Raw genomic sequence first — 56,071 nt, 5'->3', positions numbered from 1 at the left:
GCTCACCCTCGTCGCCACGGGCACCGGCCACGCCGGCCCCCTGCTCGGCACCGGCCTCGTCAGCGCCAGCATCCTCCTCGCCTGGCTCGTGACCATCGCCCTGGACCGCCCCATCCGCACCAGCCGCCGGCTCCGCGAACGCTGGTGGCGCGGCGCCCTCGTCGCGGTGCTGGCCCTCGCGCTGATCCTCGCCACCGCCCTGACCTGGCGGGCGAACCTGGACCAGCAGGGGCAGCAGCTCGAGCAGGCCGCCGCCGCGGCGGAATGGATCGACAACCCCGGCGCCCGGGTGCTGGAGGACGGCTACACGCCCAGCCCCGAGATCGATCCCGCCGCCCCCGCGCTCCCGCTGCCGCAGGACCTCCCCGGGGACATGTTCCGGCCCGACGTCCCCTGCCGCGAGGACATCATCGTCCCCGGCGGAGGCGACATCGCCGCCTTCTGCTCCGAGATCCACGACCCGGGCACCGCGGACGCCCCGCTCGTGATCGTCTCCGGGAACTCCCACGCCATGCAGGCCCTGCCCATGATCCAGGCCGCGGCGCAGGACCTGGGATGGCGGGTCATCACCGTCGCCCGGCCCCAGTGCGCCTTCGGGGAGACCACCGGCATCTCCTGGTGCGCCCAGTACAACGAGCAGGTCGTGGACTTCGTGCGGGACAACCACGCCGATGCCTTCATCACCGTCGGCACCCGATCGGCGGTCCCCGGGCGCGGCAGCGAGCAGGTCGTGGACGGCTTCGCCGCGCTGGCCCCGCAGCTGCTGGACGCCGGCGTGCCGATCCTCTCCCTGCGCGACAACCCCCGCTTCGCCGTGGACATGGCCGAATGCGTCGCCGAGGGCACCGACTGCGACACGCCCGTGCATCCGTCCCTGGCCCCGTTCGACCCGATGATCCCGCTCGCCCTGCGGCTGAACCAGGAATCCTCCGGGGCGCGGATCACGACCATCGACCTCACCTCCCGCATCTGCCCCGGCGGGACCTGCACGCCCGAGGTCGGCAACGTCCACGTGTTCGTGGACTCCAACCATCTCTCCACGACGTACTCGGCCTCCCTCGGCGGTGCGTTCCACGATGCGGTCGACGCGTCGGGCTTCGCGCCCGCCTCCGCGTAGAGGGCCCCTCCGCTCTGTACCCTGGGCCAGGTGTTCGACCAGCCCGCGCCCGGTCCCCGTCGATGACCGGATACCCCAAGCACCTCCGCGACCCCGCGGCCTCCCCCGCCCCTGGGGCGCCCGCCGCTGCTGAGGGCGCAGGGGTCGCCTCGACCTTCCGTCCGGAGCTGCAGGGCCTGCGGGCCGTGGCGATCCTCATGGTCGTCTGCTACCACATCTGGTTCGGCCGCGTCTCCGGCGGCGTGGACATCTTCCTGCTGATCAGCGCGTTCCTGCTGACCGGGTCCTTCGCCCGCAAGCTGGAGACCGGCTCGGCGCTGCAGATCCCCTCCTACTGGATCCACGCGTTCAAGCGCCTGCTGCCGCCCTCGGCGATCGTGATCCTCGGCAGCCTCGCCGGGGTGTTCCTGCTGCTGCCGGAGGAACGGTGGCGGGAGCTGATCGCCGAGGCGGTCGCCTCCGGCACGTACTGGGAGAACTGGCTGCTGGCCTTCCGCTCGGTGGACTACTACGCGGCCGATCACTCCACCGCCTCCCCGTTCCAGCACTTCTGGTCCCTGTCGATCCAGGGACAGGTCTTCCTGCTGTGGCCGCTGCTGTTCGCCCTGGCAGCCCTCGCCGCGAAGATCCTGCGCGCCCGCCCCCGCACCGTCATGCTCGTCCTGTTCGCCGCGATCACCGCCGCGTCCTTCGCCTGGTCGGTGCACCTGACCGCCACGGACCAGACCTTCGCCTACTTCGACACCCGCACCCGCCTGTGGGAGTTCAGCCTCGGCTCCGTCATCGCCCTCGTCCTGCCCTCCATCGAACGGCGCCTCCGCTACCGGCAGGCCGACGGAGCCCAGGGCGTCGCCGCCCTCCGCGCCGGCGCCGGATGGATCGGACTGGCCCTGATCCTCTCGGCCGGATGGGTGATCGACGTCGAAGGAGCCTTCCCCGGATACGTCGCCCTCTGGCCGCTGCTGGCCGCCGCGCTCGTCATCATCGCCGGACCCACCGGCACCCGCTGGGGAGCCGACCGCCTCCTGTCCTCCCGGCCCCTGCAATGGCTCGGCGACATCTCCTACGCCCTCTACCTCGTCCACTGGCCCCTGCTGGTGTTCGGCCTGGTCCTGCGGGACTCCACGCATGCGAGCCCGAAGCTCGGCACCGCTCTGGTGGCGGCCAGCATCGTCCTGGCCTGGCTGCTGACCGTGCTGGTGGACGCCCCCATCCGCACCAGCCGCAGCCTGCGCGCCTCGTGGTGGCGCGGCGGGCTGGTCATCGTCACCAGCCTCGCCCTGATCCTCGGGACCACCACCGCCTGGACCCGCGCCCTGGACCGCCAGGAGCAGGAGCTCCTCGCCGAGGCGGCCACCAACAACCCCGGCGCCGGGGCCCTGGCCCCGCAGTACGAGTACCAGGGCGATGCCTCCCCCGAGCTGCTGCCCCCGCCGGACAAGCGCACCTCCGACTGGTTCGCCCTGAGCGGGACCTGCGCCGACCACGGCGTCCCGGACGACCTCGCCCAGTACTGCGGCTTCGAGGGCGACGGCTCCGGCCCGCTGCTGGTGGTCGCCGGGAACTCCCGCGACGAGCAGTTCGCCCCGGCCCTGTTCGAGACCGCGAAGGCCCGGGGCTGGGACGTGATGCTGGTGGTCAGCGGCGGCTGCGCCTTCTCCACCGGCGAGCCCGTCCCACCGGACTGCAACGCCCACAACCAGGCGCTGATGTCCTGGATGCTCGAGCTGAAGCCCGACGCCTTCGCCTCCGCCTCCACCTTCCTGCCCGCGGCCGGGCCCGATGCGGAGCAGCCGATGACCGGGATCGCCGACCTCCAGCAGCCGATGCTGGACGTCGGCATCGACGTGATCGGCTACCGCGACATGCCGCGCCTGCCCCGGGACCCCTTCGAGTGCCACGAGACCGACGGCGAGGACTGCCGCATCGACGTGGCCGAGCAGTACCTCCCCGAGAACCCGCAGCCGCAGGTGACCGTCGGCGAGGGGACGGGCCGCTACTACAGCGTCGACGCCGTCGAGGAGATGTGCCCGGGCCGCGTCTGCGTGCCCATCATCGGCAACGTGTTCGTGTGGATGGACGGCAGCCACATCTCCGCCGCCTACGCCCGCACCCTCGCCCCCGCCGTGGACGGGCAGCTCTCCGCGCAGGGCTGGAGCTGGGGCTGAGCCCGGCGCGGACGGCCCACAGCCCCGCCTCCGTACACTGGTCCCACCGCACCGTCGATTCGCCAGGGAGCGCCGCCGCCGTGATCCTCGACCTGTTCATCCCCTATTGGGGAGAGCCCGAGTACCTCCGAGCGACCGTCCTCAGCGTCCTCGCCCAGGACGACCCGAACTGGCGCCTGACCGTGGTGGACGACGCCTACCCCGATCTCTCGGCCGGGCAGTGGGTGCAGTCGCTGGACGACGAGCGGATCACCTACCTGCGCAAGGACTCCAACGAGGGCATCACCGCCAACTACCGCACCTGCGTGTCCCTGGCGACCGAGCCGGTGATGGTGATGATCGGCAGCGACGACGAGCTGCTGCCGAACTATGTGCGCACCATCCGCGAGGTCCACGAGCGCTTCCCCGGCGCCGCCATCATCCAGCCCGGGGTGGAGGTCATCGACGAGCACGGCCGGATCGTCGACCCCCTGGTCGACAAGGTCAAGCAGCGCATCGTGCGACCCCACGGCGGCGGCTGCCAGCTGCTGTCCGGGGAGTCCCTCGCCGCGAACCTGCTCACCGGGGACTGGCTGTACTGGCCGGCGCTCGCCTTCCGCACCGACCGGATCCGCTCGGTCGACTTCCGTGACGGCTTCCCGATCATCCAGGACCTCGCCCTGATCCTGGACATGGTCTACCGCGGCGACCAGATGCTCGTGGCCCCGCAGGTCTGCTTCCGCTACCGCCGCCATTCGGGCTCCGCCTCGAGCGTGAAACTTCTGGACGGCACCCGCTTCGCCGGCGAGCGCGACTACTTCGCCCTGGCCGCCGCCCAGGCCCGCGAGCTCGGCTGGAGCCGCGCCGAGCGCGCCGCGAAGGCCCGTCTGACCTCCCGCGCCCATGCCGCGACCCTGATGCCGGGCGCCGCGATGCGCCGCGAATGGGGCTCGGTGCGCGCCCTCGCCCGCCACGCCCTGGGCCGATGAGCCCGCACCCGTCCTCGACCTCCCGGAGGCATTCCTCATGAGCACCCGCACCGTCGTCGTCACCGGAGGGGCCGGGTTCATCGGCTGCGCGATCGCGCCCGGGCTGCTGGAGTCCTTCGACCGCGTCATCGCGGTGGACAGCCTCCACCCGCAGATCCATCCCGCCCAGCAGCGCCCGGCGGACCTCCCCGAGCAGGTCGAGCTGGTGCACGGCGACATCTGCGAGCCGGCGACCTGGGACAAGGTCCTGGTCCGGGTCGGGCAGGACGGGCCCGAGGTCGTCGTCCACCTCGCCGCGGAGACCGGCACCGGCCAGTCCCTCACCGAGTCCAGCCGGCACGCCCAGGCGAACGTGCTGGGCACCACCCGGATGCTCGACGCCCTCGCCGCCCATCCGACGCGGCCTGGGCGGATCGTCCTGACCTCCTCCCGCGCCGTCTACGGCGAGGGCGCCTGGCGGCGCACCGACGAGGAGGGCGAGGCCGCGATCTTCTACCCCGCCCAGCGCACCGCCGCCACGCTGGCCGATGCCCAGTGGGACGTCCCCGGCGCGCAGCCCGTGGCGATGGATGCCCGCCGCGTGCAGCCGAACCCGGTCAGCGTGTACGCGGCCACGAAGCTCGCCCAGGAGCATCTGCTGCGGGTGTGGGCGGCGAGCTTCGGCGTCGAGGCGGCGATCCTGCGCCTGCAGAACGTGTACGGCCCCGGCCAGGCGATGGCCAACCCCTACACCGGCATCATGACGCTGTTCTGCCGCTACGCCCGCGAGGGCCGCTCGATCCCGCTGTACGAGGACGGCGAGGTGCGGCGCGACTTCGTGCTCATCGACGACGTGGCCTCCGCCGTGGTCGCCGCGGCCACGGCCGAGCACGTCAGCACCGACCCCCTGGACATCGGCTCCGGCCAGGTGCAGACCATCGGCACCGCCGCCCGCACCATCGCCGCGGCCTACGGGGCGCCCGCCCCGCACGTCACCGGGAAGTTCCGCGAGGGCGATGTCCGCCACGCCTGGGCCGACATCGAGGCCGCGCGCGCGACGCTCGGCTGGGAGCCGCACTACGACCTCGAGGCCGGGGTCGCCCGTCTCGTCGCCTGGATCGAGGCCCAGCCCTCCGTCCCGCCGCTGCCGGCCTGAGCCGCGCTCGGCGTCCCGCCCCTGCGCTCAGGAGCCGCCCGGCGACGTTATGCTCTCGTCGGTGCGATCCGGCCCTGAGGTCGTCGGCGCACCGGCCGTCGCCGTTCCGGCCGCCGCAGCGGCCGGCGGGGCGATGCTGCGCCGGGCGGCCCGCAGCACCGGCCGCTCGAGCAGGAACCAGGAGGCCAGGGCGAAGGGCACCGTCGCCGCCAGCGCCAGCAGGGAGTAGCGCCAGTAGCCGAGGCTCGCGAAGCCCAGCACGGCCAGCAGCTGCTGGACCTGGAAGGCGTAGATGTACATGCCGTAGCTGATGTCGTGGCGGCGCACCCAGCCCGGGGACCAAAGCACGTGGCTGATCCACAGCAGCACGTAGGTCCCGCACAGCGAGGCGATCTGCCCGCCGATCACCGGGTCCCACTGCACCGCCGCGATGAACCCGGCCGCCGCCGCGAGCGCCAGCAGGGGGTGCATGCCGATCCTGCCGCGCAGCATCTGCAGGACGCTGCCGGCCAGGAAGTACGGCAGGAGCTTGCCGAGCATCTGCAGGTCGAAGCCGATCATGTCGAAGCGCCCGGTGCGGTGGACGAGCACCCAGAACGCCACCGAGGCCGCCCACAGCAGCAGGACGGGCCAGGCCCGGCGGCGGGCGACGGCGAGGATGCCCAGCACGGCGATGACGAGGTAGCACCAGAACTCGTAGTACAGGCTCCACAGGGAGCCGTTCCACGCCCCGGGGTAGGGCACGTCCAGCGGGGTTCCGGCCACGTTCCACGTGGTCATCTTCAGGGTGATGTTGTTCCAGAGGTACTGCCAGGGCATGGCCGGAGCCGTCCAGAAGCCCTCGAGCGAGCCGTGGGCCCGGCGCCAGGAGATCGGGGCGAACACCAGCGCGGTCACGGCCAGGCACACCAGGAACGCCGGGTAGATCCGGGCGATGCGCAGGGTGAGGTACTCCCCGAAGGTCTTGGTGCGCCGCGAGGCCATGATCAGGTAGCCGGAGAGGCTGAAGAAGCCGATCACGGCCCAGCCGCCGATCGCCTCGACGCCCCAGACCGGCCCCTCGCCCAGGCCCAGCAGGGGGAAGCTGTGGTGGAACAGCACGGAGGTCGCCAGCACCAGGCGCACCAGGTTCATCCCGTTGCGCTGCAGCGAGAAGGGGCGGCCGATGAGCATCCCCGCCGGTCGGGCACCGTCGCGCGGCGCCGCGTCCTGCGCGCCGGCCGCCGTGGATGCGCTCACGCGGGGTCCTCGGGATCCGCGGCCCGGCGGGCCTGCGCCGCCTCGTCCTCATCGGCCGGCCGGGGCGGCAGCACCGCCTGCTCGAGCCGCTCGACCTGCAGGCGCAGGATCGCGGACTCCTCGGAGAGCACGCGGGTCTCCTCGTCCAGCCGGGACACCTCGAGGGACAGGTGCAGGGCGACGCCCAGCAGCAGCAGGATCGCGAGGACGAACAGGAGGTTGGAGGGGATCGCGACGCCCACCGCCCGGGAGAGGACCTCCAGGACGCGCGGGAACACGGCCAGGACGACCACGAGGAGGCCCACCAGCATCCACAGCGCGGCGTACTTCTCGCGCAGCAGACGGGAGCGGATCAGCACGATCACCGTCACCAGGACGGCGACCGCGATCACTCCGAAAAACAGCGAGCTGGGCATGGCGTCTCCTCGTCCTCAGTCCTCGGCCCGGGCGATGCGCTCGCGGATGTCCCCGCGGTCCTCCGGACGCACGGGGGCGCGCGTCATGGCCACGATCACCGCGAACACGCTGCGGCCGAGGTACAGCGCGGCCTTGACCGGGTTGGCCGAGGGGGTGCCGCCCTGGCGCGGGCGCATGTGCACGCCGACCTGCGTGACCCGCAGCCCGGAGCGCACGGCGACCACCAGCGAGTCGACGGTGTCCCCCAGGTACTCGGCCGGGTAGTGGTGGCAGTACTGCTCGATGGCCCGCTGGTTCGCGGCGCGGAAGCCGCTGGTGACGTCGCTGAGGCGGGTGCGGGCCAGCCGCGAGACGACGGCCGCGAGGAAGACCATCGCCCAGCGGCGAGGGCCGCGGACCGTGTACTCGCCGCTGCCGGCGAACCGGGCGCCGATGGAGATGTCCGCCCGCTCCAGGCCCTCGAGCACGTGGGGGATGTCGCGGGGATCGTGCTGGCCGTCGGCGTCGACCTGGATCACCTGGGGGTAGCCGAAGCGGCGCGCGTAGCGGAAACCGGCCCGCATCGCCCCGCCGACGCCGAGGTTGTAGGGGAGGCTGAGCACGCTCGCCCCGGCCTCGGCCGCGATCCGCGGGGTCCCGTCGACCGAGCCGTCGTCCACGACGAGGACGTCGGCCGAGGGCACCGCCTGGAGCACCTCGCGGACCGTCGCGCCGACGGTCTCCTCCTCGTTCCATGCCGGCACGATCACGAGAAGCCGGGCCGCGCCCTCGTCCATCCGCTCGCTCCCCCGTATGCCGGTGCCGTCCCAGGAATCCCCGGCGGTCGCACGGCCAGCCGGTCCGGGCCAGCGTACCGTCCCGGTTTCCGGCGGCGACGCGCCGCCCGATACAGTGGGGCCTCGCGGACGGACGGGGAGACGGAGGGTTCAGTGGCGACGTGGGCTCCGATGCTGATCCCGTTCGCGGTCACCACCGCCTGGCTGTTCGTCCCCGGGCTCGTCTGCACCACCGCCCTGCGCCTGCGCCCCGCCCATGCCTGGGGCCTGGCGCCGCTGTTCTCCCTCGCGCTGATCTCCGTCGCCGCGATCCTCGCGCCGATGGCCGGGATCGGTTGGGGCCCCCTGCCGGCAGGGGGACTCGCGGTGCTGGTCGGCGCCCTGTTCTGGGCCGTGAGGGTGATCTCCTCGCGCCTGCGCCGCCGTCGCGGCCCCGCCGCCGCCGACGAAGCGGCCGAGGCCGATGATCCCCTCGCGGCCGATGCCCCGGAGGATGCCGGCACCTCCGACGACGCCGAGGCGTCCGAGAGGACCGAGGCGTCCGTCGAGGCCTCCGGCGCCGCCCCTGCGGCGCGGATCGAACGTGCCCCGGAGGCCGAGGGCCCGCCCCGCACCGGGACCGCCGTCCCCCGCCGGCGCACGCCCGGGGCCCGGGCGGTGTCGATCCTCACCTCGGTGGAGCTGCTGACGATCCTCGCGATGGTCATCGGGGGCGTGCTCCTGGCCCGCACGGTCACGGGCGTGATCGGCGTGCCCGATGCGCTCTCGCAGACCTTCGACAACATCTTCCACCAGAACGCGGTGCGCTACATCCTCGACGGGGCGAGCGCCTCGAGCCTGGACCTGCTGTCCATGACCGCCTCCCCCGGCGACTCCACCTTCTACCCCGCCGCCTGGCACGACACCGTCTCCCTCGTGCTGCTGACCACGGGCGGCGGCAGCATCGTCGTGGCCACGAACGCCATGGCCCTGGCGGTGTGCGCCCTGGTGTGGCCGGCCGGCATCGTGCTGCTGTGCCGGGCCGTGCTGCCCTCCTCGCTGCTGCGGCTGGGGCTGCTGCCCGCCGGGGTGCTGGCCGCGTCCTTCCCGCTGTTCCCGCTGCTGTTCATCGTCTTCGGCGTGCTCTACCCGAACCTGCTGGGCCTGTCGCTGCTGCCGGGGATGCTGGTGCTGGTGCTGCGCTTCCTGCGCATCGGCCGCCGCGACGGGATCACCTGGACCGCCGTGGTCGTGGGCGGGCTGATGGGGTCGATCGGCATGTCCCTCGCCCACCCCAACGCCTCCATGTCGCTGGTCGCCATGGTGATCCCCATCGCCGCCGTCGGCGCGGTGGGGGCGCTGCTGCGCGCCGCGCACCCCCGCGTGCGCGGCACCGTGCTGCCGGTGCTGCTGCTGGCCGCCGGCGCGTACGGCCTCTTCGCCGGGGCCCGGGCCATCTGGCCCATCATCCGCCCGCCCGAGGAGGCCCTGACCTGGCCCCCGAGCTCCAGCATCCCGGAGGCCATCGGCCGCGCCCTCACCTTCGACGCCGCCGCCGGCATGCCCGCCTGGTCGCTGATGGTGCTGCTGCTGATGGGCGCCTACGCCGCCGTGCGCGTGCGGCGCGCCGAGCTGCTGGGCGCCTGGGTCGTGGTCGTCTACCTGTGGGTCGCGATCTCCGGCTGGGAGGACGGCGAGGCCCGCACCGCCCTGGTGGGGGTCTGGTACAACGACCCGTACCGCCTGGCGGCCGTCCTCGCGATCCCCGCCGTGCCAATCGCCGCCCTGGGCGTGGCGCTGCTGACCCGGCGCACCGCCGACGTCCTGGGGCCCCTTCTCCCGCGCGCCCCGCGGCGCGCCCTGTGGCCGCTGCTCGCGATCGTGGCGAGCGTGCTGACGCTGCAGGTAACCCACGACACCGACTGGATGCGCTTCGCCGAGCGCAGCGCCGGCTGGAGCTACCGGCTGGACGAGAAGTCCAACGTCCTCACCGCGGACGAGCTCGCGCTCATCGAGCGCCTGCCCGCGTCGGTGCCGCAGGACGCCGTGATCATCACCAACGCCTGGAACGGCAGCTCCATGGCCTACCCGTACACCGGCATCGCGACCACCTCGCACCACACCCTGGAGTACGCCTCGCCGCAGGACCAGATGTTCGAGCAGCACCTGCGGGAGGCCTCCACGAACCCGGAGGTCTGCGCCGCGGTGCAGGACACGGGCGCGGACTACGTCCTGGACTTCGGCTCGGAGAACGTCAACAGCTCCCCCTGGGACTTCCCGGGCTTCCACGACCTGGGCGACGCGCCCGGCTTCACCCTGGTCGACTCCGAGGGCGAGGCCGCCCTGTACCGGATCGACGCCTGCGCGCCATGACCGCTCCCGCCGTGCAGCGCAGCGACACCCGCCGGATCCTGCTGGCCTCCCTGCTCGCCGCGGTCTCCAGCTTCGCGATCATGGCGCTCGCGGCACGGGCGCTGCCCCCGGAGGCCAATCGCCAGTTCCTCGTGTTCTGGGCGGTGCTGTTCGGGGTCTTCGGCGTCCTCTCCGGCATCCAGCACGAGACCACCCGCGCGGTCTCGGCGGCCCCGGCGCCGCTGGGCGGCCGGGCCGGGACCGGGGTGCTGGGCTCCGCCGCCGGCATCGGCGCCGCCGCCGCCGTGCTGCTCGCGGCGACCGCCCCGCTGTGGGCGCCGGGGCGCCTGCCGTCGGGGACCGTGGGCGCGGTGGCGGTGGTCGTCGTGGCCGCCGGCCTGTACGCCTGCCACACCGCGGTCGCCGGGACCCTCGCCGGCCGGGGCCGCTGGCGCCCCTACGCCGATCTGATGGGCAGCGAGGCGATCCTCCGCCTGCTGGCCTGCGCGCTGGTCGTCCTCGCGATCGTGCTCGGCGCGGTGGGCGCCGGGACCGGCCTGGCGCTGCTGCAGCTCGCCGCGGCCTGCGCCGTCCTCGTATGGGTGGTGATGGTGCTGGCCACGCGGGCCGGGCGCGCTGCGGCCCGCGCCCGCGTCGCCCTGACCGGCCGGGAGCTGCTGGGGCGCCGCCTGGGGGCGATGCTCACCGCCGCCTGCTCCGCCGTGCTGGTGACCGCGTACCCGACGTTCATCGACGCCTCCGCCCGCGGCGAGGACGCCGCCGCCGTCGCCGCGCTGCTGTTCATGCTGTCGCTGACCCGCGCCCCGATCATGATCCCGCTGCAGGCGCTGCAGGGGATGGCGATCACCGCCTTCGTCGCCCACCGCGACCGTCCGCTGCAGGCCCTGGCCCCGGTGATGGCGCGGATCGCGCTGCTGGCCGCGGGGGCCGCCGTGCTCGCGGCGCTGCTGGGCCCTCCCGCCCTGCGGCTGGTCAACCCGCTGTACGACTCGCACCCGCTGACCTGGGCGGGTCTCACCCTCGCCGGCGGCACCGTGGCCCTGCTGACCCTCAGCGGCACCGCGGCCCTCGCCGTGGACCGCCACCGCGACTACGCCGCCGGCTGGCTGCTGGCGAGCGCCGTCGGGGTCGCCGTGCTGTGGGTCCCGCTGGGCCTCGAGCTGCGGGTCGTGCTCGCGCTGCTGCTCGGGCCGATGCTCGGCATCGCCGCCCACCTGCTCCTGCTGCGGCGGGCCACCGGGGCGGAGGGGGCCCGATGACCGCGGTGCGCATCAGCGTCATCATCCCGGCCCACCGCGCCGAGGGCAGCATCGGCCCTGCGATCGCGTCGGTGCTCGAGCAGGGCCGGCCGGACGTCGAGGTGATCGTGGTGGACGACGCCTCCCCCGATGCCACGGCCGAGGCCGCCCGGGCCGCCGCCGCGGCCGCCCCGGACCGCGTGCACGTGCTGTCCCTGGACGCCAACGCCGGGGTCTCCGCGGCACGCACCGCCGGACTCGCGAGGGCGCGCGGGGAGATCATCGCCTTCCTCGACGCGGACGACGTGCAGCTGCCCGGATTCCTCGACACCGTGGATCGGGCCCTCACCGCAGACGTCGACGCCGTCGTCGTCGGCCGCCGCGTGCGGACGGGGAGCCAGGTGCGCGAGGAGGCCAGCCGCCGCCAGGGCCTGCTCACCGGACCGGAGGCGGCGCGTGCCGCCATGCGCGATGCGATCACCCCGTTCCCCTGGGACAAGGCGTTCCGCCGCGAGCTGCTGGGGACGGAGCCCTTCCCCCGGGGCGTGCACCGCTTCGAGGACCTCGCGGGGGTGATCGTGGCGCTCTCGCGGGCCCGGACGGTCCGTTCGCTGCCCGCGCCGCTGGTCGAGTACCGCATCAGCCCCGGCTCCCTCACCTGGGGTCGCGTGCCCGAGCGCGCCGAGCGCGACGCCGCCCTCGGCTTCGTGCGCACGCACCTGCCCCCGGCCGTGCGCGAGGGCGCCGCGCAGGACATGGCGGTGCTGCACCTGCTGCTGACCGTCCTCATCGCACAGTCCGCGGCCCTGTCCGGGACCGGAGCGGACGGCTCCCGCGCCGTCCTGTCCGCCTGCCGGCGCGACCTGTCCGCCCGCGTCCTGCCGGCCGCCCTGCGCACGAGCCCCGCGGCCGGGATCGCCGCCGCGCTCCTGCTCGCCCGGCCCCGCCTGTTCGCCGCCGCGGTGCGCGGGCGCACGCGCCGCCGCTACGGCGGCGCCGCCCGCGGCTGACCCCGGCGCGGCACGGCCCTCGCCTGGATCCCGGAGACAGCCCGGGGCCGTACGATGACCTGGCGCCACGCGGACGGAAGAAACGGAGTGCACGTGATCCTGGTCCTGGCCACGGCGGCCGCCGCCCTCGCCTCCCTCGCCGTGCTGGCGCTGCCGGGCCTGCCCCTCGCGCTCGGCCTGCGCATGCACCCGCTGGCGCGCGCCGCCGTGCTGACCCCGCTGTCGATCGCGGTGGTGACCGTCGCCGCGGAGGGCTGCGCCCTGATCGGCCTCCCCTGGAACCCCCTGGCCCCGCTGCTGCTGGGCCTCCTCGTGGGCGTCCCGCTGCTGTGGCGGCGCCGCACGGAGCTGCGGGGGCTGCTCCCCGCTGCCCGGGACCGGCTGCGGGCCTCGGCCACGGCGGGCGTGATCGCGGCCGGCGTGCTGCTGGGCGGGACGGTGACCCTCGTCCGCGCCCTGGTGATGATGGGATCGATCGACGCGGTCAGCCAGACCTACGACGCCGTCTTCCATCTCAACGCCGTGCGCTGGGTGCTGGACACCGGCTCCGCCTCCGCCTGGAACGTCAGCACGATGACCGCCATGCCGGGCGCCGACGGCACCTTCTACCCCTCGGCCTGGCACCAGCTGGCCAGCCTCGTGGTGATGCTCAGCGGAGGGGACATCGTGCTGGGCTCCAACGTGCTGATGCTGGTGCTGGCGGTGCTCGTGTGGCCGCTGGGCCTGGTCGCCCTGGTGCGGCTGTGCACGAGCTCCGGCCGGCTCGGGCTGTTCCTGGCCGGGGCGCTGTCGGGGATCTCCTCCGCCTTCCCGCTGATGCTCATGTCCTGGGGCATCGTGTGGCCGAACTTCCTGTCCACCGTCCTGCTGCCTCCGCTGATCCTGCTGGGCGCGCACCTGGTGGGTCTCGTGCCCGAGGCCCGCGAGCGCATCGCCCTGGGCCCGCTGCTGGGGCTGCTCGCCCTGTCGGGCCTGGCCCTGGCGCTCTCCCACCCCCAGGGCGTGTTCGCCGCGCTGCTGCTGGCGGTGCCGGCCGCCGCCTGGGCCGCCGGGGCGCACCTGGTGGCGCTGCGCCGCTCCGCCGCGCCCGAGCCCGCGCGGCGCGGCCTGCTCGTCCGGGCGCTCGCGGTCCTGGTCCTGCTCACCGCGATCGCCGTGGTCATCTGGCCGCGCCTGCGCCCCTCGCAGTCCTCGGCCGTCTGGGGGCCGTACACCGATCACGCCTGGTCGTTCCTGGAGGCGATCTCCCTGGCCGGGACCGGCGGGCTGCCGGTGGTGGTCGTGGGCCTGGCGATGGCCGCGGCCATCGTCGGCGTGCTGCTGCGGGGCCAGGGCCGCTGGCTGCTGCCCGCCTTCGCCGTGTCCTCCGCGGTGTTCATGGTCTCCGCCTCGGTGTGGGACCTGGACCTGCGCTATGCGATCACCGGCAACTGGTACTCCGACACCTACCGCATCGCGGCGATCCCCGTGGCGGCGGGCGTGCCGATCCTCGCCCTCGGCCTCGACTCCCTGGCGGGGCTGCTGACCGGCCGCCTGCGTCCCGGAGCCGCGTCCGCCGCGGCGGCGGGGGCCGGTGCCGCTGCCGCGCCGCGGGAGCAGGTCGTGCGCATCGGCCCGCGGGTGCTGACCCGCGGCCGCCACGAGCGCGCCGCCGCGGAGACGCCCGTCCCCCCGTCCCCGCGGCGGCCCGCCCCGGTGCGCCCGGCCCTCGCCCTGGCCGCCGTGCTGGCCGTGCTCGCGGGGACGGCCCTCGCCTCCCTGGGCCCCGCCGGCCGGTTCGCGCACGACCAGGCGGCCTTGAACTGGACCCGCTACGACCTGCTCACCCCCGACGAGAAGGCCCTGCTCGAGCTGGTCCCCGACTACGTGCCCGAGGACGCCGTGATCGCCGTGAACCCGTGGAACGGCGGAGCCCTCGCCTACGCGATCTCGGACCGGCAGGTGCTCAGCCGCTTCATGGGCTTCGAGGCCCCCGAGGAGGTCCATCTGCTGAACCGGGCCCTGGACGAGGCCGACGAGGACCCGGAGGTGTGCGAGGCCGCGCACGAGCTGAACGTCGAGTACGCCCTGGACTTCGGTCCCCGGGAGCTGTTCGGGCGGCGCGCCACCTATGTGGGGCTGAACGAGATCTCCACCGGCGGCGCGGCGGAGGTGGTCGCGCAGGTCGGCGAGGCGAAGCTGCTGCGGATCAAGCCCTGCACCGGCACAGATGGTTCAATGCTGGGATGACCGACGCCTTCTCCGCGCAGGACCCGCTGACCGACGCCCCCTCGACCCCGGCGCGCCCGTCCCCCGCCGCGCGCGCCGCCGCCGAGGACCTCGGCGCCTTCGTCGCCGCGTCCCCGTCCTCCTTCCACGCCTGCGCCGAGGCGGCCCGCCGCCTCGAGGACGCCGGCTTCACGCGCCTGGAGGAGGACGCCGACTGGCCCGAGGTGCACGGGAACCGCTACGTCATCCGCGACGGCGCGATCATCGCCTGGTCCGCCCCGCCGCAGGCCGACGCCGCCACCCCCTGGCGGATCGTCGGCTCCCACACCGACTCCCCCGCCCTCAAGCTCAAGCCGAACCCGCAGCTGGGCGCCGAGGGCTTCGCCCAGGTCGGCGTCGAGGTGTACGGCGGGCCGCTGCTGAACTCCTGGCTGGACCGCGAGCTGCGCCTGGCCGGCCGTCTCGCCCTGCGCGGCGGCGAGGAGGTGCTCGTCGCGACGGGCCCCGTGCTGCGCCTGCCGCAGTTGGCCGTGCACCTGGACCGCGGAGTGACCAAGGACGGCCTCACGCTGGACCCGCAGCGGCACATGCAGCCGGTGATCGGCCTGGGCCCCGTCGACGTCCTCGGACTACTCGCGCAGGCCGCGGGCGTGGCCAAGGACGACGTGCTGGGGTACGACGTCGTCACCGTCGACGCGCAGGCCCCTGCCGTGTTCGGGGCGCACGAGGAGTTCCTCGCCTCGGCGCGGCTGGACAACCTCTCCTCGATGCATGCGGAGGTCGAGGCCCTGATCGCGGTCGCCGGCTCCTCGTCCCGCTCCGCCGGGGCGCCCATCGCGCTGATGGTCGCCAACGACCACGAGGAGGTCGGCTCGGCGAGCCGCTCGGGCGCCGCCGGCCCGTTCCTCGAGGACGTGCTAGTGCGCATGCACACCGCCCTCGGCGGGGACGACGCGAGCCGTCGGCGTGCGCTGGCCTCCTCGATCGTCGTCTCGGCCGATGCCGGCCACGCCGCCCACCCCAACTATCCCGAGCGCCACGACCCCGTCACCCGGCCCCGCCTGGGCGCCGGGCCGGTGCTCAAGATCAACGCCAACCAGCGCTACGCGACCGATGCGGTGGGCATCGCCGTGTTCACCGAGGCCTGCGAGCGGGCCGCCGTGCCGCTGCAGAGCTTCGTGGCCAACAACGCCATGCCCTCGGGCTCGACCATCGGTCCGATCACCGCGACCCGCCTGGGCATGGTGACGATCGACCTGGGGATCGCCCTGCTGTCCATGCACTCGGCGCGGGAGATGTGCGCCGTGGCCGATCCGCTGTACCTGCGCCGGGGGCTCGCGCAGTTCCTGCACGGGTGAGCGGCGCCGCTGCGGGCACCGGCCCGCCTCCCGGCACCGGGCCCTCCGCCGCCGCGGCGGGCGCCGGGGTCGCGTCGGGGCCCGCCCCGCGGCGGTTCCGGCCCGAGCTGCACGGCCTGCGGGGCGCGGCGATCGGTCTCGTGGTCGTGTACCACGTGTTCATCGGCCGGGTCTCCGGCGGGGTGGACGTGTTCCTGTTCATCTCCGCCTTCCTGCTCACCGGCACCATCGCGGCCCGGCTCGAGCGCGGGGACCGGGTGCACGTCGCGACCCTGCTGGCACGCACCTTCAAGCGCCTGCTCGCCCCGGCCGCCGTGGTCGTGCTGGCGACGCTCGCCGGCGCGCTGCTGTGGATGCCGCCGTCGACCTGGACGAACCTGCTCGACGACGCGGTGGGCTCCCTCCTGCACGTGCAGAACTGGGTGCTCATCGACCGCTCCGTGGACTATGCGGCCCACGACTCCGGCACCTCTCCGCTCCAGCACTTCTGGTCCCTGTCGGTGCAGGGGCAGATCTTCGTGCTGTGGCCGCTGCTGATGGCGGGCACCGGCCTTGTCGCGCGGGCCCTGGGCCGGCGGCCCCATCGGGCGCTGGTGCTGATGTTCGCCGTCGTCGGGGCGGCGTCCTTCGCCTGGTCGGTCTGGTCGACCGCCGTCGACCAGCCCGTCGCCTACTTCGACACCGCCGCGCGGGCCTGGGAGTTCGCCGCCGGCTCCCTGCTGGCGCTGCTGATGCCGCGGCTGGAGCGGGCCATGGCCGCCCGCGGCATCGTGCTGCGGGTGCTCGCCGGGTGGCTGGGCCTGGCCGGGCTGATCTCCTGCGGCATCATCCTGGACGTCGACGGGGTGTTCCCCGGCTGGATCGCCGCCTGGCCGCTGGCCTGCGCCGCGCTGATCCTCGTGGCCGGATGCACCGGCGTCCGGGGATCGGCCGACGCCCTGCTCAGCACCCGACCGGCCGCCTTCCTGGGCGATGTCGCCTACGCCCTGTACCTCGTGCACTGGCCGCTGCTGGTGCTGTGGCTCTCCGGGAGCGGCCGCGAGAGCGCCGGCCTGCTGGACGGCGCCGTGCTCATCGTGCTCAGCCTGGTCCTCGCCCACCTCCTCACAAAGCTCGTCGACACCCCGGTGCGCCGCTGGCCCTGGGCCGATGCGCATCCCGCGCGGGCCGGCGCCGTGGCCGCCCTGGCGCTGGTGACCGGCCTCGCCCCCGCCGTCGGCGCCCAGCAGGTCCTCGAGCATCGCCGGGCGGAGGCCGAGGCCCGGGCCTCCCGCGACAACCCCGGGGCGCGGGTCCTCGCCGAGGACTACACGCCGCATCCCGAGGCGGACCCCGACGCCCCCGTGCTCCCGGCCCCGGAGAACGCCGCCCGGGACTGGGTCTTCGCGCCGGAGCCGTGCGAGGGCGACCGCGCCCCGCGCGACCCGGGGCTGCGGGAGAGCTGCACCATCACGCCCGGGGACGAGGACGACCCGGTGATCGTGGTGGTCGGCAGCTCGCGGATGGAGCAGCATGCCGGCGCGATCATCCCCCTGGCCGAGCAGAACGGGTGGCGGGTCATGATGCTGTGGCAGAAGTCCTGCCCCTACTCCCCCGGGACGGAGAACCGCGGGCCGGAGTGCGCCGCCCACAACGACGCCGTGGCCGCATACCTGGAGCAGACCCCTCCCGATGCCGTCGCGACCTCCACGACCCTGGTCACATACGACCCCGAGGAGAGGGTCTCCCCGGGGATCGAGGACGGCCTGTCGCGGCTGACCGAGCGGGGCATCCCGGTGCTCGCCTTCCGCGACCAGCCGCGCCTGGTGGACGTCCAGCCCACCGAGTGCCTCGAGGAGCACGGCGCGGACTCCCCGCTGTGCACCGTCCCCGCCGCCGACATCTTCGCCCCGGAGCGCCCCGATGCCGAGCTGCTGGCGCGGGCCGATGCCGAGGGCCCCGCCCCCGTGGTCCCCGTGGACATGACGCCGCTGTACTGCCCGGAGGGCACCTGCCGGCCGGTGATCGGGAACGTCGCCGTCTACCTCGACGAGGACCACATCTCGGGGACCTACGCGCGCAGCACCTCCGGCGCCCTGCAGGACCAGCTGGACGCCGCCGGCTGGCGGTGGTGACCCGCGGCCGCAGCGTCCTCACCAGCCACCGAGCAATCACCCGTATCGGTGATTGGGGCCGTCGGACCACACACAAGTTGCATGTCCGAGCGAGAAGTGGAGCGCGAATCGGCGAGCAGGGAGGACCTATGAGCTCCGGGAAGCAGGAGCAATGCAGAACTCGTTTCCGTCCGGGTCGGCGACCGTGACGCCTTCACCGGTGAAGTGCGTCGGAAGCTCTTTCCCTCCAAGGCTGATGATCAGCTGCAGCGCATCTTCGACGTCAGCCACTTGGAAGTCGAGATGGACTGGGTTCTTCTGGAGGTGCGCCTCCTCCACACGTTGCAGGACCAACGATGCCCCGACGGCGATGGGGCCGACGGTCAGGTAGTCGCCGTTGCTGCGAGGTGATCCGGGCGTGACTCCAAGCAAACGCCCCCAGAACTCACCTGATCTGACCAGGTCTGTGACGTCGATGATCACTACGGGATTGTGCAGAACGGGTGCATCTTCCATCGTCCAACCCTACCCAGGTTCCACTCGTCCCCGGCCCCACCTAGACACCCTCCGACGTGCCCCAGGCTTGCCGTCGAACTGCAGCGATTCCCCTACAGAAGTTCTCCCTGCAGGACCATTTGATCCCCTCACCTGGTTCTGGCGACCAGCGCCTGCCCCGACGTCTCAGGTCACCTCGAGGGCTGGGACCATGTCGGCTCCCAGCGCACAAAGACGCTGCTCAGGCGCGCTCGAGACCGGCGAGGCCGGCGAGCTCGAGGATCAGGTCGACGGCGGCGCCGGAGCGGACGGCCGTGGGATGCTCGGGGCCGTGCTCGCGCTGGGCGTCCTTGAGCAGCTCGTCGGCCTGCTTGATGGCGTCCTCGTACTCCCCGGTGCGGGCAGTGGCCTCGGCGAGCTCGGCGCGGGCCTCCATGACGCGCGGGTCCAGGGCGTCCTCGGTCTCGAGCAGGGCGAGCAGGCGCGTGATGGCGCGGCCCTGCTCCTCGCGGGCGGCCGCCGGGTCGGAGGCGGCCGGGGTGTCGGGGCGGGTCATCGGGCGGCTCCCAGGATCTCGGGCCGGGCGGCGGGATCGGCGGCAAGGGAGGCCTCCGGCACGGCCGGGGCCTCGACGGAGGCGTGGCGCCCCATGCCGTGGTCGACGGGGCAGGCCGTCATCGCGATGCGCGCGTAGCGGGCGGAGGCCAGGGCGGTGGCCGGCGCGCCGCGGGAGTCGAGGGCGGTCAGCGAGGCGGCGTCCTCGCTGATGCGCGGCGGGATCGTCCGGTCCAGGCGCATCCAGCCGTCGGGGCCCGTCTCCTGGCCATCGGCCTCGCCCTCGCGGTGCGCGGAGATGTCGATGCCGAAGATGGTGTGGAAGGCCTCGACGTACTCGTCGGCGTGGCCGTTCTCCGCCAGGCGCCGGGCGCGGGCCGCCGGGGAGTGCATGACCTTCGCGAGGATCTTGCGGATGGAGCGCTCGACCTGATCGGCGACGTCGTCGGAGGTATCGCGGCGCAGGCGGGCGATCTCCGCATCGGCGCTCTCGGCGACAGCGTGGCGCATGGCGGCCATGGCCGGGTCGACCCGGCGCACCTGCTGGCGGGAGCGGAACTCCGCGGCGCCCTCGGCGATGATCGCCTGGGCGGTCACGAGCGCGGGCTCCGCGGCGTCGTCGAGCTGGGAGGCGAGGTCCGCCAGGCCCATCACGCGCACGCCCTGGAGGTGGCGCAGCAGCGGGTGCAGGTCGGAGTGGAGGGCGAGGTCGAGGATCAGGGTGGGCCCCGCCTCGAGCAGCTGCTCGGGGAACAGGCTGGTGCCGCGGCCGGAGCAGGCCAGGACGAGGTCCGCCTCGCGCAGCGCCGCATCGAGGCCGCCGGCGGGCACGGCGGCCACGCCGTGGCGCTCGGCGAAGGCGGGGGCGCGGCCGGAGCCCGAGTGCACGAGCACGGAGCGCACGCCGCGGCGGGTCAGCTCGGCCACGCCGAGGCGGGCGTAGGCGCCGGTGCCGATCACGAGCACGCGGCGCCCGCCGAGACCGCCGAGGGCCTGGGACGCGCGGTCCAGGGCGACGGCCACGCCGGAGCGGCCGGCCGCGCCGACGGGCGCCTCGGTGGCCACGCGCTTGGCGTAGCGGAAGGCGAGCTGGAAGAGGTCGTTGAGCAGCGTCGTGGTCAGCCCCTCGGCGCGCGCGGCCTCGAAGTCGCTGCGCACCTGGCCGCCGATCTCCGCCTCGCCGATCACCAGGGAGCGCAGACCGGAGGTCACCTCGAACAGGTGATGGGTGACGGGGGCGTCCATCGCGGTCTCGAAGCACAGCGCGACGAGGTCGCGGCTCATGCCGCTGGTGCGGGAGACGGCCTCGACGATGACGTCGACGCCGTCGTGGAAGCGGCGGGCGTCGACGTAGACCTCGAGGCGGTTGCAGGTGCTGACCACGACCCAGCCGTCCAGGGCGGGCTCGGCGTCGGCGCGCTCGGCGAGCACCTCGCCGATCACGGCGGGCAGGCTGCCGGCGTCACGGGTCAGCGCATCGAGGACTCCGAGATCGAGGTGATCATGGGTGGCGCGGACGGCGACGAGCATGTCCTCGAGTCTAGGCCCGCACCGGCCCGGGGCTCGAGGCTCGCAGGAAACGTGTGCACAATAGGTGCGTCATGACACAGAACAGCACGTCAGAGGCCCTTTTTCACGACAGGTCGTCAGATCCTGAGCCGCTCGCCCCCGCGGCCGCCGCGACCCTCGCCCTCTCCGCCTCGGACCTCCCCTCCGACCACCCGTTCCTCCGCTCCGCGGCCTCCGGCGGGGTCGCCGATGCGCCGCTGCTGGCACGCCTGCGCGGGGAGGCCACGACCGCTCCGGCGAGCGTCTGGTTCATGCGCCAGGCCGGCCGGTCGCTGCCCGAGTACCGGGCCGTCCGCGAGGGCACGACCATGCTCGAGGCGTGCGTGAAGCCGGATCTGGTGGCGGAGATCACCGCCCAGCCCGTGAGACGGCACACGGTCGACGCCGGCATCTTCTTCTCCGACATCGTGGTGCCCGCGCTGCTCGCGGGCGTCGGCGTGGAGATCCGTCCCGGGGTCGGCCCCGTCTTCGAGCACCCGGTGCGCACGGCGGCCGACGTCGACGCCCTGCCGCCGGTCGGCGATGCCTACGAGGCCGCCCTCGACCCGATCCGCGAGGCCGTCGCGCTGTCCGTCCGCGAGCTCGGCACCACGCCGCTGATCGGCTTCGCCGGCGCCCCCTTCACCGTGGCCAGCTACATGGTCGAGGGTGGGCCCAGCCGCGACCATCTGCGCACCCGCGCCCTGATGCGCTCGCAGCCGGAGGTCTGGGACCGCCTGGCGGCGTGGGTGGCGGAGCTCTCGGGCCGGTTCCTGCGGGCCCAGATCCTGGCCGGCGCATCGGCCGTGCAGCTGTTCGACTCCTGGGCCGGCTCGCTGGGCACCGACATGTACGCCGCGCACGTCCAGAAGCACTCTGCGGCCGTGTTCGCGCACGTCGCGGACCTGCCCGTGCCGCGGATCCACTTCGGGGTGGGGGCCGCGCACCTGCTCGCCCCGATGCACGCGGCCGGCGCCACCGTGATGGGGGTCGACCACCGGATCCGCCTGGACGAGGCCCTCGCCCAGCTGCCGGAGGGCACCCCGCTGCAGGGCAACATCGACCCGGCAGTGCTGTTCACCTCCGAGCAGGCCCGCTTCGCGGAGGCCCGCGCCGTGCTCGCGGCCGGCGCCGCGGCCAGCGGCCACGTCGTCAACCTCGGCCACGGCGTCCCGCCGGACGCCGACCCCCAGGTCCTCACCGACCTCGTCGCCTTCCTGCACGAGCAGCGATGACCGAGAGCGTGCTGGTGATCGGCGGGGGCCTGGCCGGGCTCCTCGCCGCATCCCGCCACCTCGAGCAGGGCCGGGAGGTCGCCCTGCTCGAGCCCGCCCCGGAACCGGGCGGCGCGATCGCCGCCCGCGAGGTCGCCGGGGTGCCGCTCAGCATCGGCGCGGAGGCGTACTCGATCGCCTCCGGCGCCGTGGACGCGCTGCTCGCCGAGCTCGACCTCGCCGACCGCACCGTCGCCCCGCGCACGGGCCTGGCCAGCCGCGTCGTCTCCGCCGCCGGCACGCACCGCGCCCCGTCGCCCGCCCTGTTGGGCATCCCCGCCCGTCCCCTGGCCCGCGATGCCCGCGCCGTCCTCGGCTGGACCGGCGCGCTGCGCGCCGCCGCCGAGCGCTTCCTGCCCGCCCGCCTCGGTGACCGCCCCGGGGCGAGCGTCGCCGATCTCGTCACCGCCCGCTGCGGCCGCCGCGTCGCGCAGCGCCTCGTCGCCCCCGTCGTCGGCGGCGTGCACTCGGCCGATCCCGCGGTCCTCGAGTTCGCGACCGCCTCCCCCGCGCTGCTCGCGGGCCTGCGCGAGGACGGCTCCCTCACCGCGGCGGTGCGCCGCCTGCGCGCCCCCGGCACCCGCAGCGCCGGCGCGAACGTCCGCTCCCTGACCCCCACCATGGCCGTCCTCCCCCAGCGCCTCGCCGCGCGGATCGCCGCGGCCGGGGGCGAGATCCGCACCGGCACCCCGGTCGCCCGCATCGGCCGCGAGGACGGCAGCTGGTGGGCCACGACCGCCGCCGGCGAGCGCCGCGTCGCCGACCGCCTGGTGCTGGCCTGCCCGCCCGATGCGGCCGCGGCGCTGCTGCGCGAGGCCGCGCCGGAGATCGCCGCCGCCATCCCCGACGCCCCCTCCGCCCCGGTGCGCCTGGTGGCCCTGGTCCTGGACGCACCGGCGCTGGACGCCCTGCCCAGCGGCACCGGCGCCCTGGTCGCCCCGGGCACCCCGGGGGTGCGGGCCAAGGCCCTCACCCATGCCAGCGCCAAGTGGGAGCACGTGGCCGCCGCCGCCCGGGCCGCCCACCCGCAGGCCGCCTCCCCGCACGTGGTGCGGCTGTCCTACGGCCGGCCCGGGGAGGAGCTGCCCGACGAGGAGGGCATCCGCGAGCTCGCCCTGGCCGATGCCGGCGCGATCCTCGGCACGCCCCTGACCGCCCGGCACCTCCTCGGCGCCGAGGTGATCGACTGGTCCCGCGCGATGCGCCAGCCCGGGCCCGGCCACCGCGCGGCCCTCGAGGCGCTGCGCGACCTGCTCGAGCACGCCCCGCCCGGCTCCGCCGCCGCCTCGCTGGAGCTCGTGGGCTCCTGGCGCTCCGGCACCGGCATCGACGCGATCGTGCGCGCCCACCAGGCCGCACGCGCCGCCCACCGCCCCACGAAGGCCCCTCGACCCATCACGGAAGGAACCCGTCCATGAGCAGCAGCCACCACCCCGGTCCCACCCCGAGCGACGCCGCCGAGCGCGGCACCGGCTCCGGCGGCGACGTCACCCGGTACACCTCGTACACCGTGTTCCGCCGCCTCTCGGGCCTGACCGAGGACGGCGAGGTCGCCCCGGAGCAGATCCTCGAGGCCCTGGCCGGGACCGTCGCGCTGATCGAGGCGGAGGACGTCGAGATCCTCGGCTTCTACGACGTCAGCGGGTTCCGCGCCGAGGACGACCTCATGCTGTGGCTCGCGGCGGACCGCCCCGAGGCGCTGCAGGCGGCGCTGCGCGAGTTCGAGCGCTCCCTGCCGGGCACCTGGCTGAACCGCGAGTGGGCGGCCATGGGCGTGCACCGCCAGGCCGAGTTCACCCGCAGCCACGTCCCCTCGTTCATGGTCGACTCCATGACCCGCAAGGAGTGGATCACCGTCTACCCCTTCGTGCGCAGCTACGACTGGTACCTGCTGGAGGACGCCGAGCGTGCCGAGATGCTGCGCGAGCACGGCCTGCTGGGCCGGGACTTCCCGCAGGTCAACGCCAACACGGTGGCCGCCTTCGCCCTCGGCGACTACGAGTGGCTGCTCTCCTTCGAGGCCGATGACCTGCACGACCTCGTCGACATGATGCGCCACCTGCGCTACTCCAAGGCCCGTCTGCACGTGCGCGACGAGCTGCCCTTCCACACGGGCCGCCGCCTCGCCTCGCTCGAGGACGTCGCCGCCCTGCTGGCCTGAGCCGGCGCCCGCCCCGACCGCTCCGGAGGAGAAGACCCCATGACCACCCCCGCTCCCGTCTCCCCGCGCTATGACGCCGTCCTGTTCGCCTCCTTCGGCGGACCGGAGGGCCAGGACGACGTGATCCCGTTCCTGCGCAACGTCACCCGCGGCCGCGGCGTGCCGGACGAGCGCCTCGAGGAGGTCGCGGGCCACTACCGCGCCCTCGGCGGCCGCTCGCCCATCAACGCCCAGAACCGTGCGCTCATCGCCGCCCTGGAGGAGGAGCTCGCCCGCCGCGACGTCTCCCTGCCGATCTACTTCGGCAACCGCAACTGGGAGCCGTACACGGCCGACGCCCTCACCCGGCTGCACGCCGACGGCCACCGCCGCGTGCTGGCGCTGATCACCAGCGCGTACTCCTCGTACTCGGGCTGCCGCCAGTACCGCGAGGACTTCGCGCAGCGCCTGGACGAGGCGGGCCTGCTGGGCGAGGTGGAGATCACCAAGTCCCGCTCCTACTTCAACCACCCCGGCTTCCTGGCCCCCGTGGTCGACGGGGTGCGCACCGCCCTGGAGGAGCTGGCCCGCGAGGGCCACGACCTCGACAGCACCACCGTGCTGTTCTCGACCCACTCGATCCCCACGGCGATGACCGAGGCCTCCGGCCCGGCCGGGGCGGGGGCCGACGGGCAGGGCGGCTGGTACGTCGCCCAGCACCTGGCCGCCTGCCGCTACGTGATGGACGAGCTCGGCGACGAGCTGCCGGAGCTGCCCGACTGGCAGCTGGTGTACCAGTCCCGGTCCGGCGCCCCGCACGTGCCGTGGCTGGAGCCGGACGTCAACGACGTCATCGAGTCCCTGGCCTCCTCCGAGCAGGCCGAGGCGGTCGTGGTGGTGCCGATCGGCTTCGTCACCGACCACGTCGAGGTCATCTGGGACCTGGACACGGAGGCGAAGGAGACCGCCGCGGAGCACGGCCTGGCCTTCCGCCGCGTGGCGACCTCCGGCACGGATCCCCGCTTCGTCGCCGCCCTCGCCGATGTCGTGCAGGAGCATCTCGATCCGTCCCGCGAGCGCCTCGCGGTGACCGAGCTGCCGGTGGTGGAGGACGTGTGCGGCCACAACTGCTGCCAGGTCAGCGCCGCCCGCGCGGTCCCAGACGCGCGGAGCATCGACACCCTCGAGGAGATCGCGGCGATGCTGCGGGAGGCGCGCGAGGGCGCGCCGGTCCCGCAGGAGGCGGGGGCGAGGTCATGAGCGCACCCGCCCCCCTGCGCCTGGGGACCCGGGCCTCCGCCCTCGCCCTGGCCCAGTCCGGGCAGGCCGGCCGCGCGCTGGTCGCCGGCACCGGCCGCGAGGTCGAGCTCGTCCACGTCCGCACCCAGGGCGACGCGGACCGCACCAGCCCGCTCGCCCAGATCGGCGGGACCGGCGTGTTCGTCACGGCGGTGCGCCGCGCGCTGCTGGACGGCGAGGTCGACGCGGTCGTCCATTCCTGCAAGGACCTGCCCACCCTCCCGGAGGACGGCATCGCCCTGGCCTGCATCCCCGCCCGCGAGGATCCGCGCGATGCGCTGTGCGCCCGGGACGGGCTGACCCTGGCGGACCTCCCCCGCGGGGCGAGCGTCGGCACGGGCTCCCCGCGCCGCGCCGCGCAGCTGCTGCATGCCCGCCCCGACCTGCACGTCGTCGCGATCCGCGGCAACATCGACACCCGCCTCGGGCGGGCGCTCGGCGAGCACGCGGATCTCGACGCGGTGGTGCTGGCCGCCTCCGGCCTGCGCCGCCTGGGCCGGGACGCCGCGATCTCGGAGCTGCTCCCCGCTTCGACGATGCTGCCCGCCCCCGCCCAGGGCGCCCTCGCCATCGAGGTGCGGAGCGAGAGCCTCGAGGATCCCGGCCTCGCCTGGCTGGTGGAGGCGCTCGCCCGGGAGGACGACCCGGCCTCCCGCGCCGCCGTCACCGCCGAGCGCTCCCTGCTGCGCACCCTGGAGGCCGGCTGCTCGGCCCCCGTGGCGGCCTTCGCCGAGATGGACGGCGCCCGGCTGCAGCTGCAGGCCCTCGCGATCCGGACCGACGGCGGCCACGCCGTGCGGGCCGAGGCGAGCGCCCCCCTGGACCTCGCCCACGACGAGCTGACCGGCGCCGCCTCCGTGCCGGCGCGGCTGGGCGCCCAGCTCGCCGAGTCCCTGCTGGGACGCGGCGCCGGGGCGATCCTCGCCGACGCGAGGACGTCGTGACCTCTCCCTCCGCCGCCGCGCAGCCGGCGCGGGCCGCACGGCCCGTGCTGGTCACGCGGCCCGCCGAGCGCGCCGATCGGCTCATCGGCCTGCTCGAGCAGCAGGGGCTGGCCGTCGAGCACTCCCCCTTCGTGCGCCTGCGCCTCGAGCACGACGCGGACCTGCGCGAGGAGGTCGCCGCCCTGGCCGCGGGCGTGTACACGCACCTGGTGATCACCAGCCGCACCGCCGTGGAGGCCCTCGCGGCCTTCCGCGGCGAGGGCCCGGACCCGGTCCTCACGGTGCCCGCGGCCACCCGTGTGGTGGCCGTCGGCGAGGGCACCGCCCGCGCCCTGGCCGATGCCGGGATCGAGGTGGCGCTGGTCGCCGCCGGCAGCGGCGCGGACCTCGTCGCGCAGATGCCGCCGGCCGCCCCCGGGGACCGGGTCCTGTTCCCCGCCTCCGCGGCCGCCGCCCCGACCGTCCCGCAGGGACTGGCCGAGGCCGGCTACGCCGTCTCCCAGGTCATCGCCTACCGTCCCCGCGCGGTGCCGCAGCCGGCCCCGGTCGTGCGCGGCCTCGCCCTCGGCTCCTATGCCGCGCTCGTGCTGACCAGCCCGATGATCGCGCGCCTGGCCGCCTCGCTGCGCGTGCACCGCTCCATCCCCGTGGTCGCCATCGGCCGCCCCACCCAGGAGGCCGCCCGCGAGGCCGGCCTCACCGTCCACGCCCGAGCCCGCGAGGCCACCGACGAGGCCCTGGCCCTCGCCGTGGCCGCCGCGATCGCCGAGCACCCCCGATCCTGAGGAGCACCCCATGCCCCGTCCCGTTCCCGTGATCCGGCCCCGCCGTCTGCGCCAGAGCGCCGCCATGCGCTCCCTGGTGCGCGAGCACACCCTGCGCCCGGCCGACCTGGTGCTGCCGATGTTCGTGCGCGAGGGCGACGAGCCCCGCCCCATCTCCTCCATGCCCGGGGTGCAGCAGCACACCCTGGACACCCTCGTCGCGGCGGCGGCCGAGGCCGTGGAGCGCGGCGTCGGCGGCCTCATGCTCTTCGGCGTGCCGGAGCACAAGGACGCCCTCGGCTCCGGCGCCACCGATCCGGACGGGATCCTCAACCGCGGCATCGCCCGCCTGCGCGCCGAGCTGGGCGACGACACCCTGATCATGGCCGACCTGTGCCTGGACGAGTTCACCGACCACGGCCACTGCGGCGTGCTGGACGCGGCCGGCCGTGTGGACAACGACGCGACCCTCGATCGCTACGCCGAGATGGCGATCGCGCAGGCGGAGGCCGGTGCCCACCTGCTGGGCCCCTCGGGGATGATGGACGGCCAGATCGCCGTGATCCGCGAAGCGCTGGACGGCGCCGGTCACCACGACGTGGCCCTGTACGCGTACACCGCGAAGTACGCCTCCGCCTTCTACGGCCCCTTCCGCGAGGCCGTCGACTCCTCGCTGCAGGGCGACCGCCGCACCTACCAGCAGGATCCCGGCAACGCCCGCGAGGCCCTGCGCGAGCTCGAGCTCGACGTCGCCGAGGGCGCGGACCTGGTGATGGTCAAGCCCGGCCTGCCCTACCTCGACGTCCTCGCCGAGGTCGCCGCCGCCTCCCCCGTGCCGGTGGGGGCCTACCAGATCTCCGGCGAGTACGCGATGGTGGAGGCGGCCGCCGCGAACGGCTGGATCGACCGCGACCGCGCGATCCTCGAGTCCCTGCTGGCCTTCCGCCGCGCCGGCGCCACCACGGTGCTCACCTACTGGGCCAGCGAGGTCGCCGGATGGTTCCAGGAGGGCCTGCCCGAGCACCTGCGCGAGCATCTCTGATCCGTCCCGCCGCCCGCCCCGACCCGTCCCCAGGAGGACCCATGACCCCCTCGCTCTCCCAGGAGCTGTTCGACCGTGCCCGCCGTGTCATCCCGTCGGGGGTGAACTCGCCGGTGCGCGCCTTCGGCAGCGTCGGCGGCACCCCGCCGTTCCTCGCCTCCGCGAAGGGCGCCCTGCTCACCGACGCCGACGGCCGCGAGTACGTCGACCTCGTCGGCTCCTGGGGGCCGATGGTCCTGGGCCATGCGCACGAGCCCGTCGTCGCCGCCGTGCAGGACGCGGCCACCCGCGGGCTGTCCTTCGGGGCGCCGCAGGCCGGCGAGGTCACCCTGGCCGAGGAGGTCGCCCGGCGCATCGGCCCGATCCAGCAGCTGCGCCTGGTCAACTCCGGCACCGAGGCGACCATGAGCGCGCTGCGCGTGGCCCGCGCCGCCACCGGCCGCGACGTGGTCGTGAAGTTCGCCGGCTGCTACCACGGCCACGTGGACGCGCTGCTGGCCGAGGCCGGCAGCGGCGTCGCGACCTTCGCCATGCCCGGCTCCGCCGGGGTCACGGAGGGCACCGCCCGCGACACGGTCGTGCTGCCCTACGGCGACCGCGCCGCGCTCACCGAGCTGTTCGCGCAGCGGGGCGACGAGATCGCCGCCGTGATCACCGAGGCCGCCCCCGCGAACATGGGCGTCGTCCCCCCGCCGGAGGTGGACGGCGTGGGCTTCAACCGCTTCCTGGCCGACACCGCGCACGCCGCCGGCGCCCTGCTGATCAGCGACGAGGTCCTCACCGGCTTCCGTGCGAGCGCGCAGGGCCACTACGGCATCGACGGGGAGGGCTGGGCGCCGGACCTCATGACCTTCGGCAAGGTCATCGGCGGCGGCCTGCCCGTGGGCGCCTTCGGCGGCCGGGAGGACCTCATGGGCCTGCTCGCCCCGGCCGGCCCGGTCTACCAGGCCGGCACCCTCTCCGGGAACCCCCTGGCCACCGCCGCGGGCCTGGCGACCCTCGCCGGGCTGGACGACGCCGCCTACCGCACCCTGGACACCGCCAGCTCCACCCTCCAGCAGCTGGTGGCCGATGCGCTCACCGCCGCCGGGGTCCCCCACGTCATCCAGCGCGCCGGGACCCTGTTCTCGGTGTTCTTCCGCGAGGAGCCGGTGCGCACCTACGCCGAGGCGAAGGCGCAGGACACCGCCGCCTTCACCCGCTTCTTCCACGCGCTGCTGGAGGCGGGCGTCTACCTGCCGCCCTCGGCCTTCGAGGCGTGGTTCGTCTCCACCGCCCACACCCCGGAGATCATCGACCGCATCGCCGCCGCGCTGCCCGCGGCCGCGAAGGCCGCCGCCGCGCGATGATCCCCGTCCCGGACTCGTTCCGCGCCCAGCCCCGCTGGTCGTGGGACGAGGCCGGGCGGGCGTGGCTGCAGGAGCTGCCGCGGGCGGTCGCGGAGCAGTGCCGCCTCTGGGACCTGGAGCTCGACGGTGCGCCGATGCACGGGTCGAATGCCCTCGTGGTCCCGGTGCGTCGCCACGAAGATCCGCTGGCGCTGCGGCTGGCCCCGCCCGGGGACGACGTGCACCGCCTGGTGCAGGATCTGCGCCTGTGGGAGGGTCGCGGGACCGTCGCCCTCGAGGACAGCGACCTCGCGCGCCGCGCGGTGCTGCTGGAGCGGCTCGACGGCGGCGTCTCCCTCGACGACGTGCCTCTGGTGGAGGCCGTCGAGGTCCTCGCCGGGCTCGTGCGCCGCCTCGCGGTGCCGGTCCCGGCCGATGCGGACGTGCCCAGCACCCGCGAGGAGGCGCAGGATCTTGCCGAGGGCTTCCCCACCGGCTGGGAGAGGACGGGGCGGCCGATCCCCCGCCGCCTGGCCGAGCGCGTCGTCCGCCACGCCGCTCTGCTCGCGCAGCGCGACCCGGGGGACGGGGCGGCCGACGGGGACCTGCACTTCGGGCAGGTCCTCGCCGGGACCCGCGAGCCCTGGCTGGTGGTCGACCCGGTGCTGCTGCGCGGCGACCCGGAGTACGACCTGGGCCGGATCCTGTGGAGCCGCTTCGACGAGATCGAGGACGAGGCGGCGACGGCGCGCCTGTTCGAACGGTTCGTCGAGATCTCCGGGGTCCCTGCGGACCGCGCCCGGTCCTGGGTCGTCACCCGCGCCGGCTCCTACCTGATCTGGGGCCTGCAGCACGGGCTGACCGACGACCCGCCGAAGTGCGTCCGCCTGCTGGAGATCTTCGCGTGAGCGACGCTCCGACCCGGTGATCAGAACGGTGGGGGTCCCTGTGGTCCCCAGCCCCCGGGAGGCTCCGGGATGGGGGTCGGGTCGGTGCTGGTCGCCGCAGCGCCGTCCGCGGGGCGCTCCGCGTCGTCCGTGGCTCCGGGGCCGTCCGACGTCGTGGCACTCTCCGGGGCTTCGGACTCCTGGGACGCGCTCCGCGCTTCCGCGGTCCCGTCGGCCGGGCGCGCGGCAGCATCGGACGCCGCTGCGATCGTGGATCCTTCACCAGGAGGTCTCGCCTCCAGTGGTGGCGGGGTCGGGGGTGCGGGCAGGGCGGTGCCCCTCCACGGGGCGAGACAGGTCTCGTCGCAGCCGTGGTCGGGATGCTCTCGGTAGTGGGCGACGAGCCCTCGGAGGGTCTCCAGACCGATCATGTCCCAGTCGTCGTGGAAACTGGTGATCACGTGCCGGCCCTCCGTGGACCCGAGCAGCCACCGCGTCGCCCCGGGCCGGTAGCAGCCCTCCGTCCACCCCGTGGGCTGGACCCTCTCAGGGTCGATGATCCGCGCGGTCTTGTCCTGGTGGTGCCGCTCGCACAGCAGGTGGAGGTTCTCGATGCTCGTGGCCCCGCCGTCGAGCCATTCCTGGATGTGGTCGGCCTGCGAGGCCCACGACACGCTGCGCCCGCACCCGGGGACCGCACACGTCGGGTCTCCCAGCCGCAGGTACTCCAGCATCGCCGGGGTGGGCCGGTACTGCTGCGCGGGGGCGGGCACGAACGCTCCCGTGCACGGGTCGGTCAGCACGCGGTACCACTCCCCCTGCCCGCCCGCGAGGGCCCGCGCCATCCCGGCAGGGACCGGCGTGACCCCGTCCAACGTGGCGGGCGCATCGGACAGCCCGAGCAGCGTCATCATGGGCACGGTCACCGAGATCCGGAAGCGGTCCTTCGGCACCTCGATGCCCTCCGTGTCCAGGACGGCCTTGGTCGCCAGGAGGTAGCGCAGCACGTCACGACGCAACGGCGCACCCTCCTTCCTCGCCATGCCGTCCACGTCCCACGGGACCACGGAGTCCGGACCGCGCTCCCGGAGAACGGCCCGCTGCGCGGACTGCACCGCCTTCGCGGCCACGTCCAGACGCCGCGCGAACGCGTGGATCTCCGGGGCAGGCCCCTGCACCTGCAGGCACGCCATCCCCTTCCCGAGGTCGGAGACGAACACCGAGCGTTCGATCGGGCGAGATTCCGCCTGCCGGCCCTCGATCGACTCCGCCCAGGCGATCAGCTGCCCCAGCCGCTTGTGGAACCGCTCGACGGGGACCCGCAGGTCCCAGCGGGCGATGATCGCGTCCATCCCCCGCAGCGATGTCTCCGACAGCGCTCGGACCCGCACCAGCATCCGCTCGAACCACGCGGCGGGGAACCGGCCGGCCTCCAGCAGCGCGAGACAGGACGCGAAGCAGTCCACCCCGTGATGGGCATCGCGGATCACGAACGACGCCCGCGACCTCGTGGTCCGCAGCGCCACCGCCGCCGTCAGCGCCTCCAGGTCCCCCTCGCGGGGAAGCTCGCAGGTGGTCTCCTCGGGCCCGGCCCACAGCTTCGCGACCGCCCGCAGCTTCCGCGCCAGGACCGGCCCCTCGGCCGCGGTCGCGTCCCAGACCTCCTGCAGCACGGCCGACATCACCGGGTCACCCTCCGTGCCGGCCTTCACCGGGACGGAATCACGGGTATGCGCGGAATGCTCACGGATGGAGCCCCGCCGGATCCGTCCCGGGACCTGCGCCACGAACGCCGCCACCGCGGCATCGACCCCCTCGCCCCGTCCCGGCGCACCCTCCCCGGAGGCGTCGGAAGAGGGAGCGGGGACGGACCTCGACGCGGGGGCGGGCACGGGGGCGGAGTCAGCACCCCGGGCCGGGGAGGACGCCGGGGCCGCGCCGGCACCGGCAGCGGCGCCGGCGCCGGCGCCGGCGCCGGCCGGGATCGCCCGTCCCGCGGTGGCATCCGCATCCACCGCCGGCGACGGAATCGGCTCCTGCAGCATCACGACCACCCCCTCATGCCGTCGCCCCGGCCCCACGCCACGGCTCGCACCTACGTTCGAAACACCTCCAGCCTATCCCGCCGAACGCCCCGTGGGAAGCATTGTGGATGAATTCTTTCCGCCACTTCTCCCGCATCCGTCACCATATGACTGCGTGCACACACCGCACGTCTGACCTGGCCTTTCTTGCCATCGCCGCAGGAACTTCCGACCCGCCCCACTCCCCCCCATGCAGAGTTGTCCCCATTCTTCGGAGGCTCTTGACAATCACGCAGAATCACTTCCTCGATGCGACGCCGCACCACCCCCTGTGTCCTCCCGCGGCTCCATGCGCCCGCCTGAGACGGCACATGACGAGGCCCTGGACCCGCGCGCCCGGCAGGTCCACGATGGTCATCACGCGGTCCCGAACCGGGCGCCGCATCGCTCCGTAGCTCAGCCCGGTAGAGCAGCTCCCTCATAAGGAGTGCGTCGCAGGTTCGAATCCTGCCGGAGCGTCCCCGGGGCGTTCAGGCGCCGGCCGGCCACCAGGGGGCGAGGCCTCCGGGCTCGACCCGGCCCGCACCGGAGGCCCGGAAGTAGCGCACGGCGACCAGCAGGGCGTCGAGGTCGTGGGTCTGCTGGACGGAGGCGACCATGAGGCGGTCCTCGTCGTCCTCGTGGTCGATGCCGAGCGCGTCCAGCCGGGCGGCGAGCCAGCGCATGTCCCGCAGGGCGCGGTACTCGTCCTCGGCCAGGACGATGAAGCGCAGCGTCATGGCCCCGGACGGGGTGATGACGCCGCGCGACCACAGCCGCCCGCCCTCCCGGTCCGCGCCGACCTCGTCGCCCAGGGCCACGTCCCGCGCGTAGAACGGGATGTTGTCGACGATGTACGTCCCGTGGTCCGTGGGCCGGGCCCAGATGCCCTCCGCATCGGCCGGAGCATCCGGCCCCAGCGTGAAGCTCACCCGCACCAGCTCGTCCGGCGGCATCGGCCCTCCTTCCGGGCCGTCTCCCAGGCGGAGGTCGTCGTCGGCCCGCGGCAAGGATACGGCGCGCGGGAGGACCCTCGGGCGGGTCAGCCGCTCCCGGCGTGGAAGGCGAGCGCCTCCTCGAGCCAGCCGGCGAGATCCTCCTCGGCGGCGAGCGCCGCGGGCTCCACGGTGATCCAGCCGGTGCCCATCGGCCGGCCCGTGCCCATCACCGCCGGGGCGGCCCCGGGGCGCGCGCACAGCTGGGCCCCGCGCGCAGGATCGACGCGGACCAGGAGGGAGCCGTCCTTCCCGGCGGCCACGAGCATCCGCTCCTCGAGCATCACGGCCCGGGAGCCGAACATCGAGACCTCGCGGACGGCGGCGCCGGGCGGCAGCGCGGACCGGACACGGCGGATGACCGCGGACTGCTCCGGCGTGAGCGGCACGGTCACCGACCGCCTCGACCGGCAGCGACCCCGACGCACCCGTCGAGGCATCCGCCGGGAGTCCGCGAGCGACCCGGCACGGTTCTCACGGCGAATACAGAGAGTCGGGCCATGGGGGCCTCCCGGCGTCGACGACGGTGTCTCCTCCCATCCTGAGCGCAGATGCCGCCCTGTCAAGGGCGGGCGGGCCGGCTCCCGCGCCACCGAGTAGCCTCGGACCGTGGAGATCAACCCGTACGAGGCGCGCCTGCGCGTCCTGCAGCTGCAGGACGGCGTGCAGATGCAGCGCGAGGCGACACCCGGCACGGACACGGCCGGCTGCCCCGGCTGCCCCTACTACTGGACCTGCGACGTCCCGCACCGGGCGGAGGACGTCCACGCGCCCGCCGAGTACGACCGCGACGAGGTCGCCGACCAGGTCCCGGCCCGCGAGGACTATCGACCGCGGGACGTCGACGACATCGGCTGGACCGACCAGTGGATCGAGGTCGACGAGGAGGACGCCGACGCGGACGCCCTCGAGGAGGCCGATGGCCCCGCGGGCCACGACGCCCTCGCCCCGGAGGGCGCCTCGGGTCCCCGCCCAGGTCCCGCGGCGGATCCCGAGGAGACCGACTCCGCGCGACGCTCCGATGCCGCGCGACGCTCCGATCCCGCCCGACCGACCGCCCAGGAGCGCCGCCGGGCGCGCCGCGAGACGGCCGACGCCGAGGCCGCTCTCGAGCGCCGTCCCCGTCGCGGCTGGAAGGACCTGCTGCGCCCGCGTCGGGGCTGAGCAATCCCGCACCTTCCGACGGCGCGCCCAGCCGGCCTCGCACCGCCGGCGTGCGCTGCGCCAGGACACGCGCCCGACGAGCGTCCTCAGCGCCCCAGTCGCTGCTCCAGCAGGGCGCGCACGCCGCGCCACTCGTCGGCGAGGATCGCGTAGACGACCGTGTGGCGCAGCGAGCCGTCCGGGAGGATCCGGTGGGCGCGCAGGATGCCCTCCTGGGTGGCGCCCAGACGCTCGATGGCGCGGCGCGAGGCGGCGTTGAGATGGTGGGTGCGCAGCTCCACGCGCAGGCAGCCGAGCCGCTCGAAGGCCTCGGTGAGCAGCAGCAGCTTCACCTCGGCGTTCACACCGGTGCCGTGCGTGGAGGCGGACAGGAAGGTGCTGCCGATCTCCAGCCGGCGATCGGCCCGCGCGATGTTCAGGAACGTCGTCTGGCCCACCACCCGGTCGGCCGCGCCGTCCCGGCCGCGCAGGATCACGGCCCAGGCGATGATCTGGCCGGCGGCGGCCTTCACGAGCGTCGCCTCGACGCCGGCCGCCATGGCCTCGGGCCGCGGGATGTGGGTGGCGTACGGGATCCGCCACAGCTCGCCGTCGCGGACGGCCTCGGCGAGGCCCTCCGCGTGCTCGGCCCGCAGCGGCTCGAGGCGCACCCGCTCCCCCTCGAGGACCCGGGCGGTCGGCGCGGGCATCGGCCGCAGCAGCTGCTCGGCATCGGGCATCACGGTCTGCGGGTCCACGGCCGCCTCCTTCTCCGCGGGGGTGCTCATCGGTCCTTCTCCGCGGGAGTGCTCATCGGTCCTTCTCCTCGGGAGTGCTCATCGGTCCTTCTCCGCGGGAGTGCTCATCGGCCGTCCAGGCGTGCTCACCAGGCGTCGCCTCCGCGGGTCTCGCGGTGCGTGGCGATCGCGAGCTCGTAGTAGTGCAGCAGGTCGTCCGAGGCGTGCTCCCAGGAGAACTTCTCCGCCTCGGCGCGGGCGGCCTGCCGGATCCGGGTGCGGGTGGCGGGATCGGCCAGGCGGTCCAGGGCCGCGTCCAGGGACGCCTCGTCCCCGGAGTCGTAGAGCAGCCCGTTCTCCCCGTCGACGACCTGCTCCATCGTCGGGCCGGAGCGGGCGGCGACCACCGGCAGCCCGGAGGCCATCCCCTCGAGGATCACCAGGCCCAGGGTCTCGGTGACCGAGGGGAAGACGAAGGCGTCGGAGGAGGCGAAGGCGCTGGCGAGCTCCTCCCCGCCCAGGAAGCCGGGGAACACGGTCGAGGTGCCGCGGAAGGTCTCCTCGAGCTCGTGCCGGTACGGTCCGTCGCCGACGATGGCGAGGACCACGTCGTCGCGGCGGTCCAGCATCGGCCGCAGCCGCTGGATCTCCTTCTCCTTGGCCAGGCGTCCCACGAACACCAGCAGCGTCTTGTCGGGGCGGCCGCCGGACAGGCGCGCCCGCATCGACTCGGAGGCGAAGCGCGGATGGTGGGCGAGGGTGTCCACGCCGCGGCGCACCACGTGGAGGTTGTGGATGCCCTGCGCGGAGAGCTCCTCCTTCATGGCCTGCGAGGTCGCGAGGTTGACGTCGGCCAGGGCGTGGTTGCGCTTGATCTGCCACCACACCGCGGGCTTGCCCCAGCGGTAGCCGCGGTACAGGTCGAGGTAGCGCGGGATGTGGGTGTGGTAGCTGGCCAGCAGCGGGATGTCCTGGCGCTTGGCCGCGTACGCCCCGGAGCTCGCCAGCAGGATCGGCTGCGCGGCGTGGACGACGTCCGGGTGGAACCCGCGGATGATGCCGTCGACCGTGGGCGTGGGAAGGGTGAAGCGCCGGTGCTTGTAGAACGGCAGCGTCACCGGGCGGATGCCCACGATCCGCGCCCCGTGATGCTCATGGACTCCCAGGTCGGGGGCGATGACCATGACCTCGTGCCCCAGGTCGACGAAGCGCTCCACGGCGTGGCGCAGCCGTGTCACGACCCCGTCGACCGAGGGCACGAAGGTCTCGGTGACGATGGCGATCTTCACCGGCGGATCATCACTTCCAGGTGACGGTGGGCAGGACCAGCTCGCGGCGCACGCGCTCCGCGTTCGCGCGGGAGACCGTGAGGATCTCGGCGAGGACCTCGTCGGTCAGCAGGTGCGGCTGCAGGCCCAGGTCCAGCAGGTTCGTGTTCACCGCGTTGTAGTAGTGGTCGTACTTCTCCACGCGCGGGTTGTCGATGTGGGCGATCTCCACGTCGATGCCCTGGTCCTTCGCGACCTTCTGCACCTTCTCGGCCAGCTCGTTGACGGAGAACTGCTCGGTGAACTGGTTGAACACGCGGAACTCGCCGCGGTCGGCCGGGTTCTGGCAGGCGATCTCGATGCAGCGCACCGTGTCCTGGATGTTGAGGTAGCCGCGGGTCTGCGAGCCGCCGCCGTAGACGGTGAGGTCGTGGCCGATGGCCGCCTGGATCAGGAACCGGTTCAGCGCCGTGCCGAAGACCGCGTCGTAGTCGAAGCGGTTGGCCAGGCGGGCGTCCTTCCGCGTCTCCTCGGTCTCCAGGCCGTAGACGACGCCCTGGTTGAGGTCGGTGGCGCGGATGCCCCAGATGCGGCAGGCGAACATGATGTTGTCGCTGTCGTGCACCTTGGTGAGGTGGTAGAACGAGCCGGGCTGCTTGGGGAACGGCAGGCGGTCCTTGCGGCCCTTGTGCTCGATCTCGATCCAGCCCTCCTCGATGTCGATGTTCGGCTGGCCGTACTCGCCCATCGTGCCGAGCTTGACGAGGTGGCAGTCGGGGGCGAAGTCCTTGATCGCCCACAGCACGTTCAGCGTGCCCTCGACGTTGTTGCGGTGGTTCTCGATCGCGTGCTCGCGGTCGATCATCGAGTAGGGGGCGCTGCGGTGCTCGGCGAAGTGCACGAACGCCTCGGGCTGCAGCTCCTGGAAGATCGCGGAGACGGCCTCGTAGTCCGTGAGGTCCTCGATGCGCACGCCGATCTCGAGACCGGTGATCTCCTTCCACGCGGCCACGCGCTCCTCGAGCGGGAGGATCGGGGTCATGGAGTTGGAGCCGAGCTCCTCGTCGATCTCCCGCCGCACGAGGTTGTCGACGATGGTGACCTCGTGACCCTTCTGCGAGAGGTAGAGGGCAGTGGGCCAGCCGCAGAATCCGTCTCCGCCGGCGACGACGATCTTCATGTCGTGATTCCTCCCAAGGGGGGTGGTCGTTCCGCCCGGCGCGCGGGGCCGCGGATCGGGCGGGGGAAAATGGCAGTCCCGTCATCTAACCTCATCGAGGTCCCAGAACCCTCAAAGGACGGGGACGGGCCGATGAACTCGAGAGGAACGGACATGTCGCACACGCATGGCGGGGCCGCGGCGCAGTCGCGCCCCGAGGCGGCGGGATCGCGCGCCCCTGGGTCGGCGTCGCCACGCACCGACCCCGGCTCGGGACCGCGACCGCTGCCCGTCGACGGGGTGAGCGTGATGGCGATCGTCAACCGCACCACCGACTCCTTCTTCGACCAGGGCGCCACCTGGGAGCTGCAGGCGGCGGTGGACCGCGGGCTGGCCGCGGCGGCCGAGGGCGCGGCGATCATCGACATCGGCGGGGTGAAGTTCGCCCCCGGAGCGCCGGTGCCCGCCGCCGAGGAGGCGGAGCGGGTGGTGCCGGTGATCGCGGCGCTGCGCGAGCAGGCCCCGGCGGTGCGCCTGAGCGTGGACACCTTCCATGCCTCCGTCGCCCGGGAGGCGATCGCCGCCGGCGCCGACCTCATCAACGACACCACCTGCTTCTCCGACCCGGAGATGGCGACCGTCGTCGCGGGGACCGGGGCGAGCGTGGTGGTGACCCATTCCCTCGCCGCGCCCCGCACCGAGCTCCCCCGCCCGCACTACGACGACGTGGTCGCGCAGGTCCGCAGCCGGCTCGCGGAGGGCGTCGCCCTCGCCCGGGAGGCGGGCATCGCCGAGGACCGGATCATCGTGGACCCGGGTCCGGATCTCAACAAGAGCACCCGTCAGACCCTCGAGCTGCTGCGGCGCTGGGACGAGTTCTCCGGCTTCGGCCTTCCGGTGCTCGCGGCGCTGTCGCGCAAGGACGTGATCGGCGAGTCCCTGGGGCTGCCCAAGGAGGAGCGCCTGGAGGGCTCGCTCGCGGCGGCGGCCTGGGTGATCGCCCGCGGCGCCCGCATCCTGCGGGTCCACGACGTGCGCGAGACGGTGCGCCTGGTGCGCATGCTCGAGATCATCGACGGCAGCCGGGACCCCGTGGGCCCCCTCGTGCACAACGCCTGACGGCCACGACGACGGACGGCCACGACGCCTGACGCCGCAGCGGCGGCCTCAGCCCCGGCGTCCGAGCCGGCCCGTGCGGCGCAGCCACATCTCCAGCGGCACGGTCACCAGCGGCGGGATCGCGGCGGCGAGGGCGACCAGGGCGACCCACCACTGCCAGCGCAGCTTCCACGCACTCAGCAGGGCGAGCACGACGTACAGCATGAAGGCCCCGCCGTGCAGGCGGCCGAACAGCCACACCCCGGCCTCGGTCGTGCCGGTCACGTACTTCAGGAACATGCCCACCAGGAGTCCGGCCCAGGTGAACGCCTCCACGAAGGCGACGATCGCGAAGATCCGCCCGAGCGGCGAGACCTCGGCCGATGCGGGGGCCGTCGATGCGGAGTCGGCCGATGCGGGGCCGGTCGAGGCGGTCTCGGGTGCGCTGTCGAGCGTCTCGGGCGTCTGCGGGGTGCTCATGGCGAAGTGTCCTCCGAAGGACGGGAGCGGATCTGGACGGGCGTGGCGCCGCCGTCGATCCTCCCAGGCGCGCCTGGGAGCGTCCCGGCACCGCTGCCGCACCCGCCGGACCAGCGAACCGGTCTCCGGGATCCGGCCCGGGGGAACGGGTCAGCGCCGCCGGGCGTGCTCGGCGAGGACGGCGTCGGCCAGCAGGGGCAGCACGCGGCGGTGATCGTCGCAGAACTCGTGGTCGGTGCCGAGGACCAGGGCGACATCGGCCGCCGGGTCGACCCACAGGGCCGTGCCGAGCATGCCGAAGTGGCCGAAGGTCGCCGGGTCGTTGCCGCGACCGGTCCAGTGCGGGGACTTCGTGCCGCGCACCTCGAAGCCGAGGCCGAAGGGGTTGGGGTCCTGCGAGCCGAAGCCGGGCATGACGCCCTTGAGCCCGGGGATCTGCTCGGTCGTGGCGGCGGCGAAGGCCTCGGGCCCCAGCAGGGTGGGGCGCAGCAGCTCGAGGGCGAACAGGGCGAGGTCCTCCAGCGGCGAGAAGCCGCCCACGGAGGCCGATCCGGTCCAGCGCACCCCGGTCATCCCCAGCGGGTCCAGCACGCCCTCCTGGACCAGGTCGGCGAAGTCCCGGCCGGCGCGGCGGCCGATGTGCTCGGCGGCCCTGTCGATGCCGTAGTTGGAGTAGTGGCGGCGCCGGCCGGGCGGCTGGAGGGTGCTGTCCGAGCCGTAGTAGTAGCCCGAGGCGTGGCACAGCAGATGGCGCAGGGTCGAGCCCTCGGGGCCGGCGGGATCGTCGAGGTCGACCGTGCCGGCCTCGAGCGCGATCGCGGCGGTGTAGCCGGTGAGGGTCTTGGTGACCGAGCGCCAGGGACGCTCGCGGCGCGTGTCGCCGCGGCGCTCGCGCACCCCTTCGGGGCCCAGGACGATGGCGGCGCCCTCGAAGGGCAGCTCGTCCAGGACGTCCAGCGCGCTCATGCTCCGATGCCGTGGGCGCGCAGGATCGCGTCGGTCAGCCCGGGCCAGGCGGCCGCATGGGCGGGGCCGAAGGGCTCCTCCCCCAGGAACGCCGCGGCCAGCTGCGCCTCGGGGTCCACCCACAGGAACGAGCCGGACTGGCCGAAGTGGCCGAAGGTGCGCGGGGAGCTCAGCGCCCCGGTCCAGTGCGGGGACTTGTGCGCCCGGATCTCCATCCCCAGGCCCCAGTCGTTGGGGTTCTGCCGGCCGTAGCCGGGCAGGAGGCCCGCCAGGCCCGGGAACTGGACGCTGCGGGCCTGCTCGGCCAGCTCCGCGCCGATCAGGGTGGGGCTCAGCAGCTCGCGGCCGATGGCGAGGAGGTCGCGGATGCTGCCGCGGAAGCCGGCCGCCGGGGAGCCGTCGACCTCGAGGTCGCGCAGCCCCAGGGGTCCGCACACGGTGGTCTCGAGCCATTCGCCGACCTCGTAGCCGGTGGCCAGCTCGAGCTGCTCCCCCAGCACCTCGAAGCCGGCGTTGGAGTACATGCGCCGCGCCCCGGGGCGCGCGAGCTCCTGGCGGGCGTCGAAGGCGTAGCCCGCGGCGTGCGCCAGCAGGTGGCGGATGGTGGAGCCCTCGGGGCCGGCCGGCTCGTCCAGGGACAGGTATCCGCGCTCCACCGCGACCAGCGCGCCGAGCGCCGTGATCGGCTTGGACACTGACGCCAGGGGCATCACGCGGGCATCGTCGCCGGTGACGGCGAGGGTCTGCGCGGGCGAGGTCACGCCGACGGCGTGGGGGAAGGGGAGGTCGGCGGCGAGGGCCGCGGCGTCGATGCGCGAGGTGCTGTCCACCGTCCCAGCCTCCCAGGCCACGAGCCCGCCGGGCAACCCACACAGATCCTTCACATTTTACTGGTTGTTTACCCTCGTCCGGCCGTCCAGGGTATTCCCATCGGACCCGGGCGGTTCCGGCACCTGCCGGACCGCCGCGGACCCAGCGGGGCCGATGCGCAGGCGGTCCGGGGGGACCGGCCGCCGGCGGGGGACCTGACGACGGAGGACAGAGGAACCATGCCCGAGACGACGATCCATGTGCCGACCCCGAGCAGGCGCACCCTGTTCGTCGGGGCGGGGACGCTCTCCGCCGCGCTGGCCGCGGGGGCGGCGCCGGCGATGGCGCTGACGACCCTGCGCCGCGGCGACCGCGGCGAGGAGGTCAGGCGCCTCCAGCAGGAGCTGAACCGGCGCCGCTACTGGTGCGATTTCCCCGATGGCAGCTTCGGGCCCGTGACCCAGCAGGCGGTGTGGGCCCTCCAGAAGGCGGCGGGCCTGGTCACCGACGGCGTGGTCGGCCCGAAGACCCGCGCCGCCCTCAGCGACGGCGTGCTGCCGCGCAAGACGATCTCCGGTTCCGGCTTCGAGGTCGTGCTGAGCTCGCAGCTGCTGCTGGCCGTCAGCGGCGGCACCCTCATGCACGTGTTCAACACCTCGACCGGCAGCGGGGAGCGCTACTACTCGGGCGGCCGATGGAAGACGGCCACCACCCCGAAGGGCGACTGGACCATGTACCGGCTCTACAGCTCCGGCTGGCAGGACGCCCCGCTGGGCCGTCTCTACCGTCCCGGCTATTACGACCGCGGCTGGGCGATCCACGGATCCACCTCGATCCCGACCTACCCGGCCTCCCACGGCTGCTCGCGCATCTCGGTCGCCGCGAGCGACGGCCTGTGGTCCGTGGGCTGGTTCCGCATCGGCATGCGCGTGAAGGTGCGCTGAGGCGACGAAGGCTCCGACCGCAGCGGGGGCGAGGAACGAGCGCCCGCGCGCAGCACGCATCGACCCGCCGCCCTGCCCCGCTCCCCGGGGCAGGGCAGGGCGGCGTGCGTCACGCCCCTCCACACCGCCTGCACAGCTCCTGCCCGGGATCCCCCGCCGTGGCGGGGTGGTCGGCAGGGTCCTTCACGCTACGATCGACGGCGAGCGACCTCGTCCGAGGACGCCGGCCCGGGCGGTCCGCCGCCCGCACCCAAGCGCCGAAGACCGACCTGCACGATTGCGGAGGACCACCGTGGGGATCTTGGATCGGATCGAACGCGGCCTGGACCGAGGGGTCACGAGCATCTTCTCCCCCGGTCGCGGCCAGCTGAAGCCGCTCGACCTGGCTCAGGGCCTCAAGCGCGAGTGCGACGACCAGATCCAGGTTCTCGACCGGACGCGGACCCTCGCCCCCAACGCCTACAGCGTGTACCTGCACTCGGTCGACTACGACCGCTTCGCCTCCTGGCAGGAGACGCTGGTCGAGGAGCTCGAGCGGGTGGTGGTCGAGCATGCCGACAAGCAGCGCTACATGTTCGTCGGCGGGGTCAGCGTGACCCTCGAGCGCGACGACGAGGTCCGCCAGGGCCGCTTCGAGACGGAGTCGCGCACCGAGCGCGGCAGCGTCGCCCCGGCGACCTCGAGCATGCAGTCCGCCCCCGGCGGCCACCCGATCCTCGAGATCGACGAGCAGCAGTACCTGCTGACCGGTGCGATCACCGTGATCGGCCGCGGCGGCGACGCCGACATCATCCTCGAGGACACGGGCGTCTCGCGCCACCACATCGAGCTGCGCGCCGAGGACGGCGGCATCGTCGTGGCGACCGACCTCGGCTCCACCAACGGCACCTACGTCGACGGGGAGCGGATCCGCACCCCCGTGACGCTGCGCGACCGCTCCCTGATCAAGATCGGGCGCACCCGCATGACGATCCTGCTGCCCGATGCGACCCCGGGCGCGGGGCAGTGATCGGCCGATGAGCGAACTCACCATCTATGCCCTGCGGATCGGTTTCACGATCGCCCTGTGGCTGTTCGTCGTGGCGGTGCTGCTGATCCTGCGCGGGGACCTGTTCGGCACGACCGTCCTCAGCCGCGGCAGCAAGCCGGATCCTCGGCGCGAGCAGCGCCCCACGGCGGATCCCTCGCAGGCCGCGTCCCTGCGCACCGAGCCCGCCCCGACGACGACCGTCCTCGTGGTCACGGCGGGGAACCTGCGCGGGACGACCCTCACCCTCGGGGCGACGCCGGTGCTCATCGGCCGCGCGCCCGAGTGCACCCTCGTGCTCGACGACGACTACGCCTCCAACCGGCATGCGCGGGTCTACCAGCGCGATGACGAGTGGTTCGTGGAGGACCTCGGCTCGACCAACGGCACCCTGCTGTCGGGACGGAAGATCGAGGGATCGGCGCCCTTCAAGCCGGGCGCACAGGTGCGGATCGGCCGCACCGTCATCGAGCTGAGACGAGGTCCGCGATGAGCTTCGCCCTGCGGTATGCCGCCCGCACCGACGTCGGCCTCGTGCGCTCGAACAACCAGGACTCCGGCTATGCCGGCAGCCACCTGCTGGTGGTGGCCGACGGCATGGGCGGCCACGCCGGGGGCGACGTCGCCTCCTCGGTGGCCATCGCCCACCTGGCCAGCCTGGACACCGAGACCCCGGCCTCCGACATCGTCGCCTCCCTGGAGCGCTCGATCCTCGAGGCGAACCAGGCGATCCTGCGCCGGGCGCGCGACGAGCCCCAGCTCGCGGGCCTGGGCACGACCGTCACCGCGCTGCTGCGGGCGGAGGGCAAGTTCGCCCTCGCCCACATCGGCGACTCCCGCGCCTACCTGCTGCGCGACGGCGAGACGTCCCAGATCACCAAGGACCACACCTTCGTCCAGCGCCTCATCGACGAGGGCCGGCTCACGGAGGAGGAGGCCGAGCGCCACCCCCAGCGCTCGGTGATCATGCGCGTGCTGGGCGATGTGGACTCCGATCCCGAGCTCGACCTGTCCCTGCGCTCGGCCCATGCGGGCGACCGCTGGATGCTGTGCTCGGACGGCCTGTCCGGCCTGGTCAGCCTGCGCACCATCGACGCGACCCTGCAGGAGATCGAGGATCCCGGCGAGTGCGCCGATGCACTCGTCCAGCTGGCCCTCAAGGGCGGCGGGCAGGACAACATCACCTGCATCATCGCCGACGTGGTGGACCTCGACGCGCTGCCGCGCGGCGTCGAGGCGCCGTCGGCGACCCCGCAGATCGTCGGCTCCGCGGCCCGCAACCGCAACCAGCCGACGGCGGGCTCCGGCCCCGCCGCCAAGGCCGCCGCCCTCGGGCGCACCGACGCCGAGCCCGCCTACTCCGACGACGACTTCGACGAGGAGGACGAGCCGCCGCGGCGCAGCGTCTGGCCCGCGCTGGTCACCCTCGCCCTGCTGCTGGCGCTGCTGGTCGGCGCCGCCTGGGCGGGATACGGATGGTCCCAGCGGCAGTACTACGTGGGCAGCGACGGCACGAACGTCGTCATCTACCGGGGCCTGTCCCAGGACCTGGGGCCGATCTCCCTGTCCACGCCGGTGGAGACCACCGATGTCGAGCTCGAGGCGCTGACGCCCATCACCCGCCAGCAGGTCGAGGCGACCATCACCGCGGCCGATCTCGCCGACGCCGAGGCGATCGTCGACCGCCTCGAGGGCGAGACCGCGGACCTCACGCCGCAGCAGACCGCGGCCCCCAGCGACGGCGGCGGTGCGAGCGACGCCGGCGGGGCCGGCGATGCCGGGGGCTCCGTCGTGCCCGGCACCGTGCAGCCGACCGCCCCGGCCACCCCGGAGGCGACGGTCGACTCGCCCGCGCCCCCGACCGAGGACCAGGCGCGGTAGTGGCCACCGTCGTCTCGTACACCGCGCGCCCCCGTCGCACCCTACAGGCCCTGATGCTGGCCTTCGCCGTGGCGATCGGGGTGACCGCCTACGCCCTCGTGGGGCTGGGGCGGTTCCAGGAGCTGCCCGATGACCTGCTGCAGTACGGCATCGGCGCCGTGGTGCTGGCCGTGGTGCTGCAGCTGGTGGTCACCTGGCGCGCGCCGTACGCGGACCCGGTGATCCTGCCGATCGCGCTGCTGCTGAACCTCATCGGGATCGCCGTGATCGCCTCGGTGGACTCCGCGATCGGCCTGTACACCTCCCGCACCACGAGCTACGCCGACCGGCAGGAGCTGTGGGCCGTGGTCGGGATCGTGGTGTGCTCCCTGGTCCTCGTCGGCCTGCGGGATCATCGGATCCTGCGCCGCTACACCTGGATCGCCGCCGTCTGCGGCGCCGCGCTGCTCCTGCTGCCGATGCTCCCCTTCATCGGCTCCGAGATCAACGGCTCGCGGATCTGGATCAAGGTGGCCGGCTACAGCTTCCAGCCGGCCGAGCTCGCGAAGATCTTCTTCGCCGTGTTCTTCGCCGGGTATCTCGTCTCGCGCCGCGACACCCTGGCCCTGGCCGGCCCCAAGGTGCTGGGGATCCAGTTCCCGCGCTGGGCCGATTTCGGCCCCATCCTGGTGGCGTGGGCCTTCTCCCTCGCGGTGCTCGTGGTGGAGACGGACCTCGGCACCTCGATCATGTTCTTCGGCCTGTTCGTGGCGATGCTGTACGTCGCCACGGACCGCCTGAGCTGGCTGGTGATCGGCGCGATCATGTTCGTGCCGCCGGCGATCATCGCCGTCACCCAGGTCGCCCGGGTGCGCACCCGTCTGACCTGCTGGCTGGACCCGATGTCCTCGGAGAACTTCGACCGCTGCCGCCAGATCAACAACGGCCTGTTCGGACTGGCCAACGGCGGGATCTCCGGCACCGGCCTCGGCGAGGGGCGCCCCAACGTGGTGTCCTTCGCGCACTCCGACTTCATCTACACGGTGATCGCCGAGGAGATGGGCATGATCGGCGCCTTCGCGGTGCTGGTGCTGTACCTGGTGCTCGTCGAGCGGGCCCTGCGCGCGGCCGTCGGCATCTCCGACGGGTTCGGGACGCTGCTGGCCGGCGGGCTCGGCTTCGTCCTGGCGCTGCAGGTGTTCGTGGTCGTCGGCGGCATCACCCGGGTGATCCCGCTGACCGGCCTGACCCTGCCGTTCCTCGCCTCGGGCGGCAGCTCCCTGGTGTGCAACTGGATCGTGGTCGGCATCCTGGTGCGGCTCTCCGATGCGGCGCGCCGGCCCGCGGCCCGCCAGGTGCCCGGCCTCGCGTCCTCGGCCCCGGCCGCGGCGCCCGCCGCGAGCGCGAGCACCCGAGCGGAGGGCGCCCGATGAACAAGCCCCTGCGCCACGTGTGGCTCGTGATCGCCCTGCTGTTCGTGCTGCTGTTCACCTCGACGACGTACTTCCAGGTGTTCGCGGCGGGACGGCTCAACGCCGACGGCCGCAACTCCCGCACGCTCTACAACGAGTTCGGGCGCAACCGCGGGCCGATCGTCGTGGACGGCACCCCCATCGCCTGGTCCGAGGAATCCGACGACACCTACGGCTACCTGCGCACCTACGAGCCGGGCGGCATGTACGCCCCGGTGACCGGCTACTACTCGGTGCGCTACGGCTTCGCGGGGCTCGAGCGCTCCCTGAACGACACCCTCTCCGGGGATGCGGACTCGCTGTTCTACCAGCGGATCGCCGACACCCTCTCCGGCCGGGCGACCCAGGGGGCGACGGTCGAGCTGACACTGGACGCGGAGGCGCAGCAGGTCGCCTACGAGGCCCTGGGCGACCGGCGCGGCGCGGTCGTCGCCCTGGACCCGACCACCGGCGAGATCCTCGCCATGGTCTCCACGCCCTCCTACGACCCCAACCAGCTGGCCTCCCACGACACGGGCGCCGTCACGCAGGCGTGGTCCGACCTCAACGAGGACCCGGAGCGCCCGCTGTCCAACCGGGCGATCGCCGGGGACCTCTACCCCCCGGGCTCCACGTTCAAGCTGCTGGTCGCCGCGACCGCGCTGGACTCCGGCGGCTACACCAAGGACTCGGTGATCCCGGGGCCGGGGACGTACACCCTGCCGGGCTCCTCGAGCGTGATGAACAACCACGCCGGCGGCGGGCAGGAGCCCTGCGGACCGGACGACCGCTCGACCCTGCAGTCCGCTCTGCAGCAGTCCTGCAACACGTCCTTCGCGATGCTGGGCGTGGAGCTCGGCGCGGAGACCCTGCAGGCCAAGACCGCCGAGTACGGCTTCGGCGACCGGATGTCGATCCCGCTGGGCGTGACGCCCTCGAGGATCGGCAGCGACCTGGACGACGCGCAGCTGGCCACCACCTCCATCGGCCAGTACGAGGACCGCGTGACGCCGCTGCAGATGGCCATGGTCGCCGGCTCCTTCGCCAACGACGGCGTCGTCATGGAGCCCAACCTGGTCCGGTCGGTGCGCACGCAGGACCTCCGCACCGTCAGCGAGCTCTCCCCCCAGGAGCGCTCGCAGCCGCTGAGCGCCGCCAACGCCGCGCAGATGCGCGAGATGATGGTGGCCACCGTCGAGGACGGCACCGGCTCCGCGGCGCAGATCGACGGCGTGGAGGTCGGCGGGAAGACGGGCACCGCCGAATGGGGCGAGGGCCGCCCCGCCCATTCGTGGTTCGTCGGCTACGCCCAGGCCGGGGACCGCAAGGTCGCCGTCGCGGTGATCGTCGAGGAGGGCGGATACGGGTCGCAGGTCGCGGCACCGATCGCGAAGGACGTCATGGAAGCGGTGATCGACCAGTGAGAACCGAAGCAGGCCTGGTGCTGGAGGGCCGCTACGAGCTGACGAGCCTCATCGCCACCGGAGGCATGGGCCAGGTGTGGAAGGGACGCGACCAGGACCTCGACCGCGACATCGCGGTGAAGGTGCTGCGCGAGGAGTACGCGGGCGACGAGGGCTTCCTCAAGCGCTTCCGCGCCGAGGCCCGCCACACCGCCTCCCTCAGCCACGACGCCATCGCGGCCCTGTACGACTACGGGGAGCTGGACGGGCGCGCCTACATCGTCATGGAGCTGTGCGCCGGCCGCCCCCTCTCGGACATCATCGAGGAGAACCCCGGCGGTCTGCCCGAGAAGCGCGTCATCAGCGTGCTGATCGAGCTGGCCCGCGCGCTGGACGCCGCCCACGCCAAGGGCGTGGTCCACCGCGACGTGAAGCCCGAGAACATCCTCGTGGACGAGGCGGCGGACTGGTCCATGAAGATCACGGACTTCGGCATCGCCCGGAGCTCCGACCAGGCGCGCCTGACCAAGACGGGACTGGTGATGGGCACCGCCCAGTACCTCTCCCCCGAGCAGGCGATGGGCAAGCAGGCCACCTCGCTCTCGGACATCTACGCGCTGGGGATCGTCGCCTTCGAGATGCTCGTGGGGCACCGGCCCTTCACCGGCGCGACCCAGGTCGAGATCGCCATGGCGCAGGTCAAGCAGCAGCCGCCGGAGCTGCCCGAGGACATCAACGCCGATCTGCGGCGCCTGGTGGCGATGACCCTCGCCAAGGCGCCCGCGAACCGGCCGCGCTCGGCGGCGGCGGTCGCCCGCATCCTCGAGGCGATCCAGCGGGGCGTGGAGCCGCGCTTCACCACCGGCGCCATCCCCGTCACCCGGGTCGAGGACCACGACTGGACCGGCGGGAACGCCACCGGCGGGACCGGTACGGGAGGGAACGCCGCCGGCTCGCCGCCCGCGGAGGGCACCTCCTCCCCGTCCCCGACGGGGACCCGCACCGCGGCCATGCCGCTGCCGCTGTCCGGGCGCGGGATCCGCCACCGCTCCGGCGGCTCCGCGGCGAGCGCGCTGTCGGCGTCCTCGGCGCCGCGCGGATTCTCGGCGTCCTCGGGGGGCTCCGCCGCGAGCGCCGCCTCGGCCTCCTCGGCGAACCCGGCCCCGGCCGATGCCGCCGCGCGCGGGGACCGCCACGAGCGCACCTCCCGCGGGACCAGCACCGGTGCGCGCATCGGCCCGCTGAGCGTGCCGGGCCTGCTGCTGCTGGTGCTGCTCGTGGTGATCGTCGCCGCGGCGATCGCCGGGGCGACGGGGGTGCTGCCCTTCGGCGCGGCCGCCGACATCTCGGCCCCGGTCCTGCCCGGCGCCGAGACCTGGGGCGACGCCGCGAGCGCGCCGACTACGATGGACGGATCGACCTTGAGGACGGTTGGACAGTGAACGCAGACGAATTCGTGCTCTCGGGCAGATACCGGGTGGGCCGGCTGCTCGGGCACGGCGGCATGGCCGAGGTGTACCTCGCGGAGGACACCCGTCTGCACCGCACCGTGGCGGTCAAGATCCTCCGCTCCGATCTCGCGCGCGATGCCACCTTCCAGGAGCGCTTCCGCCGCGAGGCGCAGAGCGCCGGCGGGCTGAACCACCCCTCGATCGTGTCGGTCTACGACACGGGCGAGGACACCTCCCGCGATGCCGCCGGCAACGAGATCGGCGTCCCGTACATCGTGATGGAGTACGTGGAGGGCCACACCCTGCGCGAATACATCGACCCCGAGAACCCGATGGATGCCGCGCAGGCGGTCCGCATCACCACGGCGCTGCTGTCCGCGCTCGAGTTCTCCCATGACGCGGGGATCGTCCACCGCGACATCAAGCCCGGCAACGTCATGATCACCGCCACCGGCGCGGTGAAGGTCATGGACTTCGGCATCGCCCGCGCCGTGGCCGATGCCGCCAGCGCCATGACGCAGACCCAGGCCGTGATGGGGACCGCCCAGTACCTCTCCCCGGAGCAGGCGCGCGGGCAGCTGGTCGACAACCGCACCGACCTGTACTCCGCGGCCTGCGTGCTGTACGAGATGCTCACCGGCCGGCCGCCCTTCACGGGCGACTCCCCCGTGTCCATCGCCTACCAGCATGTGCGCGAGGCGCCGCAGGCGCCCTCGGTCTTCAACCCGGCGATCACCCCGGAGATGGACCAGGTCCTCCTGACCGCCCTCGCCAAGGACCGCGAGGCGCGCTACCCGAGCGCCGCCGAGTTCTCCCGCGACCTGCAGGCCGTCGTGGGCGGCCGCACCCCGCAGCTCGTCGGCGGGGCGGCGGCCCGGAGCGCCGGTGCCGCCTCCGACGCGGAGACCACCACGGTGCTCAGCGCCGCGGACCTCCCCACCGAGGCCCTGTCCCCGACCCGCACCACCGGTCGCCACGCCGCCGTCGCGGGAGGCGCCGCCGGCGCCGGCTACGCGGCGGGATCCGCCGCGTCCCCGCTCGACGGCGGCACCGGCCCGCTCGCCGCCCAGGACGGGCAGCTCGTCGCCGAGGAGAAGCACCGCCGCCCCGTGTGGCTGTTCGTGCTCGTCGCGATCGCCGTCCTCGCGGTCATCGGCGCCTCGCTCGCGATCCTGCGCCCCTGGGATCCGCCGGGCCCGGAGACCGTCACGGTGCCGACCCTCACGGGGCTGAACTCCGATCAGATCACCGTGAAGCTCGACGAAGTGGGGCTGACGCCCGCCTTCGAGTCGGTCTCCTCGACCGAGGTGGACAAGGGACTGTTCATCTCGTCGGATCCTGCGCCCGGCGAATCGGCCGAGACAGGCGACACGGTGAACGTCACTCTGTCCTCGGGGCCTGCCGACACGGAGGTCCCCGACGTCTCCGGCAAGACCCGAGCAGATGCCGAGCAGCTGATCCGCGACGCCGGGCTGGAGCCCGCCTACCAGGCGGACGAGGACGTCGCCAAGGCCGAGGCCGGCACCGTCACCCGCACCAATCCGCGCGCCGAATCCCCGGTCACGCAGGGAACCCAGGTCCAGTTCTGGGTCGCGACCGGGAACGTCGCCGTGCCGCAGCTCGTCGGCCTGGACGAGGAGAGCGCGAAGAAGGCCATCGAGGACGCCGGCCTGGTGGCCGATGTCCAGGACCAGGAAGCTCCCGACGAGGAGCCGGGCACGGTGCTCAGCCAGAACCCGACCTCGGCCTCGAACCCCGTCGCGAACGGATCGACGGTGCAGATCTTCGTGGCCCGCGAGCGAGGCCCGGTCACCGTCCCGAACGTCGCGGGAGACACCCTGGACAACGCCCGGACGCGGCTCTCCGAGGCCGGGTTCGGCATGAACCCGCCGCAGTACGAGCCCTCGGACTCCGTCGCGGAGGGCGTCGTGATCCGCACCGATCCCGAAGGCAACGAGCAGGCCGAGTACGGGTCCTCCGTCACCGTCGTCGTCTCCTCCGGCCCGGAGCAGACCACCGCGCCGACGCCGACGGAGAACCCGACCACGCCGAGCACGGAGCCGACGACGCCCACCCCCGACCAGGAGGATCCGACCACGGAGCCCTCCGCGGATCCGACGACCGATGAGGCCGCGCCCGGCAACGGGAACGGCAACGGCAGCGGGAACGGCAACGGGAACGCCGCCGGCGGGAGGGGCTGAGATGGGCGCGCGGATCCTCGTCGTCGACAACTACGACAGCTTCGTCTACACGATCGTCGGCTACCTCCAGCAGATGGGGGCGGAGACGACCGTCGTGCGCAACGACGCCGTCCCGACCGCCGGCGACGGGGCCGTGGACCTCACCGGGTTCGACGGGGTGCTGGTCTCCCCCGGCCCCGGGAACCCCAGCACCGCCGGGCGCACCCTCGACGTGATCGGCGCCTGCGCCGAGGCCGAGGTCCCCATGCTGGGCGTCTGCCTGGGCCACCAGGCGCTCGGGCAGTACTTCGGAGGCACCGTCACGCACGCCCCGCAGCTCATGCACGGCCGCACCAGCGTGGTCGCCCACGAGGGCGCGAGCGTGTTCGCGGGGCTGCCCTCGCCGTTCACGGCCACGCGCTACCACTCCCTCACGGTGGTCCCCGAGACCGTCCCCGATGTCCTCCAGGTGACGGCCTGGACCGCCGACGGGGTGGTGATGGGCCTGTCGCATCGGACCCTGCCCCTGCACGGGGTGCAGTTCCACCCGGAATCCGTGCTCACCGAGAGCGGGCACCTGCTGCTGGGCCGCTTCCTCGAGCTGTGCGACGGCATCGGTGCGGAGCAGCGCTCCGCCGGCCTCGCCCCGCTCCTCGCCGGGTCCTGAGCGCCGGCGCCAAGACCCTCCCGCTGCGCTGCGCGACGGCTCCCGTCGTCCCGCGCGTCATCGCCTCGCGGGTCCTCGCCTCGCGCGCCCTCGCCTCGCTCACCCTCGCCTCGCGCGCCCTCGCCCGGCGCGGGCCCGGCGGCGCGCCCTGCCGGGCGTCTACGGCGCGGAGGCTCCCAGGGCGTCGAGGGTGCCCGAGTTGAAGGGCATGTAGGGCGCGATCGCCGGGAACACCCACTGGAACAGGACGACGATCAGCGCCGCCAGGAGCAGCAGCGTGATGACGATGCGCAGCCACAGCGGGCCGGGCAGATGGCGGAACATCCAGGCGTACATCGCTCAGACCTCCACGTTCTCGAGCGCCGGCGGGATGCCGTCGGCGCGGTCGGTCCAGTGGGCGAACTTCGCGTGCACGATGTAGCGCTCCCGCGCGGAGAACATCGGGTGGCATGCGGTCAGCGTCATCATCCGTTCGCTGGCGGGGACGCCCGGCTGCCCCGGGGTCTCGGCGATGACCTCGACGTCCTCGGGGTCGACGATCAGCGACTCCGTGACCTCGTAGACGTAGAAGGCATCGGCCGTCTCGATGACGATGGGGTCCCCCTCCTGCAGCCTGTCGATCTGTTCGAGGGGGCGGCCGTAGGTGTTGCGATGGCCGGCGACGGCGAAGTTGCCCACCTGCCCGGGCAGGGCCGTGCCCGGATAGTGGCCGACGCCCTTGACGTTGAGGACCTTCTCGAGGGACACGCCCTCGGCCACGGGCACGCGGACCCGGTCGAAGCCCGGGACGTACATCGTCCCGAAGACCATGGTGTCCTGGGGCGTCGCGGGGACGGGCGGCTCGTCGGTGCGCGGCTCGGCGATCCTCTGGGCGTCCACGTCGCCCCACTCGTCCTCGAGCTGGGAGATGATCTGCTCCTGGTCGCGGTCGGCGACGACGTCCGTCCACCACAGCTGCCAGCCCAGGAACAGCACGAGCAGCGCCCCGAGGGTCAGCAGCACCTCGCCGAGCACTCCGATCGCTCCGCCGAGGAGCCGGCCTCTGCGGCCGATGGCCGCGGGACGGTCTGCACGATGCGTCGGGGCGGCACCTCGGGTCGTCGTCATCCGGCATCCTTTGCGCTCTGGAGCTCCTGCGCCCATCGTAGGCGGGCGGACCGTGCTCCGCGAGACGCTCCACGCCCGGCGCTCCGCGTCGCGCCGTGCAGGCGCGCCTTATACCCTGGTCCCTGGCCCGTCGCGCACGGCGGGCCGCGAGCGGTGCCGCCGTGAGGCGTGCACGCAGGACGGCACAGGGAACGGAGCTGGGACGCATGGCGGCCAAGAAGCGCAATCGCCGCACGGGGCGGGCCACCGCAGGCACGAAGGCCGAGGCCGTCGTCGCCGACGACGAGAAGGGCACCGCCGCGACGGGCGCCGAGGAGGCGGACACCGCGGTCGACACCGAGGACGCCGTGACGGCGGACGCGGATGCCGCGGCGGACGCCGATTCCGACGCCGAGACGCGCGAGGACGCGGCCGATGACGCCGAGGACGCCGCCGCGGGGAAGCGCGGGCGCAAGGCGTCCGACGCGAAGTCCGCGGCGAAGTCCTCCACGCCCGCGGCCGCGAAGGACCCGGTGCGCCGCGCAGCGAAGGCATCCCCTGCCGCGAAGGATGCCGCCGCGACGGCCTCGGCGAAGAAGTCCGCGGAGGCCGAGCGCAGCCGCACCACGCGCCGACGCGTCGCCGCGCCGACCCCGAACCCTCAGTGGCTGGCGCCGTTCGCGGTGACCATGCTGATCCTGGGCCTGGTCTACCTGGTGACGTACTACCTGACCGCCGGCCAGCTCCCGCTGCCCATCGGCGACTGGAACCTCGCGGTCGGATTCGGCGTGATGGTCATCGGCGGCGGCGCCCTGATGTTCTGGAAGTGAGCCGGCGCCGCGCCGGCACCGGAGGGGGATACGGCATGGACGTCCAGCACGAGCACCGGCAGGACCCGGCAGTCGACACGGGAGAGACGGGCGGGGCCGACGCCGAGGGCGCCCGCTCGCCCCGGCACCCGTGGCGCCGCTTCGTGGCCATCGGGGACTCGTTCACCGAGGGCATCGGCGACCCCGATCCCCAGGTGCCCGGCGGCCATCGCGGCTGGGCCGATCGCGTGGCCGAGGAGCTGGGCCGGGACACGCCCGGCTTCGAGTACGCGAACCTCGCCATCCGCGGCCGGCTCTATGAGCAGATCCTCGCCGAGCAGCTGGAGCCGGCGCTCGCCCTGGAGCCGGACCTGGTGAGCATCTTCGCCGGCGGCAACGACGTGCTGCGGCGCGGGGACCCCGACGTCATCGCTGCGGCGCTCGACGATGCCGTGGGCCGTCTGACCGCGACCGGCGCGACCGTCATCACCTGGACGGGGCCCGACGTCGGATCCACCCCGGTGTTCCACCTGATCCGGGGGCGCGTGGCGATCTACAACGAGAACATGCGTGCGGTGGCCCAGCGCCACGGCGGCGTCGTCGTGGACCTGTGGGCGCTGCGCGCCCTCACGCACGAGGCGATGTGGGCGGAGGACCGTCTGCACTTCTCCCCGGTCGGGCATCGGACCATCGCGATCGCGGTGCTCGACGCGCTGGGCGTGCCGCATGCCATGGAGCCCTACGACGCCGGCGATCCGCTGCTGCGGCCCTGGCGCGAGGCGCGGCTCGAGGACCTGATGTGGGCGCGGGAGCACCTGGGCCCCTGGGTGCTGCGGCGCCTGCGACGGGAGTCCTCCGGCGATGGGGTGCGCCCCAAGCGTCCGCAGGCCGCCCCCGTCTTCGGCAGCCCGATGCCGCCCGGCTCCTCGGACAGCGTCCGCTGAGCCGATCGCCGGGCGCGCTCCCGTGGCGTGGACCACCCTCCCGGGGCCCGGACCGTTCCGGCCTGCCGCCTGCAGTGATGTAGCTCGCTTCCGCCCTTCTCGATTGGCGCGGGGCACCGGGACCGCGTAGTATCTATCGAGTCAGCGCAGCTGGCAGGCGCCCGTAGCTCAACGGATAGAGCATCTGACTACGGATCAGAAGGTTGGGGGTTCGAATCCCTCCGGGCGCACAGATCGAAGGCCCCGTCACCCCGGTGACGGGGCCTTCGCCGTTCCCCGAGCCGGCTGTCCCGGACGCTCGTCATTCCCGGGGGCCTGTCGTCCTGGCGCGTGACATCCCCTGGGCCCGTCGTTCCCCCGCGCCTGTCATCCCTGGAGCCCGTCGCTCCGGGACGGTCACCCGGCGTCGCGGCGGTCGTCGTCGAACCGCGGGATCTCGAGGCCGTCGGGGATGTCCTCGACGCCGTCGCTGTGCTGCGCGAAGCGCTCCGTGCCCGCGGACCACAGCGCATGGAGGCGGCTTCCGGGGTAGGACTGCGGGTCCAGGTCGATGTCCCGGATCGCCGCGTCGAAGCAGCCGATGCCGCGACGGTCCATCTCCTCGTGCGGCCCGTTCCCCCCATGGAGCCGGGCGACATCGGACTCCGTGCCGCAGCTCTCGCTGTACCAGGGCGGGCCGCCGATGCTCTCGGTGAGGTAGGCAGCCAGGCGCTCGGTGTGATCGGCCCGGAACCCGTGGCTGAACGCATGCGCGACCACCGGGTCCGCGAGGGCCCGCTCGTGCCAGGCCGCGGCCAGGCGCAGCATCCCGTCGTATCCGCCGACGTCCTCGTACAGCGTGCTCATGCCGGAAGGCTATACCTGTCCCGAGCACCGACCGGGGCACGGGACGCCCGCCCCGCGGGCGCACCCCGGGCAGCGGGGGCGTCCGCGGGACGGGAGCGCGCCTGCGCAGAGGCGCATGCCCGGCGGCGTCTGCCAGGCAGGCACAGGGAAGGCCAGAGGCCTGCTCGGCCGGCGAAGGGAAGGCCGGAGGCCTGCTCGACGGGCGCAGGGAGGGCGGGAAGCCTGCTCGACGCGCTCGAGAAAATGCGCGATTCTGTTCCACTTTGCTCGGGCGGGTTCCAACGGTCAGCGCAACACCCCACGACATGGAGGTGTTTGATGAGGCCAGT

At 73.8% G+C, this 56,071-nt stretch carries 50 protein-coding genes and 2 tRNA genes (1 of these 52 cut by a window edge); 34 read left to right on the top strand and 18 right to left on the bottom strand.

Annotated elements, in window-relative coordinates:
• From BF93_RS16190 to BF93_RS16175, 4 genes are all read left to right on the top strand, one after another.
• Positions 1–1,117, top strand: partial view of an acyltransferase family protein gene (locus BF93_RS16190; protein WP_051487101.1) — the end only. It extends 1,223 nt beyond the left edge of the window; the window shows 1,117 of its 2,340 coding nt (coding positions 1,224–2,340); its start codon lies off the left edge, out of view; the stop codon is at positions 1,115–1,117.
• A 62-nt stretch (positions 1,118–1,179) separates the two neighbouring features.
• Positions 1,180–3,285 (top strand): acyltransferase family protein, encoded by a 2,106-nt coding sequence (locus tag BF93_RS19425; RefSeq protein WP_051487100.1) that lies wholly within the window; start codon positions 1,180–1,182, stop codon positions 3,283–3,285.
• Positions 3,286–3,365: 80 nt separating this feature from the next.
• Positions 3,366–4,253, top strand: a complete 888-nt coding sequence (locus BF93_RS16180; RefSeq protein WP_038374056.1) for a glycosyltransferase family 2 protein — start codon at positions 3,366–3,368, stop codon at positions 4,251–4,253.
• Positions 4,254–4,290: 37 nt separating this feature from the next.
• Positions 4,291–5,388, top strand: a complete 1,098-nt coding sequence (locus tag BF93_RS16175) for an NAD-dependent epimerase/dehydratase family protein (RefSeq protein ID WP_038374054.1) — start codon at positions 4,291–4,293, stop codon at positions 5,386–5,388.
• Between the two features lie 27 nt (positions 5,389–5,415).
• Here the strand turns inward: BF93_RS16175 and BF93_RS16170 are convergent, their stop codons facing one another.
• The 3 genes from BF93_RS16170 to BF93_RS16160 are packed head-to-tail and all read right to left on the bottom strand — an operon-like array spanning position 5,416 to position 7,820.
• On the bottom strand, positions 5,416–6,627 hold the full coding sequence (locus BF93_RS16170) for an acyltransferase family protein (protein WP_051487099.1): 1,212 nt from the start codon (positions 6,625–6,627) through the stop codon (positions 5,416–5,418).
• On the bottom strand, positions 6,624–7,043 hold the full coding sequence (locus BF93_RS16165; RefSeq protein WP_051487098.1) for a DUF2304 domain-containing protein: 420 nt from the start codon (positions 7,041–7,043) through the stop codon (positions 6,624–6,626). Before BF93_RS16165 ends, BF93_RS16170 begins: the two co-directional genes overlap by 4 nt.
• Before the next feature lie 15 nt (positions 7,044–7,058).
• On the bottom strand, positions 7,059–7,820 hold the full coding sequence (locus tag BF93_RS16160; RefSeq protein WP_051487097.1) for a glycosyltransferase family 2 protein: 762 nt from the start codon (positions 7,818–7,820) through the stop codon (positions 7,059–7,061).
• Between the two features lie 171 nt (positions 7,821–7,991).
• Here BF93_RS16160 and BF93_RS20250 point away from each other — a divergent pair, with 171 nt between their 5' ends.
• From BF93_RS20250 to BF93_RS16130, 6 genes are all read left to right on the top strand, one after another.
• Positions 7,992–10,172, top strand: a complete 2,181-nt coding sequence (locus BF93_RS20250; protein WP_038374051.1) for a DUF6541 family protein — start codon at positions 7,992–7,994, stop codon at positions 10,170–10,172.
• Entirely contained in the window at positions 10,169–11,431 is a 1,263-nt protein-coding gene (locus BF93_RS16150; protein WP_038374050.1) for a hypothetical protein, read from the top strand. The genes BF93_RS20250 and BF93_RS16150 overlap by 4 nt, the downstream gene beginning before the upstream one ends.
• Positions 11,428–12,420, top strand: coding sequence for a glycosyltransferase family 2 protein (locus BF93_RS16145; protein WP_038374049.1), 993 nt, complete (start codon positions 11,428–11,430; stop codon positions 12,418–12,420). The genes BF93_RS16150 and BF93_RS16145 overlap by 4 nt, the downstream gene beginning before the upstream one ends.
• 93 nt (positions 12,421–12,513) lie before the next feature.
• Positions 12,514–14,649 (top strand): DUF6541 family protein, encoded by a 2,136-nt coding sequence (locus tag BF93_RS20245; RefSeq protein ID WP_051487096.1) that lies wholly within the window; start codon positions 12,514–12,516, stop codon positions 14,647–14,649.
• Positions 14,646–15,986 (top strand): M18 family aminopeptidase, encoded by a 1,341-nt coding sequence (locus tag BF93_RS16135; RefSeq protein WP_084148639.1) that lies wholly within the window; start codon positions 14,646–14,648, stop codon positions 15,984–15,986. Before BF93_RS20245 ends, BF93_RS16135 begins: the two co-directional genes overlap by 4 nt.
• Positions 15,983–18,100 carry an acyltransferase family protein gene (locus tag BF93_RS16130; RefSeq protein ID WP_038374048.1) on the top strand — a complete coding sequence of 706 codons (2,118 nt, stop codon included), beginning with the start codon at positions 15,983–15,985 and terminating at the stop codon, positions 18,098–18,100. Before BF93_RS16135 ends, BF93_RS16130 begins: the two co-directional genes overlap by 4 nt.
• Positions 18,101–18,226: 126 nt before the next feature.
• Here the strand turns inward: BF93_RS16130 and BF93_RS19650 are convergent, their stop codons facing one another.
• The 3 genes from BF93_RS19650 to BF93_RS16115 form a co-directional block, all read right to left on the bottom strand.
• On the bottom strand, positions 18,227–18,595 hold the full coding sequence (locus BF93_RS19650) for a VOC family protein (protein ID WP_156954180.1): 369 nt from the start codon (positions 18,593–18,595) through the stop codon (positions 18,227–18,229).
• Positions 18,596–18,815: 220 nt separating this feature from the next.
• Positions 18,816–19,130 (bottom strand): hypothetical protein, encoded by a 315-nt coding sequence (locus tag BF93_RS16120; protein WP_232226471.1) that lies wholly within the window; start codon positions 19,128–19,130, stop codon positions 18,816–18,818.
• Complete coding sequence (locus tag BF93_RS16115; protein WP_084148638.1) at positions 19,127–20,659, bottom strand: glutamyl-tRNA reductase; 1,533 nt, start codon at positions 20,657–20,659, stop codon at positions 19,127–19,129. The genes BF93_RS16120 and BF93_RS16115 overlap by 4 nt, the downstream gene beginning before the upstream one ends.
• A 71-nt stretch (positions 20,660–20,730) precedes the next feature.
• Between BF93_RS16115 and hemE the strand changes: the two genes are divergently transcribed.
• Genes hemE through BF93_RS16070 form a run of 9 tightly spaced genes read left to right on the top strand, consistent with a single transcriptional unit; the run spans position 20,731 to position 30,376 of the window.
• Positions 20,731–21,912: a uroporphyrinogen decarboxylase gene (hemE, locus tag BF93_RS16110; RefSeq protein WP_084148637.1), complete on the top strand. Its 1,182-nt coding sequence runs from the start codon at positions 20,731–20,733 to the stop codon at positions 21,910–21,912.
• Positions 21,909–23,369 carry a protoporphyrinogen/coproporphyrinogen oxidase gene (locus BF93_RS16105; RefSeq protein ID WP_038374046.1) on the top strand — a complete coding sequence of 487 codons (1,461 nt, stop codon included), beginning with the start codon at positions 21,909–21,911 and terminating at the stop codon, positions 23,367–23,369. The genes hemE and BF93_RS16105 overlap by 4 nt, the downstream gene beginning before the upstream one ends.
• Entirely contained in the window at positions 23,366–24,112 is a 747-nt protein-coding gene (gene hemQ / locus BF93_RS16100) for a hydrogen peroxide-dependent heme synthase (protein ID WP_038374044.1), read from the top strand. Before BF93_RS16105 ends, hemQ begins: the two co-directional genes overlap by 4 nt.
• A 39-nt stretch (positions 24,113–24,151) precedes the next feature.
• Entirely contained in the window at positions 24,152–25,351 is a 1,200-nt protein-coding gene (locus BF93_RS16095; RefSeq protein ID WP_038374043.1) for a ferrochelatase, read from the top strand.
• Positions 25,348–26,334, top strand: a complete 987-nt coding sequence (gene hemC, locus BF93_RS16090) for a hydroxymethylbilane synthase (RefSeq protein ID WP_038374042.1) — start codon at positions 25,348–25,350, stop codon at positions 26,332–26,334. The genes BF93_RS16095 and hemC overlap by 4 nt, the downstream gene beginning before the upstream one ends.
• Positions 26,331–27,119 (top strand): uroporphyrinogen-III synthase, encoded by a 789-nt coding sequence (locus tag BF93_RS16085; protein ID WP_051487094.1) that lies wholly within the window; start codon positions 26,331–26,333, stop codon positions 27,117–27,119. Before hemC ends, BF93_RS16085 begins: the two co-directional genes overlap by 4 nt.
• 10 nt (positions 27,120–27,129) lie before the next feature.
• Positions 27,130–28,140, top strand: a complete 1,011-nt coding sequence (gene hemB, locus BF93_RS16080) for a porphobilinogen synthase (RefSeq protein WP_038374040.1) — start codon at positions 27,130–27,132, stop codon at positions 28,138–28,140.
• A gap of 41 nt (positions 28,141–28,181) precedes the next feature.
• Entirely contained in the window at positions 28,182–29,489 is a 1,308-nt protein-coding gene (gene hemL, locus BF93_RS16075) for a glutamate-1-semialdehyde 2,1-aminomutase (RefSeq protein ID WP_038374039.1), read from the top strand.
• Positions 29,486–30,376 (top strand): aminoglycoside phosphotransferase family protein, encoded by an 891-nt coding sequence (locus tag BF93_RS16070; protein ID WP_038374037.1) that lies wholly within the window; start codon positions 29,486–29,488, stop codon positions 30,374–30,376. Before hemL ends, BF93_RS16070 begins: the two co-directional genes overlap by 4 nt.
• 20 nt (positions 30,377–30,396) lie before the next feature.
• On the opposite strand, the gene BF93_RS19135 is transcribed toward BF93_RS16070, so the two are convergent.
• A complete protein-coding gene (locus BF93_RS19135) occupies positions 30,397–32,037 on the bottom strand; it encodes an HNH endonuclease signature motif containing protein (RefSeq protein ID WP_156954179.1) in 1,641 nt (546 codons plus the stop codon).
• Between the two features lie 787 nt (positions 32,038–32,824).
• Here BF93_RS19135 and BF93_RS16060 point away from each other — a divergent pair.
• Positions 32,825–32,898 (top strand) — tRNA-Met (locus BF93_RS16060).
• Positions 32,899–32,909: 11 nt separating this feature from the next.
• Here BF93_RS16060 and BF93_RS19130 read toward each other — a convergent pair.
• Together BF93_RS19130 and BF93_RS16050 are read right to left on the bottom strand one after the other, a co-directional pair.
• Positions 32,910–33,374, bottom strand: a complete 465-nt coding sequence (locus tag BF93_RS19130; RefSeq protein ID WP_051487092.1) for a DUF4265 domain-containing protein — start codon at positions 33,372–33,374, stop codon at positions 32,910–32,912.
• A gap of 86 nt (positions 33,375–33,460) precedes the next feature.
• Positions 33,461–33,808: a TfoX/Sxy family protein gene (locus BF93_RS16050; RefSeq protein ID WP_232226470.1), complete on the bottom strand. Its 348-nt coding sequence runs from the start codon at positions 33,806–33,808 to the stop codon at positions 33,461–33,463.
• Between the two features lie 214 nt (positions 33,809–34,022).
• Between BF93_RS16050 and BF93_RS19880 the strand changes: the two genes are divergently transcribed.
• Positions 34,023–34,577 carry a hypothetical protein gene (locus BF93_RS19880; protein ID WP_198025463.1) on the top strand — a complete coding sequence of 185 codons (555 nt, stop codon included), beginning with the start codon at positions 34,023–34,025 and terminating at the stop codon, positions 34,575–34,577.
• Positions 34,578–34,663: 86 nt separating this feature from the next.
• Here the strand turns inward: BF93_RS19880 and BF93_RS16040 are convergent, their stop codons facing one another.
• The 3 genes from BF93_RS16040 to BF93_RS16030 all read right to left on the bottom strand — a co-directional run bounded on the left by BF93_RS16040 (position 34,664) and on the right by BF93_RS16030 (position 37,741).
• A complete protein-coding gene (locus BF93_RS16040) occupies positions 34,664–35,344 on the bottom strand; it encodes a GNAT family N-acetyltransferase (protein WP_232226469.1) in 681 nt (226 codons plus the stop codon).
• A 95-nt stretch (positions 35,345–35,439) separates the two neighbouring features.
• Entirely contained in the window at positions 35,440–36,582 is a 1,143-nt protein-coding gene (locus BF93_RS16035; RefSeq protein WP_038374036.1) for a glycosyltransferase, read from the bottom strand.
• A 10-nt stretch (positions 36,583–36,592) separates the two neighbouring features.
• A complete protein-coding gene (locus BF93_RS16030; RefSeq protein WP_038374034.1) occupies positions 36,593–37,741 on the bottom strand; it encodes an NAD-dependent epimerase/dehydratase family protein in 1,149 nt (382 codons plus the stop codon).
• A gap of 153 nt (positions 37,742–37,894) precedes the next feature.
• Between BF93_RS16030 and folP the strand changes: the two genes are divergently transcribed.
• Positions 37,895–38,839: a dihydropteroate synthase gene (folP, locus tag BF93_RS16025; RefSeq protein ID WP_038374033.1), complete on the top strand. Its 945-nt coding sequence runs from the start codon at positions 37,895–37,897 to the stop codon at positions 38,837–38,839.
• Positions 38,840–38,887: 48 nt separating this feature from the next.
• On the opposite strand, the gene BF93_RS16020 is transcribed toward folP, so the two are convergent.
• The 3 genes from BF93_RS16020 to BF93_RS16010 all read right to left on the bottom strand — a co-directional run bounded on the left by BF93_RS16020 (position 38,888) and on the right by BF93_RS16010 (position 41,094).
• The gene (locus BF93_RS16020; protein ID WP_084148634.1) at positions 38,888–39,298 is read right to left on the bottom strand and encodes a DUF3817 domain-containing protein; all 411 of its coding nucleotides are present in this window, start codon (positions 39,296–39,298) and stop codon (positions 38,888–38,890) included.
• 150 nt (positions 39,299–39,448) lie between these two features.
• Positions 39,449–40,264 (bottom strand): serine hydrolase domain-containing protein, encoded by an 816-nt coding sequence (locus tag BF93_RS16015; RefSeq protein WP_038374032.1) that lies wholly within the window; start codon positions 40,262–40,264, stop codon positions 39,449–39,451.
• Positions 40,261–41,094: a serine hydrolase domain-containing protein gene (locus BF93_RS16010; protein WP_038374073.1), complete on the bottom strand. Its 834-nt coding sequence runs from the start codon at positions 41,092–41,094 to the stop codon at positions 40,261–40,263. Before BF93_RS16010 ends, BF93_RS16015 begins: the two co-directional genes overlap by 4 nt.
• Positions 41,095–41,313: 219 nt before the next feature.
• Here BF93_RS16010 and BF93_RS16005 point away from each other — a divergent pair, with 219 nt between their 5' ends.
• The 9 genes from BF93_RS16005 to BF93_RS15960 all read left to right on the top strand — a co-directional run bounded on the left by BF93_RS16005 (position 41,314) and on the right by BF93_RS15960 (position 52,057).
• The gene (locus tag BF93_RS16005) at positions 41,314–42,018 is read left to right on the top strand and encodes a L,D-transpeptidase family protein (protein WP_051487090.1); all 705 of its coding nucleotides are present in this window, start codon (positions 41,314–41,316) and stop codon (positions 42,016–42,018) included.
• A 292-nt stretch (positions 42,019–42,310) separates the two neighbouring features.
• Entirely contained in the window at positions 42,311–43,027 is a 717-nt protein-coding gene (locus tag BF93_RS15995) for an FhaA domain-containing protein (protein WP_038374029.1), read from the top strand.
• Between the two features lie 7 nt (positions 43,028–43,034).
• Positions 43,035–43,538 (top strand): FHA domain-containing protein FhaB/FipA, encoded by a 504-nt coding sequence (locus tag BF93_RS15990; protein ID WP_038374028.1) that lies wholly within the window; start codon positions 43,035–43,037, stop codon positions 43,536–43,538.
• Positions 43,535–44,926, top strand: coding sequence for a Stp1/IreP family PP2C-type Ser/Thr phosphatase (locus BF93_RS15985; RefSeq protein WP_038374027.1), 1,392 nt, complete (start codon positions 43,535–43,537; stop codon positions 44,924–44,926). The genes BF93_RS15990 and BF93_RS15985 overlap by 4 nt, the downstream gene beginning before the upstream one ends.
• Positions 44,926–46,338 carry an FtsW/RodA/SpoVE family cell cycle protein gene (locus tag BF93_RS15980; protein ID WP_051487089.1) on the top strand — a complete coding sequence of 471 codons (1,413 nt, stop codon included), beginning with the start codon at positions 44,926–44,928 and terminating at the stop codon, positions 46,336–46,338. The genes BF93_RS15985 and BF93_RS15980 overlap by 1 nt, the downstream gene beginning before the upstream one ends.
• A complete protein-coding gene (locus tag BF93_RS15975; protein ID WP_038374025.1) occupies positions 46,335–47,780 on the top strand; it encodes a peptidoglycan D,D-transpeptidase FtsI family protein in 1,446 nt (481 codons plus the stop codon). Before BF93_RS15980 ends, BF93_RS15975 begins: the two co-directional genes overlap by 4 nt.
• Positions 47,777–49,201, top strand: coding sequence for a serine/threonine-protein kinase (locus BF93_RS15970; RefSeq protein ID WP_038374024.1), 1,425 nt, complete (start codon positions 47,777–47,779; stop codon positions 49,199–49,201). Before BF93_RS15975 ends, BF93_RS15970 begins: the two co-directional genes overlap by 4 nt.
• Positions 49,198–51,411 (top strand): Stk1 family PASTA domain-containing Ser/Thr kinase, encoded by a 2,214-nt coding sequence (pknB, locus tag BF93_RS15965; RefSeq protein ID WP_038374023.1) that lies wholly within the window; start codon positions 49,198–49,200, stop codon positions 51,409–51,411. The genes BF93_RS15970 and pknB overlap by 4 nt, the downstream gene beginning before the upstream one ends.
• A gap of 1 nt (position 51,412) precedes the next feature.
• The gene (locus tag BF93_RS15960; protein ID WP_038374021.1) at positions 51,413–52,057 is read left to right on the top strand and encodes an anthranilate synthase component II; all 645 of its coding nucleotides are present in this window, start codon (positions 51,413–51,415) and stop codon (positions 52,055–52,057) included.
• Positions 52,058–52,216: 159 nt separating this feature from the next.
• On the opposite strand, the gene BF93_RS19875 is transcribed toward BF93_RS15960, so the two are convergent.
• Positions 52,217–52,393: a hypothetical protein gene (locus tag BF93_RS19875; RefSeq protein WP_198025460.1), complete on the bottom strand. Its 177-nt coding sequence runs from the start codon at positions 52,391–52,393 to the stop codon at positions 52,217–52,219.
• A gap of 3 nt (positions 52,394–52,396) precedes the next feature.
• On the bottom strand, positions 52,397–53,164 hold the full coding sequence (locus tag BF93_RS15955) for a class E sortase (RefSeq protein WP_084148632.1): 768 nt from the start codon (positions 53,162–53,164) through the stop codon (positions 52,397–52,399).
• Between the two features lie 206 nt (positions 53,165–53,370).
• Here BF93_RS15955 and BF93_RS15950 point away from each other — a divergent pair, with 206 nt between their 5' ends.
• The 3 genes from BF93_RS15950 (at position 53,371) to BF93_RS15940 (ending at position 55,126) form a co-directional block, all read left to right on the top strand.
• Complete coding sequence (locus BF93_RS15950) at positions 53,371–53,973, top strand: cell division protein CrgA (protein WP_084148631.1); 603 nt, start codon at positions 53,371–53,373, stop codon at positions 53,971–53,973.
• 35 nt (positions 53,974–54,008) lie between these two features.
• Positions 54,009–54,896, top strand: coding sequence for an SGNH/GDSL hydrolase family protein (locus BF93_RS15945; RefSeq protein ID WP_084148630.1), 888 nt, complete (start codon positions 54,009–54,011; stop codon positions 54,894–54,896).
• A 157-nt stretch (positions 54,897–55,053) separates the two neighbouring features.
• Positions 55,054–55,126: transfer RNA gene (locus BF93_RS15940), tRNA-Arg, on the top strand.
• A gap of 166 nt (positions 55,127–55,292) precedes the next feature.
• Here BF93_RS15940 and BF93_RS15935 read toward each other — a convergent pair.
• On the bottom strand, positions 55,293–55,742 hold the full coding sequence (locus BF93_RS15935) for a globin domain-containing protein (RefSeq protein ID WP_038374019.1): 450 nt from the start codon (positions 55,740–55,742) through the stop codon (positions 55,293–55,295).
• Positions 55,743–56,071 lie beyond the last annotated feature (329 nt).

Source organism: Brachybacterium phenoliresistens (assembly GCF_000576425.1).
Lineage (GTDB): Bacteria > Actinomycetota > Actinomycetes > Actinomycetales > Dermabacteraceae > Brachybacterium > Brachybacterium phenoliresistens.
The sequence above is the reverse complement of the archived record's forward strand: the minus strand, read 5'-3'. Positions and strand labels throughout refer to the sequence as shown.

What these genes read in the sequence shown, in the direction of transcription:
- BF93_RS16030 (WP_038374034.1), bottom strand. Translation starts at nt 37,741, where the DNA reads ATGAAGATCGTCGTCGCCGGCGGAGACGGATTCTGCGGCTGGCCCACT.
- BF93_RS15945 (WP_084148630.1), top strand. Translation starts at nt 54,009, where the DNA reads ATGGACGTCCAGCACGAGCACCGGCAGGACCCGGCAGTCGACACGGGA.
- BF93_RS19425 (WP_051487100.1), top strand. Translation starts at nt 1,180, where the DNA reads ATGACCGGATACCCCAAGCACCTCCGCGACCCCGCGGCCTCCCCCGCC.
- BF93_RS15950 (WP_084148631.1), top strand. Translation starts at nt 53,371, where the DNA reads ATGGCGGCCAAGAAGCGCAATCGCCGCACGGGGCGGGCCACCGCAGGC.
- hemB (WP_038374040.1), top strand. Translation starts at nt 27,130, where the DNA reads ATGCCCCGTCCCGTTCCCGTGATCCGGCCCCGCCGTCTGCGCCAGAGC.
- BF93_RS20250 (WP_038374051.1), top strand. Translation starts at nt 7,992, where the DNA reads ATGCTGATCCCGTTCGCGGTCACCACCGCCTGGCTGTTCGTCCCCGGG.
- hemC (WP_038374042.1), top strand. Translation starts at nt 25,348, where the DNA reads ATGAGCGCACCCGCCCCCCTGCGCCTGGGGACCCGGGCCTCCGCCCTC.
- BF93_RS15990 (WP_038374028.1), top strand. Translation starts at nt 43,035, where the DNA reads ATGAGCGAACTCACCATCTATGCCCTGCGGATCGGTTTCACGATCGCC.
- BF93_RS19135 (WP_156954179.1), bottom strand. Translation starts at nt 32,037, where the DNA reads ATGTCGGCCGTGCTGCAGGAGGTCTGGGACGCGACCGCGGCCGAGGGG.
- BF93_RS16165 (WP_051487098.1), bottom strand. Translation starts at nt 7,043, where the DNA reads ATGCCCAGCTCGCTGTTTTTCGGAGTGATCGCGGTCGCCGTCCTGGTG.
- BF93_RS16160 (WP_051487097.1), bottom strand. Translation starts at nt 7,820, where the DNA reads ATGGACGAGGGCGCGGCCCGGCTTCTCGTGATCGTGCCGGCATGGAAC.
- BF93_RS16145 (WP_038374049.1), top strand. Translation starts at nt 11,428, where the DNA reads ATGACCGCGGTGCGCATCAGCGTCATCATCCCGGCCCACCGCGCCGAG.
- BF93_RS16015 (WP_038374032.1), bottom strand. Translation starts at nt 40,264, where the DNA reads ATGAGCGCGCTGGACGTCCTGGACGAGCTGCCCTTCGAGGGCGCCGCC.
- hemL (WP_038374039.1), top strand. Translation starts at nt 28,182, where the DNA reads ATGACCCCCTCGCTCTCCCAGGAGCTGTTCGACCGTGCCCGCCGTGTC.
- BF93_RS15960 (WP_038374021.1), top strand. Translation starts at nt 51,413, where the DNA reads ATGGGCGCGCGGATCCTCGTCGTCGACAACTACGACAGCTTCGTCTAC.
- BF93_RS15955 (WP_084148632.1), bottom strand. Translation starts at nt 53,164, where the DNA reads ATGACGACGACCCGAGGTGCCGCCCCGACGCATCGTGCAGACCGTCCC.
- BF93_RS16095 (WP_038374043.1), top strand. Translation starts at nt 24,152, where the DNA reads ATGACCACCCCCGCTCCCGTCTCCCCGCGCTATGACGCCGTCCTGTTC.
- BF93_RS16120 (WP_232226471.1), bottom strand. Translation starts at nt 19,130, where the DNA reads ATGACCCGCCCCGACACCCCGGCCGCCTCCGACCCGGCGGCCGCCCGC.
- hemE (WP_084148637.1), top strand. Translation starts at nt 20,731, where the DNA reads ATGACACAGAACAGCACGTCAGAGGCCCTTTTTCACGACAGGTCGTCA.
- BF93_RS16105 (WP_038374046.1), top strand. Translation starts at nt 21,909, where the DNA reads ATGACCGAGAGCGTGCTGGTGATCGGCGGGGGCCTGGCCGGGCTCCTC.
- BF93_RS19875 (WP_198025460.1), bottom strand. Translation starts at nt 52,393, where the DNA reads ATGTACGCCTGGATGTTCCGCCATCTGCCCGGCCCGCTGTGGCTGCGC.
- BF93_RS16070 (WP_038374037.1), top strand. Translation starts at nt 29,486, where the DNA reads ATGATCCCCGTCCCGGACTCGTTCCGCGCCCAGCCCCGCTGGTCGTGG.
- BF93_RS16020 (WP_084148634.1), bottom strand. Translation starts at nt 39,298, where the DNA reads ATGAGCACCCCGCAGACGCCCGAGACGCTCGACAGCGCACCCGAGACC.
- BF93_RS16175 (WP_038374054.1), top strand. Translation starts at nt 4,291, where the DNA reads ATGAGCACCCGCACCGTCGTCGTCACCGGAGGGGCCGGGTTCATCGGC.
- BF93_RS16135 (WP_084148639.1), top strand. Translation starts at nt 14,646, where the DNA reads ATGACCGACGCCTTCTCCGCGCAGGACCCGCTGACCGACGCCCCCTCG.
- BF93_RS16005 (WP_051487090.1), top strand. Translation starts at nt 41,314, where the DNA reads ATGCCCGAGACGACGATCCATGTGCCGACCCCGAGCAGGCGCACCCTG.
- BF93_RS16115 (WP_084148638.1), bottom strand. Translation starts at nt 20,659, where the DNA reads ATGCTCGTCGCCGTCCGCGCCACCCATGATCACCTCGATCTCGGAGTC.
- BF93_RS19650 (WP_156954180.1), bottom strand. Translation starts at nt 18,595, where the DNA reads ATGGAAGATGCACCCGTTCTGCACAATCCCGTAGTGATCATCGACGTC.
- BF93_RS16040 (WP_232226469.1), bottom strand. Translation starts at nt 35,344, where the DNA reads ATGAGCACCCCCGCGGAGAAGGAGGCGGCCGTGGACCCGCAGACCGTG.
- BF93_RS15975 (WP_038374025.1), top strand. Translation starts at nt 46,335, where the DNA reads ATGAACAAGCCCCTGCGCCACGTGTGGCTCGTGATCGCCCTGCTGTTC.
- folP (WP_038374033.1), top strand. Translation starts at nt 37,895, where the DNA reads ATGTCGCACACGCATGGCGGGGCCGCGGCGCAGTCGCGCCCCGAGGCG.
- BF93_RS15935 (WP_038374019.1), bottom strand. Translation starts at nt 55,742, where the DNA reads ATGAGCACGCTGTACGAGGACGTCGGCGGATACGACGGGATGCTGCGC.
- BF93_RS15985 (WP_038374027.1), top strand. Translation starts at nt 43,535, where the DNA reads ATGAGCTTCGCCCTGCGGTATGCCGCCCGCACCGACGTCGGCCTCGTG.
- BF93_RS16150 (WP_038374050.1), top strand. Translation starts at nt 10,169, where the DNA reads ATGACCGCTCCCGCCGTGCAGCGCAGCGACACCCGCCGGATCCTGCTG.
- hemQ (WP_038374044.1), top strand. Translation starts at nt 23,366, where the DNA reads ATGAGCAGCAGCCACCACCCCGGTCCCACCCCGAGCGACGCCGCCGAG.
- BF93_RS19130 (WP_051487092.1), bottom strand. Translation starts at nt 33,374, where the DNA reads ATGCCGCCGGACGAGCTGGTGCGGGTGAGCTTCACGCTGGGGCCGGAT.